This is a genomic window from Xenorhabdus vietnamensis, assembly GCF_002127535.1.
Lineage (GTDB): Bacteria > Pseudomonadota > Gammaproteobacteria > Enterobacterales > Enterobacteriaceae > Xenorhabdus > Xenorhabdus vietnamensis.
In genome coordinates this window covers 1-54,894 of the sequence record NZ_MUBJ01000024.1, presented here as the reverse complement: position 1 = coordinate 54,894, position 54,894 = coordinate 1, and the positions used below count along the sequence as shown (strand labels likewise).

General features: G+C 46.0%; 67 protein-coding genes, 1 other RNA gene and 1 pseudogene. 16 read left to right on the top strand and 53 right to left on the bottom strand.

The window, feature by feature from the left end:
* Nucleotides 1–3 precede the first annotated feature (3 nt).
* Complete coding sequence (locus Xvie_RS17085) at nt 4–243, bottom strand: hypothetical protein (protein WP_086110382.1); 240 nt, start codon at nt 241–243, stop codon at nt 4–6.
* 408 nt (nt 244–651) lie between these two features.
* On the opposite strand from Xvie_RS17085, the pseudogene Xvie_RS17075 reads away from it, so the two are divergent.
* Nucleotides 652–1,693, top strand: a pseudogene (locus Xvie_RS17075) (IS481 family transposase).
* A gap of 83 nt (nt 1,694–1,776) precedes the next feature.
* Here Xvie_RS17075 and Xvie_RS17070 read toward each other — a convergent pair.
* The gene (locus Xvie_RS17070) at nt 1,777–3,174 is read right to left on the bottom strand and encodes a tyrosine-type recombinase/integrase (protein ID WP_086110380.1); all 1,398 of its coding nucleotides are present in this window, start codon (nt 3,172–3,174) and stop codon (nt 1,777–1,779) included.
* A 215-nt stretch (nt 3,175–3,389) separates the two neighbouring features.
* Between Xvie_RS17070 and Xvie_RS17065 the strand changes: the two genes are divergently transcribed.
* Nucleotides 3,390–3,650, top strand: coding sequence for a YfhL family 4Fe-4S dicluster ferredoxin (locus Xvie_RS17065; protein WP_086110379.1), 261 nt, complete (start codon nt 3,390–3,392; stop codon nt 3,648–3,650).
* Between the two features lie 2 nt (nt 3,651–3,652).
* Here Xvie_RS17065 and acpS read toward each other — a convergent pair whose 3' ends face one another.
* The 12 genes from acpS to trmN form a co-directional block, all read right to left on the bottom strand.
* Nucleotides 3,653–4,033, bottom strand: a complete 381-nt coding sequence (acpS, locus tag Xvie_RS17060) for a holo-ACP synthase (RefSeq protein ID WP_086110378.1) — start codon at nt 4,031–4,033, stop codon at nt 3,653–3,655.
* Nucleotides 4,033–4,764 carry a pyridoxine 5'-phosphate synthase gene (pdxJ, locus tag Xvie_RS17055; protein WP_086110377.1) on the bottom strand — a complete coding sequence of 244 codons (732 nt, stop codon included), beginning with the start codon at nt 4,762–4,764 and terminating at the stop codon, nt 4,033–4,035. Before pdxJ ends, acpS begins: the two co-directional genes overlap by 1 nt.
* Nucleotides 4,765–4,832: 68 nt before the next feature.
* Complete coding sequence (gene recO / locus Xvie_RS17050) at nt 4,833–5,570, bottom strand: DNA repair protein RecO (RefSeq protein WP_086110376.1); 738 nt, start codon at nt 5,568–5,570, stop codon at nt 4,833–4,835.
* Between the two features lie 9 nt (nt 5,571–5,579).
* Nucleotides 5,580–6,485 carry a GTPase Era gene (gene era / locus Xvie_RS17045; RefSeq protein WP_086110375.1) on the bottom strand — a complete coding sequence of 302 codons (906 nt, stop codon included), beginning with the start codon at nt 6,483–6,485 and terminating at the stop codon, nt 5,580–5,582.
* Complete coding sequence (gene rnc, locus Xvie_RS17040) at nt 6,482–7,162, bottom strand: ribonuclease III (RefSeq protein WP_086110374.1); 681 nt, start codon at nt 7,160–7,162, stop codon at nt 6,482–6,484. Before rnc ends, era begins: the two co-directional genes overlap by 4 nt.
* Nucleotides 7,163–7,380: 218 nt before the next feature.
* A complete protein-coding gene (lepB, locus tag Xvie_RS17035; RefSeq protein ID WP_086110373.1) occupies nt 7,381–8,352 on the bottom strand; it encodes a signal peptidase I in 972 nt (323 codons plus the stop codon).
* Nucleotides 8,353–8,372: 20 nt separating this feature from the next.
* A complete protein-coding gene (lepA, locus tag Xvie_RS17030) occupies nt 8,373–10,169 on the bottom strand; it encodes a translation elongation factor 4 (protein ID WP_086110372.1) in 1,797 nt (598 codons plus the stop codon).
* Nucleotides 10,170–10,381: 212 nt separating this feature from the next.
* Nucleotides 10,382–10,846 carry a SoxR-reducing system protein RseC gene (rseC, locus tag Xvie_RS17025; protein ID WP_086110371.1) on the bottom strand — a complete coding sequence of 155 codons (465 nt, stop codon included), beginning with the start codon at nt 10,844–10,846 and terminating at the stop codon, nt 10,382–10,384.
* Nucleotides 10,846–11,805, bottom strand: a complete 960-nt coding sequence (gene rseB, locus Xvie_RS17020) for a sigma-E factor regulatory protein RseB (protein WP_086110370.1) — start codon at nt 11,803–11,805, stop codon at nt 10,846–10,848. Before rseB ends, rseC begins: the two co-directional genes overlap by 1 nt.
* A gap of 37 nt (nt 11,806–11,842) precedes the next feature.
* Complete coding sequence (rseA, locus tag Xvie_RS17015) at nt 11,843–12,493, bottom strand: anti-sigma-E factor RseA (RefSeq protein WP_086110369.1); 651 nt, start codon at nt 12,491–12,493, stop codon at nt 11,843–11,845.
* Between the two features lie 32 nt (nt 12,494–12,525).
* Nucleotides 12,526–13,101 (bottom strand): RNA polymerase sigma factor RpoE, encoded by a 576-nt coding sequence (gene rpoE, locus Xvie_RS17010; protein ID WP_086110368.1) that lies wholly within the window; start codon nt 13,099–13,101, stop codon nt 12,526–12,528.
* A 378-nt stretch (nt 13,102–13,479) separates the two neighbouring features.
* Nucleotides 13,480–14,262: a tRNA(1)(Val) (adenine(37)-N(6))-methyltransferase TrmN gene (trmN, locus tag Xvie_RS17005; protein WP_086110367.1), complete on the bottom strand. Its 783-nt coding sequence runs from the start codon at nt 14,260–14,262 to the stop codon at nt 13,480–13,482.
* A gap of 143 nt (nt 14,263–14,405) precedes the next feature.
* Here trmN and srmB point away from each other — a divergent pair, with 143 nt between their 5' ends.
* On the top strand, nt 14,406–15,746 hold the full coding sequence (gene srmB, locus Xvie_RS17000; protein ID WP_086110366.1) for an ATP-dependent RNA helicase SrmB: 1,341 nt from the start codon (nt 14,406–14,408) through the stop codon (nt 15,744–15,746).
* Nucleotides 15,747–15,838: 92 nt separating this feature from the next.
* On the opposite strand, the gene Xvie_RS16995 is transcribed toward srmB, so the two are convergent.
* Nucleotides 15,839–16,960, bottom strand: a complete 1,122-nt coding sequence (locus Xvie_RS16995) for a Tle-like phospholipase domain-containing protein (RefSeq protein ID WP_086110365.1) — start codon at nt 16,958–16,960, stop codon at nt 15,839–15,841.
* Between the two features lie 208 nt (nt 16,961–17,168).
* The gene (gene grcA / locus Xvie_RS16990; protein WP_086110364.1) at nt 17,169–17,552 is read right to left on the bottom strand and encodes an autonomous glycyl radical cofactor GrcA; all 384 of its coding nucleotides are present in this window, start codon (nt 17,550–17,552) and stop codon (nt 17,169–17,171) included.
* A gap of 335 nt (nt 17,553–17,887) precedes the next feature.
* On the opposite strand from grcA, the gene ung reads away from it, so the two are divergent.
* The gene (gene ung / locus Xvie_RS16985) at nt 17,888–18,577 is read left to right on the top strand and encodes a uracil-DNA glycosylase (protein ID WP_086110363.1); all 690 of its coding nucleotides are present in this window, start codon (nt 17,888–17,890) and stop codon (nt 18,575–18,577) included.
* A gap of 65 nt (nt 18,578–18,642) precedes the next feature.
* Here the strand turns inward: ung and grpE are convergent, their stop codons facing one another.
* Nucleotides 18,643–19,224: a nucleotide exchange factor GrpE gene (grpE, locus tag Xvie_RS16980; RefSeq protein WP_086110362.1), complete on the bottom strand. Its 582-nt coding sequence runs from the start codon at nt 19,222–19,224 to the stop codon at nt 18,643–18,645.
* 124 nt (nt 19,225–19,348) lie between these two features.
* Between grpE and nadK the strand changes: the two genes are divergently transcribed.
* The 3 genes from nadK (at nt 19,349) to bamE (ending at nt 22,475) form a co-directional block, all read left to right on the top strand.
* Nucleotides 19,349–20,227 (top strand): NAD(+) kinase, encoded by an 879-nt coding sequence (gene nadK / locus Xvie_RS16975; RefSeq protein ID WP_139838872.1) that lies wholly within the window; start codon nt 19,349–19,351, stop codon nt 20,225–20,227.
* A 117-nt stretch (nt 20,228–20,344) separates the two neighbouring features.
* On the top strand, nt 20,345–22,018 hold the full coding sequence (gene recN / locus Xvie_RS16970) for a DNA repair protein RecN (protein WP_086110360.1): 1,674 nt from the start codon (nt 20,345–20,347) through the stop codon (nt 22,016–22,018).
* 112 nt (nt 22,019–22,130) lie between these two features.
* Nucleotides 22,131–22,475: an outer membrane protein assembly factor BamE gene (bamE, locus tag Xvie_RS16965; protein ID WP_086110359.1), complete on the top strand. Its 345-nt coding sequence runs from the start codon at nt 22,131–22,133 to the stop codon at nt 22,473–22,475.
* A gap of 51 nt (nt 22,476–22,526) precedes the next feature.
* Here the strand turns inward: bamE and Xvie_RS16960 are convergent, their stop codons facing one another.
* Together Xvie_RS16960 and Xvie_RS16955 are read right to left on the bottom strand one after the other, a co-directional pair.
* Nucleotides 22,527–22,820 carry an RnfH family protein gene (locus Xvie_RS16960; RefSeq protein WP_086110358.1) on the bottom strand — a complete coding sequence of 98 codons (294 nt, stop codon included), beginning with the start codon at nt 22,818–22,820 and terminating at the stop codon, nt 22,527–22,529.
* Nucleotides 22,813–23,247, bottom strand: coding sequence for a type II toxin-antitoxin system RatA family toxin (locus tag Xvie_RS16955; protein WP_086110357.1), 435 nt, complete (start codon nt 23,245–23,247; stop codon nt 22,813–22,815). Before Xvie_RS16955 ends, Xvie_RS16960 begins: the two co-directional genes overlap by 8 nt.
* A gap of 157 nt (nt 23,248–23,404) precedes the next feature.
* Between Xvie_RS16955 and smpB the strand changes: the two genes are divergently transcribed.
* From smpB to Xvie_RS24215, 4 genes are all read left to right on the top strand, one after another.
* Nucleotides 23,405–23,887, top strand: coding sequence for an SsrA-binding protein SmpB (gene smpB, locus Xvie_RS16950; protein ID WP_086110356.1), 483 nt, complete (start codon nt 23,405–23,407; stop codon nt 23,885–23,887).
* 50 nt (nt 23,888–23,937) lie between these two features.
* Nucleotides 23,938–24,301: a transfer-messenger RNA gene (gene ssrA, locus Xvie_RS16945) on the top strand.
* Nucleotides 24,302–24,437: 136 nt separating this feature from the next.
* A complete protein-coding gene (locus Xvie_RS16940; protein ID WP_086110355.1) occupies nt 24,438–25,169 on the top strand; it encodes a PH domain-containing protein in 732 nt (243 codons plus the stop codon).
* Nucleotides 25,170–25,526: 357 nt separating this feature from the next.
* Nucleotides 25,527–25,658 (top strand): hypothetical protein, encoded by a 132-nt coding sequence (locus tag Xvie_RS24215; RefSeq protein WP_279625682.1) that lies wholly within the window; start codon nt 25,527–25,529, stop codon nt 25,656–25,658.
* A 17-nt stretch (nt 25,659–25,675) separates the two neighbouring features.
* Here Xvie_RS24215 and Xvie_RS16935 read toward each other — a convergent pair whose 3' ends face one another.
* The 25 genes from Xvie_RS16935 to Xvie_RS16820 form a co-directional block, all read right to left on the bottom strand.
* On the bottom strand, nt 25,676–26,089 hold the full coding sequence (locus Xvie_RS16935) for a type II toxin-antitoxin system HicB family antitoxin (protein ID WP_086110393.1): 414 nt from the start codon (nt 26,087–26,089) through the stop codon (nt 25,676–25,678).
* Nucleotides 26,090–26,144: 55 nt separating this feature from the next.
* Nucleotides 26,145–26,321 carry a type II toxin-antitoxin system HicA family toxin gene (locus Xvie_RS16930; RefSeq protein WP_086110354.1) on the bottom strand — a complete coding sequence of 59 codons (177 nt, stop codon included), beginning with the start codon at nt 26,319–26,321 and terminating at the stop codon, nt 26,145–26,147.
* 323 nt (nt 26,322–26,644) lie between these two features.
* A complete protein-coding gene (locus Xvie_RS16925; RefSeq protein WP_086110353.1) occupies nt 26,645–28,282 on the bottom strand; it encodes a type VI secretion system Vgr family protein in 1,638 nt (545 codons plus the stop codon).
* Nucleotides 28,279–28,818, bottom strand: a complete 540-nt coding sequence (locus tag Xvie_RS16920; RefSeq protein WP_086110352.1) for a baseplate complex protein — start codon at nt 28,816–28,818, stop codon at nt 28,279–28,281. The genes Xvie_RS16925 and Xvie_RS16920 overlap by 4 nt, the downstream gene beginning before the upstream one ends.
* Nucleotides 28,790–29,515 carry a hypothetical protein gene (locus Xvie_RS16915; RefSeq protein WP_086110351.1) on the bottom strand — a complete coding sequence of 242 codons (726 nt, stop codon included), beginning with the start codon at nt 29,513–29,515 and terminating at the stop codon, nt 28,790–28,792. Before Xvie_RS16915 ends, Xvie_RS16920 begins: the two co-directional genes overlap by 29 nt.
* Nucleotides 29,515–29,937 (bottom strand): tail fiber assembly protein, encoded by a 423-nt coding sequence (locus Xvie_RS16910; protein WP_086110350.1) that lies wholly within the window; start codon nt 29,935–29,937, stop codon nt 29,515–29,517. Before Xvie_RS16910 ends, Xvie_RS16915 begins: the two co-directional genes overlap by 1 nt.
* 2 nt (nt 29,938–29,939) lie before the next feature.
* Complete coding sequence (locus tag Xvie_RS16905; protein ID WP_086110349.1) at nt 29,940–31,700, bottom strand: phage tail-collar fiber domain-containing protein; 1,761 nt, start codon at nt 31,698–31,700, stop codon at nt 29,940–29,942.
* Nucleotides 31,701–31,711: 11 nt separating this feature from the next.
* Nucleotides 31,712–32,368, bottom strand: a complete 657-nt coding sequence (locus Xvie_RS16900; RefSeq protein WP_086110348.1) for a phage tail protein — start codon at nt 32,366–32,368, stop codon at nt 31,712–31,714.
* Complete coding sequence (locus Xvie_RS16895; protein WP_086110347.1) at nt 32,361–33,545, bottom strand: baseplate J/gp47 family protein; 1,185 nt, start codon at nt 33,543–33,545, stop codon at nt 32,361–32,363. The genes Xvie_RS16900 and Xvie_RS16895 overlap by 8 nt, the downstream gene beginning before the upstream one ends.
* Nucleotides 33,535–33,870: a DUF2590 family protein gene (locus Xvie_RS16890; protein ID WP_086110346.1), complete on the bottom strand. Its 336-nt coding sequence runs from the start codon at nt 33,868–33,870 to the stop codon at nt 33,535–33,537. The genes Xvie_RS16895 and Xvie_RS16890 overlap by 11 nt, the downstream gene beginning before the upstream one ends.
* On the bottom strand, nt 33,863–35,971 hold the full coding sequence (locus Xvie_RS16885; RefSeq protein WP_086110345.1) for a phage tail tape measure protein: 2,109 nt from the start codon (nt 35,969–35,971) through the stop codon (nt 33,863–33,865). The genes Xvie_RS16890 and Xvie_RS16885 overlap by 8 nt, the downstream gene beginning before the upstream one ends.
* Nucleotides 35,968–36,111 carry a DUF6890 family protein gene (locus Xvie_RS25890; protein ID WP_422645948.1) on the bottom strand — a complete coding sequence of 48 codons (144 nt, stop codon included), beginning with the start codon at nt 36,109–36,111 and terminating at the stop codon, nt 35,968–35,970. The genes Xvie_RS16885 and Xvie_RS25890 overlap by 4 nt, the downstream gene beginning before the upstream one ends.
* Nucleotides 36,112–36,158: 47 nt before the next feature.
* Nucleotides 36,159–36,428: a putative phage tail assembly chaperone gene (locus Xvie_RS16880; protein ID WP_086110344.1), complete on the bottom strand. Its 270-nt coding sequence runs from the start codon at nt 36,426–36,428 to the stop codon at nt 36,159–36,161.
* Nucleotides 36,412–36,609 carry a hypothetical protein gene (locus Xvie_RS25885; protein ID WP_086110343.1) on the bottom strand — a complete coding sequence of 66 codons (198 nt, stop codon included), beginning with the start codon at nt 36,607–36,609 and terminating at the stop codon, nt 36,412–36,414. Before Xvie_RS25885 ends, Xvie_RS16880 begins: the two co-directional genes overlap by 17 nt.
* Nucleotides 36,530–36,922, bottom strand: a complete 393-nt coding sequence (locus Xvie_RS16870; protein WP_422645947.1) for a hypothetical protein — start codon at nt 36,920–36,922, stop codon at nt 36,530–36,532. Before Xvie_RS16870 ends, Xvie_RS25885 begins: the two co-directional genes overlap by 80 nt.
* The gene (locus tag Xvie_RS16865; RefSeq protein WP_086110341.1) at nt 36,919–37,257 is read right to left on the bottom strand and encodes a M15 family metallopeptidase; all 339 of its coding nucleotides are present in this window, start codon (nt 37,255–37,257) and stop codon (nt 36,919–36,921) included. The genes Xvie_RS16870 and Xvie_RS16865 overlap by 4 nt, the downstream gene beginning before the upstream one ends.
* A complete protein-coding gene (locus Xvie_RS16860) occupies nt 37,254–37,547 on the bottom strand; it encodes a phage holin family protein (RefSeq protein WP_086110340.1) in 294 nt (97 codons plus the stop codon). Before Xvie_RS16860 ends, Xvie_RS16865 begins: the two co-directional genes overlap by 4 nt.
* An 11-nt stretch (nt 37,548–37,558) precedes the next feature.
* Nucleotides 37,559–38,014 carry a DUF2597 family protein gene (locus Xvie_RS16855; protein WP_086110339.1) on the bottom strand — a complete coding sequence of 152 codons (456 nt, stop codon included), beginning with the start codon at nt 38,012–38,014 and terminating at the stop codon, nt 37,559–37,561.
* Nucleotides 38,011–39,135, bottom strand: a complete 1,125-nt coding sequence (locus Xvie_RS16850; RefSeq protein WP_208612609.1) for a DUF2586 domain-containing protein — start codon at nt 39,133–39,135, stop codon at nt 38,011–38,013. The genes Xvie_RS16855 and Xvie_RS16850 overlap by 4 nt, the downstream gene beginning before the upstream one ends.
* Before the next feature lie 20 nt (nt 39,136–39,155).
* Entirely contained in the window at nt 39,156–39,830 is a 675-nt protein-coding gene (locus Xvie_RS16845; protein WP_086110337.1) for a phage virion morphogenesis family protein, read from the bottom strand.
* Nucleotides 39,827–40,327 (bottom strand): phage tail protein, encoded by a 501-nt coding sequence (locus tag Xvie_RS16840; RefSeq protein ID WP_086110336.1) that lies wholly within the window; start codon nt 40,325–40,327, stop codon nt 39,827–39,829. The genes Xvie_RS16845 and Xvie_RS16840 overlap by 4 nt, the downstream gene beginning before the upstream one ends.
* Nucleotides 40,324–40,776 (bottom strand): head completion/stabilization protein, encoded by a 453-nt coding sequence (locus tag Xvie_RS16835; RefSeq protein ID WP_086110335.1) that lies wholly within the window; start codon nt 40,774–40,776, stop codon nt 40,324–40,326. The genes Xvie_RS16840 and Xvie_RS16835 overlap by 4 nt, the downstream gene beginning before the upstream one ends.
* Nucleotides 40,777–40,875: 99 nt before the next feature.
* Nucleotides 40,876–41,598 (bottom strand): phage terminase small subunit, encoded by a 723-nt coding sequence (gene gpM, locus Xvie_RS16830; RefSeq protein WP_086110334.1) that lies wholly within the window; start codon nt 41,596–41,598, stop codon nt 40,876–40,878.
* Nucleotides 41,598–42,659, bottom strand: a complete 1,062-nt coding sequence (locus Xvie_RS16825) for a phage major capsid protein, P2 family (RefSeq protein ID WP_086110333.1) — start codon at nt 42,657–42,659, stop codon at nt 41,598–41,600. The genes gpM and Xvie_RS16825 overlap by 1 nt, the downstream gene beginning before the upstream one ends.
* A gap of 17 nt (nt 42,660–42,676) precedes the next feature.
* On the bottom strand, nt 42,677–43,507 hold the full coding sequence (locus tag Xvie_RS16820) for a GPO family capsid scaffolding protein (RefSeq protein ID WP_086110332.1): 831 nt from the start codon (nt 43,505–43,507) through the stop codon (nt 42,677–42,679).
* Nucleotides 43,508–43,693: 186 nt separating this feature from the next.
* Here Xvie_RS16820 and Xvie_RS16815 point away from each other — a divergent pair, with 186 nt between their 5' ends.
* The 3 genes from Xvie_RS16815 to Xvie_RS16805 are packed head-to-tail and all read left to right on the top strand — an operon-like array spanning nt 43,694 to nt 46,826.
* Complete coding sequence (locus tag Xvie_RS16815) at nt 43,694–45,481, top strand: terminase large subunit domain-containing protein (protein ID WP_086110331.1); 1,788 nt, start codon at nt 43,694–43,696, stop codon at nt 45,479–45,481.
* Nucleotides 45,478–46,509 carry a phage portal protein gene (locus Xvie_RS16810; protein ID WP_086110330.1) on the top strand — a complete coding sequence of 344 codons (1,032 nt, stop codon included), beginning with the start codon at nt 45,478–45,480 and terminating at the stop codon, nt 46,507–46,509. The genes Xvie_RS16815 and Xvie_RS16810 overlap by 4 nt, the downstream gene beginning before the upstream one ends.
* Nucleotides 46,506–46,826 carry an Ogr/Delta-like zinc finger protein gene (locus Xvie_RS16805; RefSeq protein ID WP_086110329.1) on the top strand — a complete coding sequence of 107 codons (321 nt, stop codon included), beginning with the start codon at nt 46,506–46,508 and terminating at the stop codon, nt 46,824–46,826. Before Xvie_RS16810 ends, Xvie_RS16805 begins: the two co-directional genes overlap by 4 nt.
* On the opposite strand, the gene Xvie_RS16800 is transcribed toward Xvie_RS16805, so the two are convergent.
* The 7 genes from Xvie_RS16800 to Xvie_RS16770 all read right to left on the bottom strand — a co-directional run bounded on the left by Xvie_RS16800 (nt 46,797) and on the right by Xvie_RS16770 (nt 50,998).
* Nucleotides 46,797–47,126 carry a hypothetical protein gene (locus Xvie_RS16800; protein WP_086110328.1) on the bottom strand — a complete coding sequence of 110 codons (330 nt, stop codon included), beginning with the start codon at nt 47,124–47,126 and terminating at the stop codon, nt 46,797–46,799. The two genes, Xvie_RS16805 and Xvie_RS16800, sit on opposite strands and share 30 nt — an antisense overlap.
* Nucleotides 47,127–47,144: 18 nt before the next feature.
* Nucleotides 47,145–49,367: a replication endonuclease gene (locus Xvie_RS16795; protein ID WP_086110327.1), complete on the bottom strand. Its 2,223-nt coding sequence runs from the start codon at nt 49,365–49,367 to the stop codon at nt 47,145–47,147.
* On the bottom strand, nt 49,364–49,663 hold the full coding sequence (locus Xvie_RS16790) for a DUF3850 domain-containing protein (RefSeq protein WP_086110326.1): 300 nt from the start codon (nt 49,661–49,663) through the stop codon (nt 49,364–49,366). The genes Xvie_RS16795 and Xvie_RS16790 overlap by 4 nt, the downstream gene beginning before the upstream one ends.
* A 4-nt stretch (nt 49,664–49,667) precedes the next feature.
* A complete protein-coding gene (locus tag Xvie_RS16785; RefSeq protein ID WP_086110325.1) occupies nt 49,668–49,889 on the bottom strand; it encodes a TraR/DksA C4-type zinc finger protein in 222 nt (73 codons plus the stop codon).
* On the bottom strand, nt 49,882–50,133 hold the full coding sequence (locus Xvie_RS16780) for a DUF2732 family protein (protein WP_086110324.1): 252 nt from the start codon (nt 50,131–50,133) through the stop codon (nt 49,882–49,884). Before Xvie_RS16780 ends, Xvie_RS16785 begins: the two co-directional genes overlap by 8 nt.
* Before the next feature lie 79 nt (nt 50,134–50,212).
* Nucleotides 50,213–50,566: a DUF5347 family protein gene (locus tag Xvie_RS16775; protein ID WP_086110323.1), complete on the bottom strand. Its 354-nt coding sequence runs from the start codon at nt 50,564–50,566 to the stop codon at nt 50,213–50,215.
* Between the two features lie 246 nt (nt 50,567–50,812).
* The gene (locus Xvie_RS16770; protein ID WP_086110322.1) at nt 50,813–50,998 is read right to left on the bottom strand and encodes a hypothetical protein; all 186 of its coding nucleotides are present in this window, start codon (nt 50,996–50,998) and stop codon (nt 50,813–50,815) included.
* Between the two features lie 148 nt (nt 50,999–51,146).
* Between Xvie_RS16770 and Xvie_RS16765 the strand changes: the two genes are divergently transcribed.
* Nucleotides 51,147–51,710 carry a phage repressor protein CI gene (locus Xvie_RS16765; RefSeq protein ID WP_244175699.1) on the top strand — a complete coding sequence of 188 codons (564 nt, stop codon included), beginning with the start codon at nt 51,147–51,149 and terminating at the stop codon, nt 51,708–51,710.
* Nucleotides 51,711–52,733, top strand: a complete 1,023-nt coding sequence (locus Xvie_RS16760) for a site-specific integrase (protein ID WP_086110321.1) — start codon at nt 51,711–51,713, stop codon at nt 52,731–52,733.
* A gap of 1,009 nt (nt 52,734–53,742) precedes the next feature.
* Here Xvie_RS16760 and Xvie_RS16755 read toward each other — a convergent pair.
* Nucleotides 53,743–54,156 (bottom strand): hypothetical protein, encoded by a 414-nt coding sequence (locus Xvie_RS16755; RefSeq protein ID WP_208612608.1) that lies wholly within the window; start codon nt 54,154–54,156, stop codon nt 53,743–53,745.
* A 200-nt stretch (nt 54,157–54,356) separates the two neighbouring features.
* On the bottom strand, nt 54,357–54,839 hold the full coding sequence (locus Xvie_RS16750; protein ID WP_086110320.1) for a hypothetical protein: 483 nt from the start codon (nt 54,837–54,839) through the stop codon (nt 54,357–54,359).
* Nucleotides 54,840–54,894 lie beyond the last annotated feature (55 nt).

Here is a 54,894-nt window from a genome sequence, read left to right as displayed (position 1 = left end):
GAATCATCTATTCTGCCTACTTTTTAGCAAAATTTTGCCATTATCAACTATAGTGGGTCCATACCCAGCGCCAGAACCAACGGCAACCATGTACTCGCATTTATAAAGTCCGTCTTTTACATAAACTGCTATGTCATCGTAATTTTTTTCTTCTTTCTGTTTTGTCTGCCGGGGATGATCAACAATAGTGCATGAGGCTAAAGATGCAGCTATCACCAATAATGCAAAATATTTTTTTAACATTCATCACCCCATGTAATGATTAATTTGCTCCAAGTATAACCATCATGTTCAAATAAAACACAGGGAAAACAAATTAGTGTTATGCTGTACACATAAATCAGCCACTTTGAGGTGCAATGTAATGAGACTAATAAAAGCCGTACTCCTTATAATTGCCACTGTAATAGCATTACCTTCTCTGGCAACAGAGAATAAAAAATATGAGTCGATGGTTAATGTTGGTAACGATTACTACATGGATCTGGATAATGGGAAGATATACGGTATTTACTATGTACCTAAACCACTAGATAAAAATGCATGTATTAGTCGCAATCAGATCTGACACTTCGATTTGAAAAGAAGAGAGTTACCCACTTTGATTAAAGGTGCTGAATCTTAAATCAAAGAAACTAAGAGGTAATTCTCATGCTACATACTAACAATCCAATTATTAAACACAAAGCGGGTCTTCTCAACCTTGCAGAGGAGCTGGGTAATGTATCCCGAGCCTGTAAAGTCATGGGCGTATCACGGGACACTTTTTACCGTTATCAAGAACTCGTTGAAACCGGTGGCATTGATGCGCTTATCAACCAGAGTAGAAGAACACCCAATCTCAAAAACAGGGTTGATTCTGAAACAGAGCAAGCGGTTATCAAATACGCCATTGATTACCCGGCATACGGACAAGTGAGAACCAGTAACGAGCTTCGTAAGTCAGGGATATTTGTCTCACCCAGCGGGGTGAGGTCTATTTGGCTCAGGCACGACCTTGAAAATTTTAAAAAGCGCTTACTGGCGCTCGAAAAACACGTTGCTGAAACGGGGAGCATCCTGACGGAAGAACAAGTGGTAGCACTGGAGAAAAAGAAACAGGATGATGAGGCTTGCGGTGAAATCGACACGGCCCATCCCGGTTTATCTGGGTTCACAAGATACGTTCTATGTGGGCAACTTGAAAGGCGTTGGTCGGATTTACCAGCAGACTTTTGTCGATACCTACAGCCAGGTGGCATTTGCCAAACTCTATACGACCAAGACACCGGTTACCGCGGCCGATGTGCTTAATGATAAAGTACTCCCTTTCTTTGAGTCGCATCAGTTACCGATGTTGAGGATATTAACAGACCGGGGCACAGAGTATTGCGGACGCGTCGAACACCACGATTATCAGCTTTATTTAGCGATAAATGATATAGACCACACAAAAACGAAAGCCAGATCGCCACAAACAAACGGTATCTGTGAACGCTTCCATAAGACTATTTTGAACGAGTTCTACCAAGTCACATTCAGAAAAAAACTGTATAGTTCACTCAATGAGTTGCAAAAGGATCTGGATGAATGGATAGATCACGACAACCATCATCGTACTCATCAAGGAAAAATGTGTTGTGGTCGTACGCCAATAGAGACCTTATTGGAAGGAAAATTAATCTGGGCTGAAAAAAATCTAACCCAGATTTAATCTGACAGGCACTGAATCAAAGTGGGTGACTGTCAGATCGGGTCGCGACTAATACAATTTAAGGAAAAATGCCGTAGTGTGTATTAACTCTTTCGCCGTAGCAGCGCTACTTGGGTCATTATGCTATTTTCATGCGCTTCGAACGCCTGACGTTTTAACGCGATTTCTTCTTGTAATATCTCGTCGGAGAAATCGTAATGCTCACCCATAGGATCAGAGCGATTATCAGAATGGTGCATGCATAATTGGCTAATTTCTCGGGTATCCGAACGAGAATATCCCCGTGCGCGCATTTGGGCAATGATGTTACTTTTCAGGAATTTTCTACACATTGTATTAAATGCGCTCGATTTCCCTTTGATAGTTCCTTCATGGATAACCCCTTTCAGAGCATTTTCAGGACTATAGGTTTTAATTATTTTATCCAGAGAACGTTTAGAAAAAGGATTTTGTATGTTCTTGGGCTGTAAAAACACATAGTCCCGATTACATCCATTTACAGAATCACTCCACGATTTTTGCTCATCAAGGATGCTCTTCAACATCGGCGTGATTGGTAACCTAAATTCTTTCTGCGTTTTCATTGCTCCGCGCATACCCATTATTCCCGCAGGATAAACAATTTCCCCCGCAGCAGCATTCACATACTCCCAACGTAAATTTGATACGTTGATTGGTCTAACACCAGTTAATATCATGTAGCGCATTGCATTTTTTTGATGAACGGACGTGCATGCTGCGACATTAATCCATAATTGAGCAATAGACTCTATATCTGTAAAACGACGGGTAGGGGTAGGTCGCTGCACGCGAGACGAAATGTAATCATCAGGAATACTGGCAGCAATGTTTTTCCCTCCACAATGCAGTGGAGCGGCAAATTTCCAAAATCTGCGCAGCTCTCCAAATAGTTCGAATGCCTGATTGTTGGATTTTGTTTCAATCCACGAATCCAGAGCGTCAATCAAGCGTTGATATGTAACATCGCTATATATCTCTCGAGGTTCGAACGATTCACGTAACTGTTTTATCCTGCAACTGTACGTATAAAAACTATGTTCACCGAGTTTTTTACGTTCGACCTTTGCTCGTAAATCATTTTCGTATGAATCCAAAATTTGATGTACTGACTCAGCCGTTAGTCCTTCTTTAGCCAGATCTTGAGCTTTCTCACGAGCTATAGGTAAGGTCAACTCAGGCCATTCGCCTAATTTCCGGCCTTTTAACCCCATGCTTTTAGGGTACTCGGCATAAATAGTAACCTTCCCCGCTTTGCTGAAATCTATTCTTAGGTAATTTTCCTTTTCATACTTAGATCGACGGGGCTTACCTAAATGTTTTAATATGGTCTTAGCAGCCGTAACACAGATTTTCATGTGTGAGCCAGTATATGGGGGCTTACACGACTCCCAGCTAGCTAAGGCGCTTAAATATACATCATTTTGTTGGGTGATTGTCGTTTGTGTTACTATGCTTTTCATTAAAAACTCCGTAATATCATGATATTGATATATTAGCTCACACATCACTATATTTTAGACACCTAAAACAGTCATGTGTTGCGGTTTTGTGTTACGGAACATCGATTTTAAATGTAAAACATACTGTATAAAAGCACAAGAATCGTGTAAATGTAACGAATACGGAATTCACTTAACCACTTGTTTTAAAAAATTTATATACATAAAATACTGAAATGGCATTACTAATTACCAAACGCTGTATAAATTGTGATATGTGTGAACCCGAATGCCCTAATCAGGCCATCACAATGGGCACAGAAATCTATGAAATTGAGTCTGAACGTTGTACCGAGTGCATCGGGCATTACGAAAAGCCAACTTGCCAATCTGTCTGCCCGATCACTAATACCATTATCCTTGACCCTAATAATCAAGAAACCGAAGAACAGTTATGGGATAAGTTTGTACTGCTACATCATTCTGACAAAATTTGAAGTTAACTTTCCAATATCACCGTCGCACAAGCATAACGCCGTTCATCTGCCAGTGTGACATGGAGGGATTTTACATTCAGTTTGTTAGCCAGCACTTCGGCCTCGTCATGAAGTTTTAAAGTGGGTTTTCCCAGTAGATCATTAATCACTTCAAATTGATTAAAGGCCAGCCCGTTGCGGATACCCGTTCCAAATGCTTTGGCTGCTGCTTCCTTAACTGCGAAGCGCTTTGCCAAAAAACGGATAGGCTGATTATGCTGTTGATATTGTTGCCACTCTCCATCACTCAGAATTCGCCTTGCCAGACGCTCACCCGAACGCCCGACAATTTCTTCAATACGGGATATTTCAACAATATCTGTGCCTAAACCAATAATGGCCATTAACGGCGTGCTTCCCGCAGCAATGTTTTCATATCTGCAACAGCCGCAGACAAGCCACTGAATACAGCACGGCCAATAATTGCATGTCCTATATTCAATTCATAAATTTCAGGTAAAGCTGCAATACGCTGTACATTGTGATAGGTCAAACCATGACCAGCATTGACTTTAAGGCCTTTAGCCGCCGCGTAAGTTGCAGCTTCTTTGATGCGCTGAAATTCTTTTTCCTGTTGTATTTCATCCTCAGCATCGGCATACGCACCAGTATGAATCTCAATAAATGGAGCTCCAACTTCAACAACTGCATCAATTTGCTGGTAATCCGCATCAATGAACAAAGACACTAAAATTCCCGCTTCTGATAACGTTTTAACAGCCGCAGCAATATGCTCTTTTTGTCCAAATACATTCAATCCGCCTTCCGTTGTTACCTCTTGACGCTTTTCAGGCACTAAGCAACAGAAAGTAGGCTTGATTTGGCAAGCAATCCCCACCATTTCGTCTGTTACCGCCATTTCAAGGTTCATGCGGGTTTGAATGGTTCTTTCTAATAATTGGACATCTCTGTCAGTAATATGGCGGCGATCTTCACGCAGGTGAATCGTTATACCATCAGCACCCGCCTGCTCTGCAACAAATGCAGCCTGAACGGGATCGGGATATTGTGTCCCTCGGGCATTACGTAAAGTTGCAATGTGATCAATGTTGATACCTAACAATACCTCAGCCATTTTTAGCTCCTGCAATAACATAAGATTCAGTAAAGTTTACACTCTTCATCATGAAAAAGCGGCTTACTTTAATTTTCATTTTTCTTGTTGGGATGATCAGTTTTTTTACGTATGAATTGACGAAACAGTTCACGGCTCTTTAACGGTTTCCCACCCAAATAAGGTTTCAAGGCAATGCGAGTGAAACGCTTTGCCGCTTTCAAAGTTGCATGGTCAGGAAATTCACCAATTGCCAACGCCTTAAGTTCATAACCAGTAAAACTGTAGTGATCTACAATTAAACTGGCGATAAATCCTTTTTCTTCACGATAACGGTAAGTCATTGTATCCGCTACAGGTTCACCACTTCCTGCACAGTGAAGATAATTCACACCGTATCCCATATTAGTTAGTAACGCTAATTCAAAACGGCGCAATGCATACTCCGGCGTGTATTCACTCGCCGCAAGAACTTGTAAACATTGGAGATAATCAAAAAAAAGTACGGGATATGCCGTCCCTTGCTCAAGGACTCTAGACAAAAGCTCGTTCACATACAAACCGCTGTAAAGCACGCTTCCCCTCAAGGGGAGAGCCAATGAGATAGGCTCTGCATCTCTTAATGTCTTGATTTCTCCCCGCCCGCTCCAACGCATGAGCAGCGGGGTAAAAGGTTGCAAGCAACCTTTCAAATTGGAGCGACGGCTTCGTGCCCCTTTTGCCAATACTCGCACACGCCCTTCATTTTCAGTAAATACGTCCAGTAGTAAACTGGTTTCACTGTAAGGGCGTCCATGAAGCACAAAGGCTCTCTGCCAGCCGTCCACACATCAGCCTTATAAGTCGTCAATGTAACCGAGGCTACGAAGCGCCCGTTCATCATCAGCCCAGCCAGCTTTCACTTTTACCCACAATTCTAAGTGGACTTTTACATCAAACAGCTTTTCCATATCTTGACGGGCTTCTGTGCCAATCGTTTTGATTTTGCTGCCTTTATTACCAATCACCATTTTCTTCTGACCATCACGCTCTACCAGAATCAAACCGTGGATCGTATAACCGCCACGTTCATTGGCAACAAATTGCTCAATTTCCACTGTCACAGAATATGGAAGTTCATCACCCAAAAAACGCATCAATTTTTCACGGATGATTTCTGATGCCATAAAACGCTGTGAACGATCGGTAATGTAATCTTCAGGGAAATGATGTTCTGCCAGTGGTATATGATCACGCACTAATTTGGCAATAGTATCAACATTCATGCCTTTTTCAGCGCTAATCGGCACAACATCAATAAAATTCATCTGTTGGCTGAGAAAACCGATATGAGGCAGAAGAATAGTTTTATCTGTCACATTGTCCACTTTATTAATAGCCAGCAAGACAGGGCAACGCAAATGACGCAACTTATTCACCACCATTTCATCATCGGGTGTCCAGTGCGTACCTTCCACAACAAAAATAACCAGTTCTACATCACCAATAGAGCTGGTCGCCGCACGGTTCATCAAACGGTTAATCGCACGCTTTTCTTCAATATGAAGACCCGGTGTATCAACATAGATGGTTTGGTAAACCCCTTCCGTATGAATCCCCATGATGCGATGTCGCGTCGTTTGAGGTTTACGGGAAGTGATGGATACTTTCTGACCCAATAATTGATTCAGTAAAGTTGATTTACCGACGTTAGGCCGACCGACTATTGCAACAAATCCACAATAGTTTTTTTCTTCGCTCATTCAAGCTCCAGTTGTTTTAATGCTTGTTCCGCAGCCGCCTGTTCTGCCTTGCGGCGACTGGAACCGACTCCTCTGACAGGCTGTTCAAATCCACTGACCTGACAGTGAATTGTAAATTCCTGATCGTGTGCTTCCCCACGAACTTGAACAACCAGATATGTAGGCAATGGCAAATGACGCCCTTGCAAATATTCCTGTAAACGCGTTTTAGGATCTTTTTGCTTATCACCCGGGCTAATTTCGTTCAAACGAGTTTCATACCAATTCAGGATAATCTTTTCGATGGTTTGAATATCGCTATCAAGAAAAATAGCACCAATTAAGGCTTCAATACTATCCGCCAAAATGGATTCGCGACGATGTCCCCCGCTTTTTAACTCCCCCGGCCCCAAACGCAGGCATTCACCTAATTCAAACTCTCTGGCCAATTCCGCCAACGTATTGCCACGCACCAATGTTGCCCGCATACGACTCATGTCCCCTTCATCAACACGAGGGAAACGATGGTAAAGCGCATTAGCAATGACAAAACTCAGGATTGAGTCGCCAAGAAATTCCAGACGTTCATTATGCTTACTGCTGGCACTGCGGTGAGTCAAAGCTTGAAGCAACAAATCGTACTGTTTAAAGGTATATCCTAGCTTATGTTGTAACCGATTCGTTATTATGGAGTTCATGTGCTACCAATTCAGTTAGAATTTATCAAATAAAAGCACACGCAACAGACCTGTAAGGCTAGACTTATCTGGCAGTATTCACCCTATGCCCTACCTTACAAAACTGTTGCGTTTGCACTGGCTCCCAAAGATATCCATCACCTTGAGGAACCAGTCATCTCGTTTGAAAGAATATTCTACACTGTGAGATAAATTAATGCTGCGCTAATATATAAATATTAGTGAATTCCACCAATTCGGCTAAAACGCACACCAGTAGGCCATTTGCCTTCCTGTTTTTCGAAACTCATCCAGATGGCGGTTGCACGGCCTACCAGATTTTTCTCCGGTACAAATCCCCATGAACGGCTATCATCGCTATTGTCACGGTTGTCACCCATCGCGAAATATTGGCCCTTGGGAACAACCCAAGTACTACTCGGCAAACCTTCTTGAGAGAAACTAGGGGTACGTTGTAGTTGAGGAATAAGCAAAATATGGTGTGACACATCGCCTAAGTTCTCAACTCTTTCGTCCTGACGAAAAGAATTCTGCCCCACTGGTTCGTCAGCCGGAACTTGATAAACACCATTTACAAATTTCCCTTCCGGTGTCAACCCTGTTTTTATCGTCCATTCACTTGGGAATATATTCTGATAAGTAACAGATGAATCTCCCTTACATTCCGCACTCCAACCACAATTAGGGAAAACCTGAAGCTCTTTTGTGAAATGATTGTAAACAATCTTATCCCCAGGTAGCCCAATAATCCGTTTTACAAAATCTATGCTTGGGTTCTTCGGATATTTAAAAACAGCAATATCCCCACGCTTAGGCTCACCAGTTTTTATTAAGGTTGTTTGCGTAATCGGATCTTTCAAACCATAGGCAAATTTTTCAACCAGAATGAAATCACCAATCAGTAATGTTGGCATCATTGAACCAGAAGGGATCTGAAAAGGTTCGTAAACAAAAGAGCGCAGAACCAACACAATGGCTAACACTGGAAAAACAGATGCAAGTGTTTCAACCCATGAAGGTTTATGCAGTTCTTTAGCCAAAACTTCCTGAGTTTCTGCGCCTGCCGCCTGTTTCTGAATATGAGCAAGCTTTTTTTTACGTTCAGGAGCAAACTTGAATCGCTCCATGCACCAGAGAATACCGGTGATTAACGTTGCTAACGTTAATACCAAGGCAAAAGTGTTAGCCATTTAAACTCCTTACGACCTTGTTAGTTATCTTTGCCAACATGCAGAATCGCTAAGAAGGCTTCCTGCGGCAGTTCAACATTTCCGACCTGCTTCATGCGTTTTTTACCTTCTTTCTGTTTCTGCAATAGCTTTTTCTTACGGCTGACATCACCACCATAACATTTCGCCAGTACGTTTTTACGTAACTGCTTAACGGTAGAACGCGCAATAATGTGAGTTCCTATAGCAGCCTGAATTGCAATGTCAAATTGCTGACGTGGAATCAATTCCTTCATTTTTTCCACCAGCTCACGTCCACGATACTGAGAATTGTCACGGTGAGTAATCAATGCCAGAGCATCAACACGCTCACCATTGATCAAAACATCTACGCGAACCATGTCTGCGTCCTGGAAGCGGATGAAATTGTAATCCAGAGATGCATAACCACGGGATGTTGATTTCAAGCGATCAAAGAAATCCAAAACAACTTCAGCCATTGGGATTTCATAAGTCAGTGCAACCTGATTACCGTGGTAAACCATATTAGTCTGTACACCTCGCTTCTCCACACAGAGTGTAATAACATTGCCAAGGTATTCTTTCGGCAACAGCATGTGACATTCTGCAATCGGTTCACGCAGTTCCTTAATATTGTTTAATGCCGGCAACTTGGATGGACTATCAACATAGATAATATCATTACTGGTTGTCTCAACTTCATAAACAACTGTTGGAGCCGTTGTGATCAAATCGAGATCATATTCACGTTCCAAACGTTCCTGAATGATTTCCATATGCAGCAATCCGAGGAAGCCACAACGGAAACCAAAGCCCAATGCGGTAGAACTTTCTGGCTCATAGAATAATGAAGCGTCATTTAAGCTCAATTTACCCAATGCATCACGGAATGCTTCATAGTCATCAGAACTAATTGGGAACAATCCCGCATAAACTTGCGGTTTAACCTTTTTAAAACCAGGCAGTGCTTTTTCCGCAGGTTGACGTGCCGTTGTCAATGTATCCCCAACTGGTGCCCCCAAAATATCTTTGATGGCACAAACCAACCAGCCTACTTCACCGCAATTCAATACATCACGATCAATACGTTTTGGTGTGAAAATACCCAGACGATCAGCGTTATATATCTGTCCGGTACTCATGACCTTGATTTTATCACCTTTACGCAATGTACCGTTTTTAATACGGACAAGTGAAACAACACCAAGATAATTATCAAACCATGAGTCAATAATCAGAGCCTGTAATGGTGCGTCAGGATCGCCCTCTGGCGATGGAATTTCTTTCACCAAACGCTCAATAACATCCTGTACACCCACGCCCGTTTTTGCAGAACAACGAACAGCATCTGCTGCATCAATACCAACAATATCTTCGATTTCTTCAGCTACACGCTCTGGTTCAGCAGCAGGTAGATCTATTTTGTTCAGAACTGGAACCACTTCCAGATCCATTTCAATGGCGGTATAACAGTTAGCCAATGTTTGAGCTTCAACACCCTGCCCCGCATCAACAACCAACAATGCACCTTCACAAGCAGCCAGTGAACGGGAAACCTCATAAGAGAAGTCAACATGCCCTGGCGTATCGATAAAGTTTAATTGGTAGACTTGCCCGTCATTTGCCTTGTAATCCAGAGTTACACTTTGTGCCTTGATTGTAATGCCACGTTCACGCTCAAGATCCATTGAATCCAGTACTTGTGCTGCCATTTCGCGATCCGACAGCCCCCCACAGATTTGAATAATCCGGTCAGATAAAGTGGACTTACCGTGGTCAATGTGGGCGATAATGGAGAAATTTCGTATTTGCTTCATTATTTAATCTTTTTTGCCTTAATATTTCTGAATCATTCGCCTATGGACACACCGATGGACATAAAGCGACAGTTTATTGGTTCGGCCACTGGCCTGAGGAGCTGTATTCTACATGCCAAACCTGTGAAAACCTAGTCATGCCTGTGGTTTTCAGTATGACCCAGTAGTTTTCAGTATGATAAATAAAGTTGAAACTCTCATGATCAAGTAAATTATTCTTGCTGTAGAACCTTAACTGCATCAGGAGGTAAACCAATTTGCAACACTATAGGCTGGTATGTTTGCAGATTATCCCAATATGCAGCAATCCTGCGGGCAATGAAGAAACCAGCGAACCCACCGCCAATTCCCCCTAAACATATCCATAATTGATCAGCTGTCCAAGATTGGAAAAGTACAGCTCCCAAAAACAGCCCCAGCAACGGTGTTAAATAAACCAGCATGGCTGAACGTAGTAGACTACTTTCAGGAATACCTACTTCAACTTTCTGGCCTGGTTGAAGTGGTTGAGGAATTTCCAGTTCCAACTGATGGATGCTTTCTGGCCCTATTTTCTCCAGTAAATAAGAGCCACAGGCTGCTTTGGCCTGACAACTGCCGCAACCTGAGGATGAACCGTAACGTAACAATGCCCGGCCTTTTTGCCAACGAACAACTGTTGCCCACTCTTTCACCATCAGTTTTCTCCCGTAAATGTCACGCTTGCTGCAATTTGTTCGGCTGTTGCGAAAGGCAGCTCACCAATGATTGTTATGCTATTTTTACCTCTGGCCAAAGTATAAACCGTTCTCCTGCCTTGTCGAAGCAATTGTTTATCAACCACATTTTTGTTTGAGTTCATGACATTTACAGAAAAACTAAACAACCCATCACTATACATGATGGATTGTAACCATTCTGTCTCTGATAGCTTCCGGCTATTACGGGAAATTTCTTTGAAGCCGTCAGGCTCTCTTCCAACCAACCAATTGAACGCCAACTTATCAGAAGGTGGAATGAGTAACATAGGGGGTAATTTGAAATCTGTAATCGCGCTTAGTTCCGTTTTAATATGTTCATTTACTGTTGATGACACGACACGGAATTGCTCAACGACTGTTGTATTATCTCTATCCAATAGATCTATCCACAAGGGAAGGTGGGTTTTATCATCAATCAGAAGGTTATAGTTATAGCGGGATTCATCTTTCGATATGATGCGCACAAAACTCACGGGATGATCACCTACATGTGTACTGCCTACATCAATGAAACGATAAAATTTCTGTAATTTTGCAAAATCAGCAAAGATGATCGGTGGAAGATAGTCAATAATATGAGTGCCATGGATACTAAAGGAATCCAATCCAGGTTCATAATAACTGATTTGAGTACCGCGCTGGATAATCTCCCTTCGTGAACCATCCATTTGCATAATTTGGGCAATAGACTGCCCGTCAATAATGGCATGACGGTAACGTAAGGGAACGATGAGTCGCTGCTCCAAGTTAATAAAACCAAGCTCATAATCCAGCGTCTGTACTGCCTTACTCATATCCTGTAACAAAGCCTCAGCGCGGCTTTGCTGTGCTGAGGCTCTTAGAGGATTTATCAGGCTACTTGATAATAAAAAAACGAAAAACCAAGTATGTTTCATTACTGTTATCGTAAGCTATTATCGTGAACTATCATTGTCAATATTGCCGTGTCTGTTGTGGTACTTGCTCTCCAAGCGGCTGGTTAGCCTGTGTGACACCCTGATTTTTTTCAAAGTGAATACGGCGATCAAGTTCATATTGCTGCAACATCGCATCAATTCGTTTATTACTTTCACGCACTCGCATACTCAGTTCATTACCGAAAGTTTCTTCTTCGGCGGGAGTCGCTAAACCAACTGTTGAAGTTGTTCCCATCACAGGCAATGTATTAAAAGCCGGTGTTTCAAATTGGTTATCTATTTCAGAGCCACTATTATCGTTATTATAGTGTTGGACACCGACAATCACGCTCAGGGATACACAAGCAGCAACACCAACTTGTGTAATTTGGCTCTTCCATGTGCGAATTTTGTTCCAGAATGGCATGGCCGACCATGTTTCAGGCTTTGGCTGGGATTCCAGAACAGCTACTGGATTGATATGAACGGGTTCTTTTTCAAGAGCCAAAGCTACTTGACTCGCAATATCCAAATGCAATACATTCCCCACATCACCACGCAGCACATCACGTACAAGATGATATCTTTCCCACTGTTTCTGCATAATCGCATCTTCAGAGACCAAATGAACTACTTCACTATCAAGAGCTTCTCCATCCATTAATGCGGAAAGTTTTTCTCTTTGCATGCCAAAGTACCCTTAAATATTGTTTTATCCCATTACTGTTGGATCAATGGTTGAATTTTATTATCAACGGCTTCCCTTGCCCGGAAAATTCTTGAACGCACAGTGCCTACAGGACATTCCATGATGTCGGCTATTTCTTCATAGCTCAACCCATCCAACTCCCTCAACGTAATCGCTATCCTTAAATCTTCCGGGAGCGATTCAATAGTTCGGAAAACGACTTCCTTTAGCTCTTCAGACAACATTAAGTTCTCAGGGTTCGAAATTTCTTTTAATGAACTTGATGTATCATAATTTTCTGCGTCGTTGGCATCCAGATCATTGGATGGTGGACGACGCCCCTGAGCGACCAAATAATTTTTCGCAGTATTAACGGCAATACGATACAACCATGTATAAAAAGCACTATCTCCCCGGAAAGAAGAAAGTGCCCGATAAGTTTTAATGAAAACCTCTTGAGCAACATCAGGAACATCGCCTTGAGGTACGTAACGAGCGATCAGGCTCGCTACTTTGTGCTGATATCTCATAACCAGCAAATTAAATGCTTTTTGGTCACCCTTCTGGACCCGTTCAATCAGCATTTGATCCGTTAACTGCTCGCTCATCCGAGGTTCACTCTCCTGAGGTAAAACTCCACATTTATAATTAAAATAAACCAATATGATGTTCTGATTTCCCGAACAAGCATGACTTTGAGTATCAATTGACTGTGAAGTTCAACTTTAGCTGTAATTTTATATTACAACACCTGTTACTCTCGTATTACACACCGTCTATTTTATTGATTTTAAGCAAATTAATTTTTGATGGCATTTGCTCAATGCGTCTTGAGGTATACAATCTCTTGGAAATCTATTATTGGGTACCTAGCACAAATCATAGCCTCTATTTCACAGGGTGCACGATTTTAATCTAAGAAAAACAGAATTTTTATTCTATTGTACCAAATAATCCAATTCACCATCTCAATAGTGCTAACATTATCAATAATAAAGATAAAAATCTGTTACTAACTGACGGAATTCGTCTGAATATGCACCATCCGTTCCTCGAATGGTTAATTCACTCATTTGAACGCCCTGTTCTTGTAGGGATAACCCCAGCAATAGGCGATGTAATGGCTTATCTTGCCTGTCACGAATACTGACACGAAAATGGGTAAACCATCCCAAATCTAATGCCATTTTTTCAAACTGTTCGCCGATATCATAAGGCAATACCAGACAAAACAATCCCATTGGAGTAATCAATGCTTGCACACATTCCAATAAACCTTTATGTGTCAATGACGCTGTATAGCGTGCCTGATTGCGTGCTTCGTTTCGACATGCTATAGCAGGTTCAAAATAGGGTGGATTGCTAACAATCAAATCGTATTGAAGACTAAGTTTCCGTGATTCATTTTGCGCTATCTCATTTTGTTGCACATTTTGCCGCACGAAATCATGAATATCTTTCTGATGAACCGTAATGCGGGAAGGCCATGGTGATTGTTGCACATTATCAACTGCCTGCGTTGCAGCAAGAACATCCAGTTCCACTGCATCAATGATAGTATCTTCTTTTGTACGCTGGGCTATCATCAACGCAATTAAACCACTGCCACATCCGATATCCAGACATCTTTTCCTGTTGTATACTGGCGCCCAAGTTCCCAACAATACACCATCCGTCCCGACTTTCATCGCACATTTATCATGCCCAACAAAAAACTGTTTAAATGTAAAACCACCGCGGCGAAAAGCGGGTTTCTGTATCAATGCCATAGCCCATATCTGCTGAAATTAGAATTTGTCATAGCATAAATCTTATGGTCGGAGGATAAAAGCAACCTGCCCATCGGATGCTTTTATAGGATGAAGAATGCGATTAACCTGTTTATAATCGGCGACCCAAATAGAGGTATATGATGACTGCGACAAACTTTTCCGAATTCGAACTTGATGAATCCCTGCTTGATGCGCTGAATGAAAAAGGCTACGAACGCCCGACTGCCATTCAAGCGGCAGCCATTCCTGCTGCTATGGATGGACGCGATGTACTAGGCTCAGCGCCAACTGGTACAGGTAAAACCGCCGCTTACCTATTGCCGGCATTACAGCATTTACTGGATTTTCCCCGCAAAAAATCGGGGCCTCCGCGTATCCTGATTTTAACTCCAACCCGTGAGCTGACAATGCAGGTTGCAGAACAAGCAAAAGAATTTGCAGCTCACACACATTTGGACATTGCCACAATAACGGGCGGTGTTGCCTACATGAATCACGCGGAAGTATTCAGTGAGAATCAGGATATTGTTGTCGCAACGACAGGGCGTTTGCTGCAATATATCAAGGAAGAAAACTTCGACTGTCGCGCAGTGGAAACGTTGATCCTTGATGAAGCTGATCGCATGCTGGATATGGGATTCGCCAATGATGTCGAAACTATTGCAGGTGAAACTCGCTGGCGCAAACAAACATTGTTATTCTCCGCAACCCTAGAAGGAGAATCCATCCGCGATTTTGCTGAGCGTCTGTTAACTGACCCTGTCGAGATCGATGCTGAACCTTCTCGCCGTGAACGCAAAAAAATCCAGCAATTCTATTATCGGGCTGATACGCTAGAGCATAAAACAGCCTTGCTGTGTCACCTTCTCCAACAACCTGACGTTACTAAATCCATTGTGTTTGTACGCAAGCGAGAGCGTGTGCGTGAAGTTGTTGATTGGCTGAGTCAGGCAGGCATTCAGGCTTGTTTCCTTGAGGGCGAAATGGTGCAAGCCAAGCGTACAGATGCTGTGAAACGCCTGAATGATGGTAAAGTCAATGTTCTGATCGCAACTGACGTTGCTTCCCGTGGACTGGATATCGAAAACGTCAGCCACGTTTTTAACTTTGATTTACCCCGTACAGCAGATGTTTATTTGCACCGGATTGGCCGTACTGCTCGCGCAGGCCGCAAGGGAACAGCCATTGCTCTGATTGAAGCGCACGATCATCCTCTTTTGGGCAAAATCAGCCGTTATCTCAAAGAACCTTTGAAAGTGCGGATCGTTGATGAACTTCGTCCGCAAACCAAAGCACCAAGTGAGAAAAAAAGCTATAAACCATCCAAAAAAGTGCTGGAAAAACGCAAAGAGAAGAAAAAAACTGAAGATACAAAGAAAAGCCGCGTGAAAGTTCGTCATCGCGACAGTAAAAATATTGGTAAACGCCGTACTCCTTCAGGCAATCCCAAACCAGAAGTAACTGAATCCAGCAACGATTAATTGTCAAAATGTGGGCGAAGTCATACAATCAATGGCTTCGCTCCCAACTAGTTTGCTATTTATTACTTAATCAAAACACCACATTCAAAACATTACACAGTGTAATTCTGCTCATTCCATTGTGATGCGATTTGCTGATAAGCTTCCTCAAATTGTTCTCTGGTTGCAGAATCATCCATAGTCATTGCCAATGATCGCAAGGAAGCTATATTTTCATCATTCTCATCGGTACTATCGATTGATGCCAACATAGTATCGTGATTATTCAACCAAGGCTTTTGTTCTGTCATTAATTCCAGAACGGCTTCCAAAAAGTGAGCCTTAAATGAATGAAATCCATACCTATGAGGCAATTTATCCCAGATGCTGTCCAATTCATACTCTAGCCCTATAGTGCTCCCCATTGGTTGAGGTACGGGCAATGTTTTTTGCAAATTATCCAACCAATCATGCTGGACAGTATAATGTCGTATCAAGCCGCTACCTGCCAATTCACGCGCAACCTCAGGCAATATTCCCATATGTTTCAATGTTGCATCTGAAACACCAGCAGAATTATAAATAACAGCGGGTTTTCCCGTTGCCAATGCAGCTACAGTTGCTAATCCACCTCCCAATGAATGCCCGGTAAAAATGACATTTTCCCCAAAAACTTTTAACGCTTTATATGCCAATTCCACAGCTTGATTATATTGTTTTTCATTGTAACCAAGCCCCTGACGAATGCTTACCATAAAATCTTTTAATTCATTCGATCCCGTGAAAGAGACAATATATAACCCTTTGTTTTGGTAGACGCCAGCCTGAAACCCGGTTGAGTAATCGTTCAATGTTTTGGGATCAATGCCTACTTTCGATAAATCATCATCAGATAGACGCACATAATCGCCAATCCCTAAACTGCTTTCCCGATAAACATCACGGGTAACCAGTGTCAGAGAATAATCAATAAATTGAGAGTGTTTTCCTGCAATATCATTAGCTTTCAATTCAGGTTCTGCCATCACACTCGTATTTAAATTATTAATCAGTGATTGATAGAGTGCATTAGCCTGTTTAGTGTTTTCTGAAAATGAAATACTTGAAGAAGAAATGTGTTCAACTTTATCTGGTAGTGACTGGATTGGAGAATTGGATTGAGGTTGCAGGGAGTTTCCTTGTAATGAGTAGATCCCTAACTCGCTGGAAAAATTGGTGTTAACTGATAATGTCATAAAATTCTCCTACAGATTATTCAGGTTTAAGGGTGTTTAAAAACCCAAACTCTCTATCGGCAGGAAATTTAACAAGTTTAAAACAAATTTAATTTTTAATTAACAAAATTAAATTACATACTAAAAATAAGGAATTATGTTTCCTTATTTATTCCAATAAAAAAGGGAGCATTGATTCTCCCTTTAGACTTTTTGTCTGATATAAAAATTACAGGCTTTCTGTAAAAGTGCGCGCAATAACATCACGCTGCTGTTCTGGAGTCAGTGAGTTGAATCGCACAGCATAACCAGATACACGAATAGTAAGCTGAGGGTATTTTTCAGGGTGTTTTACCGCATCTTCCAACGTTTCACGACGCAGAACATTAACATTCAGATGTTGCCCGCCTTCTACACGCACAGTCGGTTTGACTTCCAACTGAATCTCGCGATATTCAAACTGCCCCAATTCCTCTTTGGCAACAATCTGGCCTTCATCGTAACCCGCTTTGGCACAAATACAACGCGCTTCATTTTTCTCATCATCCAACAGCCAAAAAGAATTCATTAATGCAGCGTTGTCAGATCGGGTAATTTGAATCCCAGTAATCATTTATACCTCCAACATCATCGTCTTAGTTATTTAGTTAAATCATTATTTAATCAACCATCATTCATGATTTCCTGTATACCAGCACAAATGGGAAGATTCTTTGATAGTAATCAACTAATTTTGTAAGGTTATTAATAATAATTCAGTAACAACATGTTTTAAAACATCTTTTATAGAATGACCAAATGAAATTATTTTTGTATTTTTTCAAAAAAATTTATAAAACAGATTTTCATTCTAAGAATTAAGCACAGATTGACCTTCAAGGGTTCCCCTATCCTAAGGGAATCGGTAAGCTTAGGCCTATCTGATAATCATCTAGAAAGGGATTGGCTATGTCCGCACCATCCGCACCTCTCATATGGCACGATGTCATCGGCAATGAAAAGAAACTGCCTTATTTCGTTGATACATTAGCTTACGTCGCCAATGAACGTCAGGCTGGAAAAACCATTTATCCGCCTCAACAAGATGTTTTCAACGCATTCCGTTATACCGAATTGGCTGATGTAAAAGTGGTGATTTTGGGGCAAGATCCTTACCACGGACCGAATCAAGCCCACGGTCTGGCTTTCTCTGTACAGCCGGGCATTCCTGCACCGCCTTCTCTCATCAATATGTACAAAGAACTGGAATCGGACATTGCCGGATTTACTCGTCCCAATCACGGTTGTTTGATCAGCTGGGCAAAACAGGGAGTATTGTTGCTCAATACCGTGCTAACTGTTGAACGCGGCAACGCGCATTCTCATGCTAATTTGGGGTGGGAAACTTTCACTGACAAAGTTATTGCCGCAATCAATGAACATCGCAGCGGAGTCATTTTCTTGCTTTGGGGATCTCATGCACAGAAAAAAGGCCGTTTTATTGATACCCAGCGCCATCATGTATTAAAAGCACCACATCCTTCTCCTTTATCTGCCCATCGTGGGTTTTTAGGCTGTAAACATTTTTCACAGGCTAACATTCTGTTGGAAACCCAGGGGTTGTCTCCGATAGATTGGACACCTTTGTTACCCCAATAATCAATTTCTACTTGCAAAAATGCCGCCTTCTAAGTGGCGGCATTAGATCACGGGATACCGTAATTTTATTTGGAAACAGCAACCATTGCAGGGCGCAATAAACGACCATTCAAGATGTAGCCTTTCTGCATCACCAACATCACATGATTAGGTTCATGCTGATCAGATTCCATCATGGTCATCGCCTGATGTACTTCTGGATTGAAAGGCACATTGATATCACCGACTACTTCAACGCCAAACTTACCCACTGCATCAATAAAAGATTTCAGAGTCAGTTCAATTCCTTCAACCATTGGCAGCAGCGTTTCATTGGCACGATCAGCAACTTCTAATGCACGCTCCAGGTTGTCGATAACTGGCAGAAGTTCATTGGCAAATTTTTCCAATGCAAATTTGTGTGCCTTTTCTACATCCTGCTCAGTACGACGGCGAATGTTTTCCACTTCAGCGCGCGCGCGCAATATCGCATCACGTTCGTTAACCTGAGCCTGTTTCAATTGCTCTTCCAGCTCAGCAACACGCGGGTCAACAACATTTTCAGTCTCTGGCGCGTCTGCCTGTTCTGCATTCATTTGTTGCTCTAATACATTTTCTGTATTTTCTGAGACTTGCTCGTCAGGTGCTTTTTGGTCTTTACTACTCATGAATATCTCCGCGTATTTTATATTATCTTCGCCATTCTCGCTTATTATGGGGATCAAAACGCGGGATTCAAGAGAACACATCATATTGTGAGGACAAAACCATATGCTGAAGGAAATAACAGCAATGAATAATGAATTCAAATGCATCGGTATTGTCGGCCGTCCACGTCATCCTGAAGCGTTGGCTACCCATGAAATGCTGTATTATTGGCTGGTATCTAAAGGCTATTGCGTCATCGTGGATAGACAGGTTGCAAAAGACATTAATTTAAAAGATGCCCAAGTTGGAGGACTGACAGAAATCGGTAAAATCGCCGATCTTGTGATTGTTGTCGGTGGCGATGGCAATATGCTCGGTGCAGCCAGAGTATTATCACGTTATGATATCAAAGTCATTGGCATCAACCGAGGCAATTTAGGTTTTCTGACAGATTTGGATCCAGATAACGCTTTACAGCAACTATCCGAAGTTCTGAATGGCGAATATCGAGATGAAAAACGTTTCCTGCTTGAAGCACAAGTCACAAAAACAGGGCATAAATCCCGACGTAGCACTGCATTGAATGAAGTCGTTCTACATCCAGGCAAAGTTGCTCATATGATTGAATTTGAAGTATATATTGATGATCGTTTTGCTTTTTCCCAACGTTCAGACGGTTTGATCATAGCAACACCCACTGGTTCAACCGCCTATTCTTTATCCGCTGGTGGGCCAATTTTAACGCCAAACTTAAATGCTATCGTTCTGGTACCGATGTTTCCACATACCCTCTCGGCACGCCCGCTCGTTATCAGTAGCGAAAGCAGCATTCGTCTGAAGTTTGCCCAAAATAGCAATGACTACGAGGTCAGTTGTGACAGCCAGATCGTCCTGCCAATCCAAGATGATGAAGAGGTGATCATCAAACGCAGTGACTATAGTCTGCACTTAATTCATCCAAAAGATTATAACTATTTCAATACACTGAGTACAAAATTGGGCTGGTCAAAAAAAATGTTCTAAAAACGAAGCTCCTCTACTTTACTGTATAAAAAACCAGTTTATACTGTATGGAAGCACAGACATGTTTTTATGCACAGGAACGTGTTTTTATATACAGTCAAAAGAAGGAGGAGCACTATGCTGACTCAATTGACCATCAATAACTTTGCTATCGTTCGCGAACTTGAAATCGATTTCCGCTCAGGAATGACGGCAATTACAGGTGAAACCGGAGCCGGAAAATCCATAGCAATTGATGCCTTGGGTTTATGCCTTGGCAACCGCGGAGAAGCCAATATGGTTCGCCCAGGTGCTCCACGTACCGATCTTTGTGCTCGTTTTTCACTGATTGATGCCCCTTCTGCACGCAAATGGCTTGTAGACCATCAGCTTGATGGGAGCCTTGATGATGATAATGAATGCCTGCTACGCCGTACAATTACCGCTGATGGGCGCTCTCGCGGTTTTATCAATGGCACTGCCGTACCTCTTTCTCAATTACGTGAATTGGGTTCACATCTGATCCAAATCCACGGGCAACACGCCCATCAATTGTTGTTAGAAAATCGTCACCAAAGGCGTTTACTGGATATTTATACGAGCGATTTTGAACTTCAGCATGAAATGAAACAGGCTTATCAGCAATGGCGCCAAAGCTGTCAGGCTCTCTCTCAATTCCAGCAACAAGCTCTTGAGCGTCGCTCACGTCAGCAATTGCTGGAATATCATCTGAAAGAACTAAATGAACTGTCACCACAATCAGGTGATTATCAAGAGCAGGATAGTGAATATAAGCGACTGGCGAACTGTGGGCAATTTTTGTCCGTCAGTCAAAACATTCTCCAGCTTTTAAGCGACAATGATGAGCAAAACATTGTCAGCCTTCTAAGCTATGCACGGAGTGAACTAACAGAGCTTGCTAGTATGGATCATAAACTCAGCGGCCTACTTAATATGCTGGAAGAAGCTGCGATCCAAATCAATGAAGTTAGTGACGAGTTACGTCATTACAGCGACCAACTGGAGCTGGATCCTAATCGTTTATTTGAACTAGAACAGAAAATCTCTCAGCAAATCAATATGGCTCGTAAACATCATGTTGCCCCAGAAGAATTGCCTGCATTACATCAACAGTTATTGGAAGAACAGCATCAGTTATCCCAACAGGAAGATGATTGTGCCCACCTGAGTGAACTTGTCAGCCTCCACTACCAGCAAGCCCTGACAGTAGCGGAAAGATTGCACCATGTTCGCCAGAAATATGCTGTAGAATTGAGCCAGTTGATAACAAACAGCATGCACCAACTTTCTATGCCTCATGGTCGATTCACTATTGATATTACCTTTGAACCGGAGCATTTAAATATCGACGGAGCCAGCAAAGTCGAATTCAATGTAACAACTAACCCCGGTCAACCCCACCAACCACTGGCAAAAGTGGCATCAGGTGGTGAACTTTCCCGTATTGCACTGGCAATTCAAGTTATTACAGCGAAGAAAATGGAAACGCCTGCGCTCATTTTCGATGAAGTTGATGTAGGCATTAGCGGCCCAACAGCTGCGATCGTTGGACGCCTGTTACGTGAATTAGGAGAATCGACCCAAGTTATGTGCGTCACCCATTTACCTCAAGTCGCCGGATGTGGGCATCAGCACTTTTATGTCAGCAAGCAAACAGATGGTGAAGAGACAGAAACCCAAATGCAATTATTGGATAAAAAAGCACGACTCCAAGAGCTGGCGAGGCTTCTGGCAGGAAGTGAGGTTACAAAAAACACTCTGGCCAACGCAAAAGAGCTGTTAGCAGCATAAATTAATACAACTTTTTTGTATAATTGCAGTCATAGGTTAATGCGTAGAGGTTTTCAATCTCTTCAATGTTTATTATTATCGACGGCCTAACTCCTAAAGGAATGTAATTACTATGCGCTGTAAATTGTTGACTGCCGCTACTGTATCTCTTGTTATGCTGACTGCGGGTTGCTCCATGTTTGAGCGAATTGTTTATCGTCCTGATATTAATCAAGGGAACTACCTTACGCCGGCTGCGGTATCAAAAATCCAGAAAGGAATGACTCAGCAGCAAGTCTCTTACACTTTGGGAACACCAATGCTGACGGATCCATTTGGGAGCCAAACTTGGTATTACATATTCCGCCAACAGCCAGGTCATGGAAAAACAACTCAGGAAACCCTGACACTTACTTTTGATAGCAAAGGTGTGCTAACTGATATTAAGAATGAACAGTCACTGCCAAAGAATCAGTGAAGTGTGTACTTAATTTATTCGCCAGCTTATCTACTGGCGAATAAATAAATATTATTGCGCATTATTTCTAGCACGCTCTGCTCGCTTACGGCGCATTTCTTTAGGATCAGCAATCAAAGGGCGATAAATCTCTACACGATCCCCTTCTTCCAGCGTATCAGTCAACTTGGTTGGACGGCTATAGATGCCAACTTTGTTCTTAGTCAAATCAATATCATCACGTAGCGTCAACAGACCAGACGCAATAATAGCTTGTTCAACAGTTGCTCCTTGCGGTATTTTCACATTACGCAGATATTGCCGTTCAGGTAGAGCATAAACGACTTCGATATTGATCTCAGACACTGTAAACCTCACGGGCTCGTTGGCTAAACGCCTGAACCATGTTACCAGCCAATTCTTTAAACACCTTACCAAAGGCCAGTTCAATTAACTTATTGGTAAATTCAAAATCGAGATGTAACTCAACCTTGCAGGCATCTTCGCTTAGCGGGGTAAAATGCCACCCTCCCATCAACTTACGGAAAGGTCCATCGACCAGCTGCATGCTGATGCTTTCATTATCAAATAACGTATTACGCGTTACGAACGTCTTACTGATCCCTGCCTTAGAGACCTCAACGGAAGCCGTCATCTCATTATTACTACTGCTTATTACGCGGCTTCCCACACATCCCGGTAAAAAATCCGGATAAGACGTCACGTCATTGACCAATTTATACATTTGTTCCACGCTGTAAGGCACTAGCGCAGAGCGACTAATCTGTGGCATATCATTTCCTGTAAAACTTAACAGCGCTGAATAGTATCACTTAAATGTGGTTAAATAAAAACCCGATGACATTTAGATCAATAAATGTGCATTTATCGCTAAATATCATTCAGAAGAGATTTCTTTCACTAACGCATACAGTATAATACAACGCATTATGACAAAGAAAAAAGCATACAAACCCGGTTCGGCAACAATTGCCATGAATAAGCGAGCCCGCCACGAATACTTCATTGAAGAAGAATTCGAAGCAGGCTTATCCCTACAAGGTTGGGAAGTCAAATCACTGCGCGCTGGCAAGGCTAACATCAGTGAGAGTTATGTTTTGCTCAAAAATGGTGATGCTTATCTTTTTGGTGCCACAATTACTCCATTGAACGTTGCTTCTTCCCACGTAGTTTGTGATCCGACACGGTCACGCAAACTACTACTTAACAAACGTGAACTTGATTCACTGTATGGTCGAATCAATCGAGAAGGTTACACCATCGTTGCTCTTTCCATGTATTGGAAAAACGCTTGGTGCAAAATCAAAATTGGCGTTGCAAAAGGTAAAAAAGCGCACGATAAACGTTCAGACATTAAAGAACGTGAGTGGAAATTAGACAAAGCGCGAATTATGAAGAATTCTGGGCGTTAATCATTAGCATTGTTACCCGATATTCTGATATACTTGCCTTTAACACGCTTGGGGCTGATTCTGGATTCGACGGGATTCGCGAAACCCAAGGTGCATGCCGAGGGGCGGTTGGCCTCGTAAAAAGCCGCAAAACAATAGTCGCAAACGACGAAAACTACGCACTGGCAGCTTAATAACCTGCGCAGAGCCCTCTCTCCCTAGCCTCCGCTCTTAGGACGGGGATCAAGAGAGGTCAAACCCAAAAGAGATCGCGTGGATGCCCTGCCTGGGGTTGAAGCGTTAAAACCAATCAGGCTAGTTTGTTAGTGGCGTGTCTGTCCGCAGCTGGCAAGCGAATGTAAAGACTAGACTAAGCATGTAGTACCGAGGATGTAGGAATTTCGGACGCGGGTTCAACTCCCGCCAGCTCCACCAAATAAAACAAGGGGTTACACGAAAGTGTAACCCTTTTTGTTTGTGCAATGTCCACTTTGCGTCCACCCATTTTTAATTTTGTCCATAGTTCGGCATCGTGTGACAACTGGTGTTTATAATATTAAGGGCTATAGTGATGGTGATTAATTATAAGACAGCATCTGACGCTGACTTACTCGCAGAACTGAAAAAATTAACTAGTGGTGTTTCAACTTGCGTTTCAAGAGGAAAGAAAGGTTTTTTTTACATTATTAGAGAATTAGATATTGGAGAACATCCCATCTCCGCTTTGTTCGGTGATCGTGATGGTCTAAAAGGCACATTTATATTACTGACTAACGCAAATATTCATTTCGTAAGAATAAGCCTTTTAAAGAAAATCCATCATGACAAATTCCCCAGAAAATCAATCAACTCATTTGAAGAGAAAAAAGGGTTATTGTCCGCAAAATTAACACTGGTCATTGACGGTCAACATTATGTTTTCGATAACATAGAGAAAAAGTTAATTACACCATTTTTATCTCAACTGAACAAACCATTAACTCCCTCCTCTCCTGTGCCGCAATCTACTGCATCACAATCTAAAGTTGATGATACTAATTTAGATACAAGTTCTCTTATCGATAAATTAGAGCGTATCGAAGAATTGAAAGAATTCGACGTCATTAATAATAAAGAATTTAACACGTTAAAAGAGTATGTCTTGGCATCAAATCTTGATAAAAGCTTAGCTACTGTTGATGTGTTAAAACTCGTTGATGACTTAGATAAACTCAATGATTTTGTTTACAGTGGTGTTATCACCAAAAAAGATTTTACGACCCAAAAGCAAGCACTATTACAAACATTACCAACTACAAAATAATTCCCAAATTTTCAGTTTATTATCTACAGCAAAGCTGCGTCCTGTCTGAACTTTACGATTTAGTGCGGCTTTGCTTCATGATCTTATTTCTCACGTAAAATGGAATTTTTCATTTAATATCAATACATTGATATTTTCCCCGCGATCCACCTTTGATCCAAAAACTGAAATTCCCTGAAAATCTTTTCAATCCTTTCAGTTTATAATTTCCCCCACAGCGCCAGCACTAGCGCGCTCTGGTGACTCCCTTTGTAGTATTTTAAAACTGAAATAATTTTTTGATCCAAAACGGGCAGGCGGGTGCGGTGTAGTGCGTTTTACGTCAGGTTTACGTTTATTTCGTGGGGATTGTGCTGCGTGAGAACAACGCAGGGAACGCGATCCAAATTAACCGCAGATGGCAATGAGTTGATAAGTGAATGGCGTTGTGTGCGGCTGGTTGCGTTTTATGAGGACATGAAAAAGGCCACGCCGAAGAGTAGCCTTTGATGAGGGAATTTATTAGGTTAAGCAGCCGTAAGTATTAATTCGTAACCTAAACTTGATAGCGCTTTTTCTATCGTGTCAATTTTTGTCGCGTGATAAACATCCAGCAATTGCTTGACATTCTGCTTTTGAATGCCGACACGGCGCCCCAATTCCGAACGGCTAACACCTGCTCTTACCATTGCATTGAGCAAAAGGATTTTTGCCGTAACACTCGCAGGAATGTCAATATAGTGCTCTGTTGCCGTATCACCCGGTAACGGGATCTCCTTACTTTCATCGTCAAAGTACATGGAAAAGGCGGTTAACAGGGCATCATAGGCCATCGCTTTGGCGTCGGCCAAATCATCGCCACAGGTTAACGCCTCGGGTATATCCGGGAACGACACAAACAGATTAGTGTCGTCGTCTTCAATATTAACGGGATATCGCATAATCATCACAGTGAGTGAGAGTTAGCCCAAGAACCAGCCCCGAAGGGCTGGTTAGTTATTTGAGATTTAACTGCTTAAGGATAGCTCGCCTTAATTTTTCATTAATCTCTTTGCTCGGATGTCTTGGCATTGCACTTCGTGCATCTCCCTTAAGAAGTATCAAGTGATTCTTTCCATTCTTGATTATTACCCCTTGAGACTCAAGCCACCGCCTGAACTCACTCTGCTTCACTACTCCTCCATTCTGTTGAACATGACAACATAGTAATATTTTTTTATTACTTCGTCAATGTATTTGTAATACTTTTTTATTACCCCAGAAAAACAAAAACCCCGCCGAAGCAGGGTTAAGTTGATAAAACAGACAATCAATTGGTGAGGTTGATTGCCCTGTTTTGATTTTGACGTGACGGATTGTCATTCATACGGTGACTAAGGAGGAGCAGCCTTGGTCACAGCGCGACACTCTTCAACTAACATCATCAGTCTAATGCCTGTAGCATAAAATATCAACTTAGGGTATGGCGTACAAAACCTCACACAAATGGGCGATATTCACCCAATCACAGGCGAATACTTCTGTTTCAGCCCATCGGATTTATGGGCAGTGCCTCTGATGGCGCTGGCGTTCTCCGGTGTGCCTGTGTTGTGATGGGTATGGGCGGCGGTCAGTTCCGCCAGTTCCCTGACCACATCCAGCGTGTCTAACATCAGGGTCATGACGTTAATTTGCTGGCTGCCCACCCAGACCACGGGCGCAACGATTTCCTGTTTGACGCCTGCAATGCTCTGTTTCAGCAGGCCGATTTTCTCTATCAGTGTTTGCCCCACGTCGATGTTGGCATTTTTCCCCACACTGGCAAGGTAGTTACTGGATGTCGCCAGACTGTAATCACCCTCCGCCACCTGCTGGATTGCGCCTGCCAGTAAGGTGGATGTGCCTAACACCAGCGTTTTATCCGTGGCCTGTATTGTGGTGTCCCGTGCAACCACCGTGCGCGTTTCCGTGTCGGCCTTAACTTCACGGTGCATCGACGATTCATTAATGGTCTGGTCAGTCTGGCGTATCCAGCTTCCTGCCTGTGTGACACGCTGCGAGACCTCCGCCCGCTGCTGCTGCAATTGTTCGCCGGGTTGGATATCCGGCAGGGTGTTGCCCTGACTCAGGGTCTGGCGAATAAAAGGCTTGTCTGGTCGTCCGCCTTCGAAAGCAATTTCAACCACGGTGCCGATGGGCGGGTACTGAAACATGCCCGATTCACCGCCTGCCATCGGCAAAGGCAGCGGCACGGCACGATAAACCGGGGCAGCCGCATCTTTGCCGTTATCATCCAGCAATTGCACATCAACCGCATAGCGCGGGCGGAACGGGTCAGACATATCGCCGCTGGCCGTGCTTTCAGTGTGTGCCTCAATGCGGGCAAATTGGGGTAAATGCAGCCCGGCGGATAATTCAGGGTAGGCCGCATCAATCTGGCGCTGGGCAGGGGTTTTATTCTCCGTCTGGCCTTTTGGCTGCCATGTGATGCTCATGTTCTCATTCAACAGGTTGACCTTGGTCAGCCGCTGCTGATTGACCACAAAGCCGGGGCGCAGGGATTGGATCATGGGAATAGTCATGGCATTGCCTGCCGACTGGCTCTGGCTGAATTCATTCGGAATTTCAGCGGGCTTACCCTGAAACATCGAATGCGCCCAACTGCCCAGATAAACCGAACCATCCGGCAACTGATGCCAGATATAGTCCTCAATGGCAAAAAGCTGCCCTAGACTGCCCAATAACTGGTAGCCTGTGCCGTTATGGGTATAGTGCGGGATGGGTTTATCGGTATAGGGGGCATTCGGTAAGGTAAATGTCAGCCCGCTGTGCTCTTGCAACCAGTCGACTATCTGGCGTAACGTCGGATGCTGAAACGAACACGGCCACGGACGGTCAAACACGCCGACCAATTCACGCACAAACAGACGCTGATACCCGTTCTGGGCAGGCTGCGAACGTTCCACATAGCCCGTAAACCAGCGCAGCACCAAATCTGGATAACCCACCTCAAGGCGCACCAGTTTCCCGGTGTAATCGGTAGTGGTTTCTGCCGTGATAAAACCCCGGCCACAGGATGACAGTTCCAGCATCAGATTGGCATCAACAATGTACACTTCATCGCCGGATAAGTAGAGTCGCTGGATGGGTTTCATTCGCCTGCGCCTCCGATGCCGTCATTAATCGGTTTTAATACCTCGCGTTCGAACCAGCTTAATTTTTCCGGGTCTTCCCCGGCTTTCGCACCGCCCTGCCCGGTCTGTTTTTTAGCCTGAATGGAACCGGTTGCACGGGCATCGCGTTTTTCCGCCACGGACAGATGCTCCCTTAAGGTAAAGGTCACCTGCCATGCCTGCTTACCGTCCACCTTGCTGGCATCCATCGTGCCCGTAAAGGTACCAATACGAAAATTAATGGCCTGCGCGGTGAGATTCGCCACCCGGTAGCGTTTCAGGTTGCCATTGTCTTTGGCTTCCGCCAATGCAAACAGGCGCGACAGGGTTTTCTGTTCGGTAAAGGGAATTATGCCCGTGACACGCAGCTCTTTCGGCTTGATACCCTGCTCAGCGACTGCGGTACTGGAGGACTGGCCGCTCTGGTCTTGATCCTGAAACATCATGGAGGGGGTGACAGTCAGGCTTTTTAAGGGAATCGCCTCGCCATCAAGGGCGAGGGTGATAATCTGGCTCATGGAGCATCCTTTCTAATGGGCGGATATCGTCCCCGGCAAACAGCGTTGCCAGGGTATAAACGGCATCGGGTTCGGGAATGTTCTGTCGCAGTTTCTCCGCTATGTGTGTGCCGTTCCCTTTCCCTGAGAACACCCAGACCGTGGCCGATTTTCCTGCCAATCCATTCATGGCATCGGTGACTTGCTGCAACGCGGATTGCCGGGCAGAGGTAAAGGCAGATAGTTGGGATTTTAACCCGGCAAGACTGCTGCCCGCACTGGCCTGCGCGTTGGCTTTAGCAATCAGTTGCGCATTGATTGCCTGACGGCTGGTCGCCGTAGATAGCGGTTGCGGCAGCGGTAACCCGCCGCCCAGCTTGCCCGGCAATTGCATTTTGGTTGTGGCCAGACTTTCGGCGGTTTTTGCCATCCGTTTGACCTGCGCAAACGCGGGCAGTGGCAGCACCGCTGAAAACTGCGTGAGGTGCTGCATAAAGTCAGCGTGGGTTTTGGCGCAGACCATCAGTATCAGACTGTTGATATGGCCTGCACCCGTGAGTTTAGTCGCCAGCGTGTCAATGGCATTGGTCGGGCTGAGATAACTGCCGCTGTCAGTCTGCTGTCCGATACCGTAAATAAACGGGTGAACGGGCACAATGGCGGCAGACAGCCCCGATAAAGTCGGGGACAGTTGCAGGGTTTTACGCTGCCAGTGCATTATTTGGGTTGCTCCGGCCAGTCAATATCCGGGGCAATTGCGCAATTAACCCGGTTCAGCAATACCCGATATTTACGCCAGTTAATTAAGGCCTTTTTTTCTTCATCCGAGGCCATATCTAAGTCGGCAGCATCCTGTAGTGGCGCAATAGCTTTTGTCGCCAGTGACATCCGGTACTGCTTTTCTCGTTCCGCCCGGTGCTGCAATTCCTCTTGTGTCGGTGGAGGAATATCATCCCATGCGGGCAGACCATTCGACCCGGCAACACGGCGCTTCCCAACAGGCGGCCTGTTTGCGGCAAATTCCAAATATACTGCCTCACTGACTGAAATCCCCGCGTCCGGCCATTTTCCCTCCCTGACATAATCTGGCTTCAGTATTTCCGGGTAAAACATATTATTTTTTGCGCTATATACATACATAGTTAAATCCCCATAGCCCACCAGAAAATAAACGCCTTGACGCCTTCTGAATTCGCCGATTGATCAGCAGTAATAATCGCCCGCTTGCCATCATTGAGATTGAAAAAATAGGCGCTTGAAACACCCACATGATTTTTATCATAGGTTGGACTCGCCACACCGCCAAAACACTGGCGGGGAAACTCTGCCGGAAAAGTAACTGTTTCCGAGGATTCGCCCAATTCAGTTTCGGTATAACCCCACTGAAACATCAAACCTGTGTCACCGCATTTCCACCATCCGTTCCGTACCGAATTGGCCGTGTTTTTGCTGCCATATCGCGCATCAAAATTACCATAGTTAGACGGTAATATTTCCCCCTCAACCGCTAACTGAACAGCACCATTGGTTAACCGCTGTACATACCACATCCCGCCCTCATCGTCCCGGCACTCCAGCACAGACACGCGTGATGAACTCCCCCATAGATTTAATGACAGGCGGGATTTCGCAGTGCCCAGTGACGACAACACCAAATCAGCACGTTGTTCACCAATAAATGCGCCTTTAGAAAGCCGAATATCTCCCTGAAATGTGCCTCCTTTTGAGGCTGAAACCGCATCAACATCTCCCGCACCCAGTGAAATATCTGATGTCAGCCATTTCCCGTTAATACGGCGGCTATGGGGCACAGCCCGCATGGCTTTTTCGACGGTGGCTTTCAGACCGAGGTTATCGATAAATTCAGCCTTGTTCAGAATATCCGCCCCGTTCTTCGCTTTTTCCAATCGGCTATTGGCATTATCATTGGCATTATTAACCACGGTATTCGTAGCATAATCACCTTTCGGTTGTTTGCCATCCAAACCGTCTTTCAATGCCTTCTGAGTAGCATAGTCCTGTTTAATCCTGCCAAGTTCTTGTTGAATATTGACGATATCACGATCGCTGAATGTCCCTTTACTGCGTAAATCCGTCACATTCCCATTACCATCAATCCGCGCAATGGCAAACACATAATGTGGATAGCCCACCGCATCCACATAATTTTTCAACTCATTCGCGGCGGTAATTTTAACCACCGTCTTCCACTGACTCACCAGATTGCCCTGATGGCTAAAATCCGCATAAACGCGAGTATTGCGCATAGCGTTCAGGGTTTGGTCAAATTCCAGCATCCCACGTAGCCCACCGACATAGGCCAGCCCTTTTTTCACCCGATACTGTTCGCCCTGACGCACCACAGCAAAGCCATCACCGAAAAAGGCGGCTTCGCCGTAACTGTCGGTATTCATCAGGCGCTGCATTTCGTCAATGCCCGACAGCCGGGCGGTAAAATCAATCTGCCATGTTTCCGCTGTGGTCGTGATCGCGGTTTCTGTCGCGGCACCGTCAAATTCCAGCAGGAACGAGCGGGTTAACACATTGCCCTGCAAGCCATTGGCGGTTCTGATTTTCTTCTGCGTGGGGGCATGGGTGATCATCCCAATCACACCGGAAGCCTTATTGAGCAGGCCAATCCAGTTAAAATCAAAATTCCCCACTTCCGTACCCAATGTAACGCTGTAAGCCACAGCGTTCTCGCTGGCCAATCCGGTTTTGTTCACCGACTGACGGTGAACGATTTGGTTTTGGGCTGGTAGTTTCTCACTGCGGCTGAACTCTTTCGACGGGTCAAGATTCGGCACATTCGCAAAAACAAATTCATCCAGCACCACAGGCTGACCTGCGGCAGTTTGCTGAGCCTTCCATTTTTCAAAGTCCAAAGTAATGACGGAGGACATTTTCTATTTCCTTATAATGACGCACCGTAAGTGACGTTCGGTGCACTGCTTTCCTTGAGGCGGGCACTGTCACAGACGGCAACGCCTGCGATATGCCCCACTTTTAATAATAATGGCGGGGTCGGGATGGCGGCGGCATAAGTGCAATAGTCCGCACCGACACTGCCAACCCGCATCAATAACTGATTTTTCGCGATCACTTCAAAACGGTAACGGCGGCAGGTTCGCCCGTATTGGCGAATGATATTCATCAGCAAATCAGGATTGGCCGCTATCTGCCCGTCACTGAGGCGCAGGATAATCACATCCCAATCGATACCCGGCTGACGCTCCAGTAATTCCACATAGCCCACACCCAGCCGTTCAAAGATGGCAATAAAGCCCGCGATGCTGCCGGCATCTTTGGCGTTGATAAACGCATATTTCACCCGCTTGCGGAACAGCGGCAGCGGCTCACCGTTAAAACGCTGGATATCGCGCTGATAAGCCAGCACCGATAACAGCGCTTCGGTACAGGTTTCCGCATCCAGTTGGGCCAGCGGCCATGTCAGCCAGCCGTAAACCTGCGTCCAGAATGCCTGCGCTGCATTGAGCAGCTTGGCGGGTTCCCCTTTATCCATCCATGAGGGCAGGGCCAGCCGCTTAAGATGTTCCTTAAACTCAGACATTCTTCACCTCCACTGAGAGCGTTTTCAGCCTCGGCACACTTAAGTCACTGAGAATGTCACCCAATGAAAAAGTCAGGGATGCAATCTCGCTGAATTCACGGTGGATTTCCCGCCCTAAGCTGGAAAAGGAAAAGCGCGAGTACGGCCATGTTTTCTTCACCGGATACTGGCTGTTTTCCCGGAATGCACAGCGGATCAGGTTTTCCACATCCCGTTTCAGGGTGGTTATCTGCTCGTTGCTGTAGTTCGCCAGACTGACCACAAACAGCGTGACCGCTAAGTCATGCTGGGTTTCCGGCATCGGCAGGCACTGCATATCATCACCATGCCCATGGTGGCCCTGATTGGTGATGTAATCGTTGACCGCCTCAATAAACGGCTGACTGGTGACGCCCGAATCCAGCAACAGATACGCATTGGCGGTGCCGGCCCCACGGGGCGCATCATGCAGAAAGAAAATGCGGTCGATGCTCAAACCCGCAACAGTGGCAATCATGCCCCGGTAAACCGCATCAGTATGATAGTTACCCACCAAGTTATATTGGTTGCGGCAGCGGTCACGCAAATCATCGTCGGATTCCGCATCCGCGCCGGGCGTTAACAGCCAGCCTTCCTCATTCTGTACCCGCGCAATACCGGACACCGCCACGGGCAGAAGTCGAAAGTAGCCGGGTGCAAGGTTAAATGCGCCTCCTGCGGCTTCTGCCCTCACTGGCAATAAGGCACTGGACACACCGTCAGCAATCACACCACTTTCGGTGGTGCTGACCCGGTAGATTTCACCGTTAATGCGTTCAGTCTGGATCACCGTTCCGGCGGGCACCGTCACCGCCGAAGCACCCGCCGCCTTATAGAAACGGATCACGCCCTGTGCAGCCGAGGCGGGCTTGCGTTTCAGGTTCACGCCCCAGGCAAACATATCCAGCCATGAACCGGATGCGCTCGCCAGATACATATTTTTCAGCGTGACATTGATTAACGCCTCTTTCAGCCACAACACTGGCCGCGTGACAATCGTGTTAATCAACCGCCAGAACGGGGACATGCGCGAGGTGTTCGTCACCAGCCCGGCTTCATCCACCACGTTGGCAAAGGCTTTGCTGATGTCGGCTTCCGTGGTCGGCATCCCGCTGTCACGCAGCACCTTTTCATAATCAAGGGTGGGTTTAGTGTCCATGTCCTACACTCACGCTCAGTCGGCCAAAATCGTAGGTTTCAGCCGTTATCCATAATTTGGTCGGTGACTCTTCATTGATGATGACCGTGCCCGGAATAATCCGCGCATCTTCCTCAACCAGAATTTCAATCTGGGTGCGGATATCCGCCCGCAAGGTCGGGCTGCGTTCAGCGACCAACTCGGTGGCAAGACCACTTTCCATAATGGCGTGAACACAGTCCTGACCCACCGAAAAGCGGTTATGGCAAAAGCGCGGTTCATTCCCGGCGTTCAGCGTGAAGTCACCGCCCGTAATCCATAAATCAATGTATTTTGGCTCATCCATAAGCCACCTGCTCCCATTCTGTGAGTTGTCCCGGTGTGACATTGCCTGTCACATTCAGCGTGACATTTTCAATCCGGCGACTGTTATCCGTGATGGTCTGTGAATTCGTTGTTACCGCTTTCATCAGACCTTGCTTGCCAATGCCCTGCTTTTTCCCGCCCGTTAAGACGCCCTCGGTTTCGGGCGGCTGAATGGCTTTCACTGGCTGGATCATCGCTTGAGGTTGTCCCTGCAAAATCCCGTTGGGTTGGGCTATCAGTTTCTGGGTATTTTCCCCGATGCCCTGCACCGGAGCCGCCGCTTTTCCAGTCGGTTCGGTGACCGTCTTCTCAATGGCTTGGGTTTCAATATTGATGCCCGGAATGTAGTTCAACTTGTCGATAATCCAATTATAGGCTTCGCTAAATGATCCTTTTAGCCAGTCCCATAAGCCACTAAAGAGATTGCTGACACTGTCCACCATGCCGGAAAACGTATCCGCCAGTGAAAAGTTGCTGAACCAGCGACAGAGGTTATCCCACGCCTCGCCAATCCAGGCAAAGACTGCGCTGAAGATCTCGCCAACCCATTTCACACAGGCCGCGATAACCTTAAACGCCGTGGTATTCATAATGGCGGCTTTAATGGCATCCCAGTGCTTAATCAGCAGATAAATGCCCACAGCCAGCAACGCAATCGCAGCAATAATCAGCAAGACAGGCCAAGTCATAAAGCTGAATGAAATGCCCGCTAACATGGCCTGCATACGAACAGCCATCAATGTATTACGTAATATTCTCAGTCCGACGTTCCATACGGTAACAGCCCCATTACACAGCCAGACGGCCGCCGTCCACAGTTTCATCACCAGCGTACAGGCCGCCCAAATCCCCTTCAGGCCAACCCAGATAAATTTAGCCACGCCCATCACAATATTGGCAATCGCCCCGGCGGCGGCAAAACTCAGAAACCCCAGCGCGATATAACCGATCCAACGGGCAATATTGGGGAACAGTTTCAGCCAGCGCACCACTATCTGGCTGGTATCCGCCATGTTGTTGATCAAGGGCTTAATCACCAGCAACAAGGTTGAGCCAATGGCAATACGGATATTTTCCCAAATCGCATGCAGCCGTTCCCACGGGCTTGCCATCAGTTCGGCCATGTCACGGGTGCGCTTCATGCCATCGTTGGCCCCCAGTGCCGTCATGTTCTTGCGCAACACATCGACATTGCCGTAAAGCTGTTTGACCACCACGGCCGAATCACCAAAGGCTTCCTCAATTTCCGCCTGCGCTTTCAGGTTACCTTCAATACTCTTGCCGTATTTGGCCTGTAACTTTTCCAGCATTTCCGGCATGGATAACAACTGGCCGGACGCATTGACGAAACTTAATCCCAGTTTCTTGCCGCTGGCTTCCGCATTGGTGATAAACGACTCATACGCGCCACTGGCTTCACCGCCCAGCGAGCGACTCAGTTCTCCCAGTACCGCCAACTGCTCATCAATCCCGACCCCAAATTGGGTTCCGGCCGCCCGTGCCCCTTCCATCAGGTCGGCAATGTCGGTCAGGGACGTGCCGAACGTTTTCGACATAGTCACGGCCTTGCCTGCCAGTTCCTCGGCAAACTTGAGATGCCCGACCGCCTTAGCCTGACTGGCAAACTGGGTGAACATTTTCCCCATGTAAGCACTGGCATCACTGCCGCTCGCTTTCAGGGCGGCGGCGGTCGTGTTGGCAATCTGGGTCATCTGGGGTAAATCGCTTTGTGACAACCCGCCAATCGCCTTGCTGATTTCCGCTGCCGACTGCACAAACTCAATCGACGACTTGCCATACCGGGAACTGAATGTCATGGCATCTTTGGCGACTTTATCCATCACGCTGCTGTCAATGCCCTGCAACGAAGCGGATTTCAGCGCCTCGTCCATTTCAATGGCCGGATCAAGAAAGCCCTTGATTGACCAGAACGACGCGGCCAACCCGGCACCACCGATCGCCAGTTTTTCAAAGGCACCCTGCGAGGACTGGGCAAACCCGGACACCGCCGCTTTCGCACCTGCCAGCGGTTGTGTGATTTTATCAATCAGGCTTAAGGTAAAATCTAATTCCTGACTCATGGTTCACCCCTGAACGCCAGTGCAATGCCATTGGCGGTGGCAATGCGCGTATTTTCCCAATAACGATTATCCAGCCAGATGGCACGGGCTAAATTTTCCGTATTATCTTTTTCATGCGGTAAATAATGACGGCGTAATATTAAGGCCTGTTCAAATACACTATTCTCAATCGCCTTAACCCGTGCATTCAGTTTTTTATTTCGATATCCAGCTTAGGTGCATATTCCGCATTGACCCTTTCCACTATCTGCATGGCGGCGCCGGGTATCTGCAAGAGTGCATCCAGTGCCGCTTTACAGGCAGGCTGCACAATGCGGCGTAAGTAAGTGACAATCGGCACAATTTTATTGTCCATTGCCATGTCATTAATCATGCTGTTATAGGCAATGATATTGGGTTCAAAATTAATTTCTTGTTCAGCGATAATTAAGGTAATAACTTTATTTTCTTTGCTCATGAATGAATTCCTTTCTTTTATTAATTTCTTCCACTAACTGATTATGCCGGGCGGCACAATGGCCATAGATTTGGGCATAATCAATCACCATATTCGCTAAATTATTTCCGGTCATTCCCGCCAGTCGGGGCAACCGTTCCTGACATTTTGTCAGCAGGTTTTCCTGATAAGGTTCGCTCAATATTGTCGGCGGTCTCGTTGTACAGCCGGACAAACTCAGGGCTAACGCACACAGCAGTAAAAACAGGCTTAACCACCTCAGTATGTATTTCTCGTGGGGCGGCATGGGCTATCCCCTCTAATTTTGCTTCCAGTTGCCGGGCGGAGGCGCTGGAAATGGCCTGCAATTCCTGCCGGATTTTCTCCCCGGTTTGCGCCGCCGTCCGGGCGATGTTCAGTTCCATGCTGTCACGGTAATAATGATTGACGCGCCAGCCCGCACCGAACGCCAACGCCACCACAACGAAATAGAGCGTCCGGGCGTTTAGCATCATTTCACCCCGTTATGTTCGAGCGAAAAATGGTTGCCATCAGGACGAGAAAAACGCCCGCCCCATGTACCGCCCAGCGACTCCCAATATTCCCCCAGTGGCAAATACGCCTCACTGCGGGTCTGATACTCGCCCTGAATAAACAGGTTGAGATCAACCGCCAGACGCAGCGTATGCAGACTGTTGGCAATCCCCGTGCCTTTCCGGGCATTCAGTTTCGCCTGCTCTGGGGCGCGGTGCGCCTCACCCAACGTCACACGGTAGCCGCGTTCGTCCGCCCATAAGATCAACTGGGCAGCCCATACCGCAAATAATTGCTGTTTTTCACTCAGTGTCATTGCTTTAACTTCCCTGTCAGTAATGCGCTCCCGCGCTTGCGTAACCAGACCTCAATGAGCTGATATCCGGCAATTCCCAGTGCACTGCCAATCCCCGTGACCGCTATCGGGCTGATGCCCGGCCACCAAATCAGCAACGCCCCTGCCATCACTGACACCGCTGAACCGAGGATAACCCGGCCGATAAACAGCCGTAAGGTGATCGGTTCGTTGCCGGTCAGCATCTTGCCTAACGCAATCAGTGCCCCCAATAGCACCAGCGTGACAAAGGTTTTCTCATGTTCTTCCATGAACCCCATCCTTACCCAATCAGGCTTTGTGTCAGTTCTGCTTCCAGATAGGGAATGCCATTAATGCGCACAAAATCGGGGCTGGTCACCACGAATTTCACTTTGTGGGTCATGACGCTGCCGCCTTTCGGATCAACGTCCAGAATGTCGCTGACAATCAGCTTGCAGCCGTAGGCTTCAACCTTGATTTCCTCGTTGCCTGCCTTGGCGTACCACATCAGGTCAACGGGCTGAATGCCCCGCCATGACCCCGCCGAACGCGCTTTGGCGGTGACGATTTCCAGATATTTGGTGCTGAGTTCAATCTCACCTTCAGCCGCCACATCCCCGGCGATATAGCCATCCGGTACGCCCTGCGTCTGGGCAGCGGCGGTGTTATCGGTAATGGATAGATTGACCTTTTCGGCATGAACCAGATCCCCGTCCATATTAAAATCGACCGACTGGCCTGAAATACGTTGGCTCATGCGCTTTTCTCCAGACGGCTATCCAGCAACAGGCTCACTGAAATGCCTTTCGGACATTCATAGGTGCGGATAGTGATATAAATTTCCACCGTGTTTTTATTGCGCCATGTAATCACGACATCACCATCTTTCGGCGACTTCACTTCCCCCGGAAACGTCACCCCGTTAATCTCGGTACTGCGTGACATTTCACGTAAGGTGCGGGCGAAGTAAGCCTGATGGGTGGCCGTGCTGCCCGGTGTACTGTTCAGACTGCGGTCGGCAATTTTGGCAATCGCCTGCAAACGCACGCGGCGCGCCACTTTATCGACCACCCGCAAGTTTTCGATGCTCTGGTAATCGCCGCCTTCCACATCCAGCGTCCGGCCATCTGACCAGTACAGGCCGTCATAATCGGGATACCACATCGGCACGCTGAAACGCAGTTTTTCCAGTGCCTGCAAGGTCGCCAGATCAATCGGCTGGCCTGTGCCATCCTTCGGGAAGTCACTGGCCCCCAAATCCATCAACGCCCCGGTCTGTACCCGTGCCGGGCTGTCGGCCACCGTGACGGCACGATTGCACAAGCGCCCGGCCAGTACACCTGCCTCATTGCCCCACAGACACGGCACCAACTGCACGGAGGGTACGGCTTCGCCCTTTTGCAGCTCCGCCAGACGGGTGACGTAATCCGCCCACGGCTCTTTAGACTGGGGGCCATCCACCGCCAGTATCGCCCACTGCCAGCGACCAAATTTGGCGATGGTATTGGCGCGCAGGGTTTGTGCGGCCTTAATCACGTCTTTGGTCGCGCCGTGGGTCAGGACATAGCCTTCAACACTGGCAATGGTCTGTGCAGAAATAATGGCCTCCACAAACGCCCGTTCATCGGCCAGTTCCGGCAGGATATGGACATAGCCAGACCAGTTTTGTCCTGCGTTTGCCATCGCTGCCAATACCTGACGCTTGAGGGCCGTATCAGTCGTCCCCAATACCGCATCAAAATCGGTCTGGGTATTGACGGCAATGGTCTTGCCGACGTTGGTTTTGCCTGCTCCCACGAACAGCAATACCCGTTCAATCTCCTTGGTTTCGCCTTGCAGTTGGTTAACCTGATTAACCTGAACATGTGGCCACATAATGTCATCCTTTATTGAGGCGCTTACCCTGCGCCATATCCAATCCCTTGTAGCTGGCGAGCCAGCGCTTTGCTGAACTCGTCATCATTCATGCCTAAGAATGCACGGGCAGGCACATCCACTGTCCATGCGCTTTTGGCTGTTTCACCGCTCAGTTCGCGGATCAACGTCCCGGCCTGAATAAACGCCATACTGGCGGTGATTTCCTTGATCGGGGGCTTACGCCAGCGCTTGCCCTTCCTGACCTGATAACCCAAATCACGCAGCTTTTTGGCCTGCTTGATGGTCGCCATCCGTTCACGGTCAACGGTCTTTTGTACCTGTCGCCGACTGACCTGAAAACGCATCCCGTGCTGCTGCGCATACCCGACAACCCCGGCTGGCACTTGCTGAGGGCCATTGCGGTAATGTCCACCTTGCAGATAAACCCGTACCGCTTGAATTTCTGGCATTTCCCGGATATGCAACAGCTTCGGCATGTTCCTGAGCATCTTCTTGCGCCACGGGCTTTTTCTGGCAGCCCAGCTTTCCCCGTCGGGCGAACGCTGATTGCGCACATGGCGCTTTGCCGCATCAATCAGCCCGTATTTTGCGATGCGCCATAACAGCCGCTGCCGCTTTTTCTCCGGTAGCTCAAGGCTGCCCAGTGCGTCCTGCAATGCCTTAAGCTGATCCGGGTTTAACTGCCCGTGCATCATGCTGGCCGTTTCCCGATGTGTGCGCCTGTCTCATCCACGCTGTGCACCGCGCCTTGTTCAGCGAACCAGATTTCGGACTCCGCCAGTGACCAGCGCTTGCCATCAAACGGGATCATGCCCTTGGGGTCTTCGCGTATCACGACAGGCTCTGCCAATGATAACGACACCAACACCACCGCCGTATCGCCATCCACTTCCACCGTTAAGGTGGGCTGTTCCTGCTCCACATTGGCATCCCCCAAACTGTCGCCCTGCGCCGTCAGCCAGCTATCAATCAGCAGCGGGATATTGCGCGGATCACAGTCCCGATAGGGGAAGCGCCCCCACGCAATCACCGCTTCATATTGCTGGATAAACATCTGGTATTGCCATAGCCCCAAATCCCGTTGTGCCGGAATAAAGCGGATTTCATCCATTTCACTGGTAAATTCGGTTTCACAAATCCGTTTTGGCAGATTTTCCCGCAAAAATGCGGTTAATTGCTGTAATTTGCTCATATCAAACGTACCGTTGTGCGTCCCTGTCCTTTCATATTACGCAGTACCACAGCGGCCTCAGCCAGCAGGCGGTTGCGCACTTCGGGGCTTTCCTGCCCCGGATTGGGGGCACGGCTGACTAATGAGGTGTATTCCCCCAGTAAATCGGCCTTTGCCCGGGCATAAACCGCCTTTTTATACTGGCTGACCAGCGCGTTATTGCCATTAATGGCAATACCCGGCACATCCGCTGCCTTTTGATAACCTTCAGCCTGCAAACGGGATTTCAGGTTGGCTAAATCAAGGTTGATTTCTGCCACGGTCGCCAGCAGCGCATTGGCGAGCATGTCGTTATCTAAGTCGGCAGGCAGCTTGCGGTTGACCTGAAATTCCCGCAGGTTCAAATCCGGCCAAAAGCCGTCATTGGTCAGCGGTGCGTCCCGGTAATCCACGGTATTGCCGTTAAACATCTGTTCTCCTCCCTGAAGAAAAAGCGGGCTGTCCGGTTTCCACGGCCAAATGCCTGATGGCTTTGCCTCCACCGCGCCCGCTCCGGCTTGCGGTAGTCGTTATTGATTAAGGTTAAGCGTTTCGTTTGTCAGTGCCCGCAAGCGGGCGGCAATGCGTTGCCGATAGGTTTTCACGCCTGATGCCGGGTTGCATTTATGCGCTTTTGCCAGCCAGCTATCGGCCTGCGCCAGCACATCCAGACTGTCAACCGAACTTGCCTTAATCTCGTTGCTATCCCCTTTCAGCAGACTCAGGGCAGCAAATTTGTAGTATTTCGCCTTTATTTTTTCGTGTATCTTCCATTTTTCCGTCACATTCAGGAATGTCCTTGAAAAATAGGGTTCCACCGGGTTGCCTGCTTCGGCTTCCGCCTGTGCCCAGAGCAACACGGTGTCGGCCACGAACGCCGGAAAACCGCTGCGGAAATGGTCGGGGGTGAGCTGTCCCTGCTCAATGGCGATATCCGCCCAGTCCAGTCCCTGACTGAATTCCCCGATATCAAATAACCAGATCACGCAGCAGGCGAAAATCGGGTTACTGTACACCTCGCCTTCATCCAGATAGCGTTGTGCCGTCGGCAGGTAGTTGGGTAGCAATTCGTGGCGTTTCAACTCAACCTTTTCTGCCGTCAGTGTTAACTGGCGCAACCGCTTGACGTCCTGCTCAATGGCACGGGCTTGCAGGTGCATACTGGCGCCATCGGCAATGGCAACCGCTTGTTGCCGTTCCAGTTTCTGACGCAGTTCCACCGCTGCCCGGTGTCGTTGAGCGGGTGATAACATTATTCGTGATCCGGTTTTTTATCCGGTTCAGCGCCCTGACCCAGTTTTTCAGTCGGTTCAGCTACCTGACCAATGGTCACGGCGTTCTCATCATAGGCCGCGTACAATTCTGGCGTTTCAATCGCGTAACCTTCGTTGCGCAGGTATTTGTTTTCGAACTGCTTACGGTCATCCACAAACTCCGCCTTACGCTGACGGGTGTTGCGCTGGGTCAGAATTTGCAGGTTCGGCAACATCGTCACCACCATCCGTTTACCCGGCATAAAGGGCGGTACCATGGCCGGACGCCCAGCAATCGAGCTGCCCAGCATCTGAGCGGCGATTTTTTCTGTTGGCCTGTCAGCGGCCTGATAAAGCCTATATTGTTCAGCGGCGACCAAATCCGCACCCACCAAGACGACCAAACGCGGATCATGACGGAATTGCTGCGGAATACAGGTGTTAATCAGGTCGGAGGCCATCGCATCCAGTGAGTGAAAATCACCGTGCTCATCCAGTTTCACGGGCGTGGTAATGACCTGCTTGCCACCGTGCCACTCTTTGGCAATCTGGTGCCAGCCTTTGTTGACATCTTCCCCGTTCGGGTTCGTTTCTGGATCGGTTGTCTCAGCAACACGCTGACCGTTAAACCCGATACGCAGCATATCCAGCGCAAATGATTCATTGGTAAAGGCCTGCATACGCTGGAAAAATTCCTGTTCACTGCCGGAGTTTGCCCAGATGGACAGCAAGTCCCATTTCAACGCCGCGCCGGAATCCGTTTCTGTCAGTTTGTATTCATTGCCATCAATGCCCGTGGCACGGATAAAGCGGCCATCTTTCTTACGCCCGGTAAACAGTCCCGGATTACCGACTGACACCACCTGCCCGGAAAGCTGATCCACATCGGCACAGGTGATCATGCTGAGTAACTCGACCGACTCCAGCAGCGCACTGCGCAGGGCGGTTTCTTTTGGGTCAGTCAGTGCGAAGTAACGTGAGGTTTTCTCAACGCCATAGGATTCAGCCAATCCCACAGAGTAGTTTTGTAAAAACTCCCGTGCCCGTTGATTTAATTGCATAGTTCTTCCCTTCGCGGTTATAGGAATTTAAAACGGGCGTTTTTATTGCCTTTCGGATTGCGTGACGGCACACGGGTTGCCAGCGTGTCCAGCTTGCCGAAGTTTTTCACAATCTTCTGCAAGTTATCGCGCAGGCAGGCAAAATCTTCGGTATCCACCACTTCTTTCACGGTTTCGACATCTTCCTGCACTTCTTCCACGGTTTGCTCCGTGGATTCCAGCTTGCTTTCGACGGCGGTCATTCGCTTATCCATCTCAGCCAACGCCTCAGCGATAGCCTGCAACGCATCGTCACCTGTGGTTTCGGCAGGGGTTTCTTCCGGCTCTTCCACGTTAAAAAAGCTTCTCCATCCTTTTTTGGCCTTTGCCATCTTGCTTTCCTTAATATCTTTAACTTCGTCAATCACCAGTGGCTTATACGCGCCTGACCGATGAGGATTTTTGTTTTTACTGAACTGTAGGCGTGTTGTACCTACACTCGCTGGCGAATCCGTGACTGCCAGTCCTTCCAGATAGGTTTTGCCTGTGCCGCGAAAATTACCGTTCGGCGTAAACTCCACGGAGGTGAATAACAGTTGCCCGTCCCGGTTGGCATCCAACAAGCGGTGATTGGGTCGCAGTTGTGCATAGAGACGCAAAGCCCCGTCTTCCCCGCGTTCGGCCTTGACCGCGAGCACTTCCCCCATCGCCCCAAACCAGCGGTCGTGTTCCGGCCAGATTCGGGCGGTATACAGTTGAGGGTCGTAGAGTTCGGCAGCATCCAGAATCCACTGCGGTTCCATCACCCGGCCATCAACCGTGTCGCCCTCCATGGCAATACATATCCAGTTCGTCATTAACTGAGACATATCGCATTCCTTATCTTTGCTTCCCCCACAGTATTGCGGATCCAAAAAAATGCTGCGACAGGCGCACTGCGAATGAATTCGGATATGGCGCATAACCGAATTGAACCGAAGTTGGCGGGGCGTAAGGCGGAAATTAGCCCGGCATAATGAGGGCTGAGAAATAAAGGATAGTCAGGAAAAGGAAGCATGGCGAAATATTCTGATGAATTAATTAACGTGGTGAAGTCGCTGTACCTGCGCCGCTATACCCCGGCTGAAATTGCCGGTGAACTGAATCTGCCCAACCGACGGATTGTGTACTACTGGGCAGAAAAATGGCACTGGGCGGATATGCTCAGCCATGAAAGTGTGATTGAGGCGGTCAACCGCCGTATTGCCTTGCTCAGTGAACGCAATGATAAAAATGCTATAGAGCTGGACGAACTCGACCGCCTGATTGCCCACCATGTGAAACTGATGGCGCAGGAAAATAAACACAAAGAAAAACTGGCTGACATTAAAGCACGGGCACAGTCAGGCAGCCAGAGTGATGAGGGTCAATCCGGTGATAGTGAGCAGAAGAAAAAGAAACGTTACCGTAAAAATGATATCTCAGCGCTGACAGAAGAAGATTTCCAGACTTTTGTTGATGGCAATCTGTTTGGCTATCAGAAACACCTGCGCGCCAATAAGCATAAGCATGTGCGGAATATCCTCAAGTCTCGCCAGATTGGAGCAACATGGTATTTTGCGTTTGAAGCTTTTGAAGATGCGGTATTAACAGGGAAAACCCAAGTGTTTTTGTCAGCGTCTAAACCACAGGCACAGGTTTTCCGCTCTTATATTGTTAACTTTGCTGAACAGCTTTTCGGGATCACCTTAACAGGTGAGCGTCCTCGCTTGAGCAATGGCGCAGAACTCATTTTCTTATCGACTAATAAGAATACTGCGCAATCTTACAGCGGTCATTTATATTGTGACGAATACTTCTGGGTGCCTGACTTTACGCACCTGAACGAAGTGGCTTCTGCAATGGCCACCCATGATCATTGGCGCACCACTTATTTTTCAACGCCCAGCGCCAAAACACATCCGGCTTATCGATTCTGGACGGGTGACACATGGCGCGGCAGTGATGCCAAACGTAAGAATGTGGCCTTTCCTACTTTTGATGAATACCGCGATGGCGGGCGTGACTGTCCTGATGATCAGTGGCGTTATGTCATTACGCTGGAAGATGCCATCAGGGGCGGGTTTAACCTTGCCAATATCGACCGTCTGCGCAACAAGTACAATGCAGACACCTTTAACATGCTCTATATGTGCCAGTTTGTGGACAGCGGCGCATCGGTATTCAAGTACCACCAACTGGAAAAATGCGGCATCGACATCAACCTGTGGGAAGATCACAACCCTGACGCCTCGCGCCCGTTTGGTGAGCGTGAAGTCTGGGGCGGTTTCGACCCGGCCCGCTCCGGCGATACCTCTACTTTTGTGATTGTCGCCCCACCGCTGATGGCGGGTGAACGCTTCCGTGTGTTAGCCACGTTCTACTGGCAGGGCATGAACTGGAAGCATCAGGCCAAGCTGATTGAAGAGTTGTTCAAACGTTACCGCTTTACCCATATCGGCATCGATACCACGGGGATTGGGCACGGGGTTTATGAGATGGTACAGGACTTCGCCCCACGGCAAACGCAGGCCATCCACTACAGCCAGCAAAGCAAAAACCAACTGGTCATAAAAATGATTGATGTGGTCAGCGAAGAACGCCTTGAGTGGGACGGGGAACAAAAAGAAATCCTGGCTTCATTCTTAGCTATCCGGCATACCACCACAGCCAAAGGGGGCGCAATGACCTTTGTGGCTGACCGTTCGCAGGAAACCGGACACGCTGACGTGTTCTGGGCCATCGCTCATGCGTTGATGAATGAGCCGCTTAACTACGAGAAGAAACGCACCTCTAAATATTCATTTTCAAAGGCCACACAATGAGCAAAAGAAAGTTCAGGAAGAACGCCAAAGCGTCACACGTCCCGCATTCACAGCGGAAAATGAGCATTATCACACTGGGTAAACCCGAACCGATACTCACTTCCATGACGGATTACCAGAAAATCTGGTATGACAATGATTATGATCACTACACGTTGCCGATTGACCGTCTGGCGCTGGCGCAACTGACCAACATGAACGGGCAGCATGGCGGCGTTCTCTATGCCCGGCACAATATGATTGCCTCGGATTATCTCGGTGGCGGGCTGACCCATGAGCAATTCCGGTCAGCCATGATGAATTTCCTGATTTTCGGGGATGTGGCCCTTTTGAAAGTGCGTAACTTCTGGGGTGATATCGTCAGACTGGAAGTCTTGCCGTCTCTTTATCTGCGCCGCCGTAAAGACGGGGATTTTGTGATCTTGCAGGAGGGTGAGCCATTGGTTTACACCCCGGAAGAAGTGATTTTTATCAGGCAGTATGATCCCCAGCAGCAGGTTTACGGCCTGCCGGATTATATCGGCGGCATTCATGCGGCCCTGCTCAACTCCGAAGCAACCATCTTCCGCCGCCGCTACTACCACAACGGCGGGCATACAGGCGGCATGATTTACATCAATGACCCGAATATCTCGGATGAAGCCGAAAAAGAAATTGAGAACAAGCTGGCCCAAAGCAAGGGCATCGGCAATTTTGAAACCATGTTTGTGAGCATTCCCAATGGCGATCCGGACGGCATTAAATTTATTCCGGTCGGGGATATTTCCGCCAATGATGAGTTTGCCAATGTGAAAAGCATCAGTTCACAGGATGTGCTGACCGCCCACCGATTCCCGGCGGGACTGGCGGGCATCATCCCGACCAATGTTGGCGGACTGGGCGACCCGGAAAAAGCCCGTGATGCTTATCGCAAAGATGAAGTGATCCCCGTACAAAACATGTTTATGAACGCCATCAATAGCAGTGATATTCCCGAAACATTATTCGTTCATTTCAAGAAAGATAACGTCAGTTCGGGTGCAGAATGAGCAAGAAAATGGTAAAATCGAGGAAAATCGACACATTAGGGATAAGAAACATGCGTGTATTAAAAATCATCTGTCCTGAGTGCGGCGCTAAATCCGTCATTCGCAAAACCAACCGGATGCACCACCAGATCGCTGATATTTATTGTTCGTGCTCTGATGTGGAATGTGGGCACACTTTTGTGATGAATCTGACGTTTTCACACACCCTCAGCCCCAGTGCCAAAACGGGTGATATCCTGTTGCAGACTGTGATTAATAACCTCAATCCGCAACAGCGCCAGATGGCGTTAGATTTGTTGCAGACCCCTGCCGCATAAGTTCAGTGTTGAGCCACTATTGAGTGGCTTTTTTTCATTTTGATCAAACTGTTCAATTAATTGGGTGGTCAATTCAGAACACCAAATAAGAACCTGATAACGCTCATCATGGCTACATCCCCCTTTAGTTGCCAAGCGTAATAATAAATCAATTCGTTCCAGTGAAATTGATTCAGAAAAAAAATCCACCATATAATCCTCTTTAAATATATATTGTTTTGTTTTTATACAATACATATAAATATAATTAACAATTACATTAATTTCATTAAGAAATAATAAATTATGTGACTTATCCAATATTTCCAGATATTTCTATCAAAAACCCTGATAATGTCCTTTAGGGTCACGAATGATTTCATTAATATTCATATTGATACATGATATTTTACTTAATCTGTTTAGTAGCAATTTTGTTCTTTCCGTATGTGGCGGTTTGGTTTCGTTCAAATGCCCAAACATCGATAACCGATAGTATTTTCCCTTTACAGACATGCTGTTGCCCCGCAATAGTGCCCGCGCCAGATTATCGCTCATCGCTAAACCCTGTAATTTGGCCGATTCGTAGATACGTTCTATCTTTTCGCGCTCACTCATTTTAGGCCAGCCATGCTGGAATTCCTCCAGACAAAGATCACTGTCTTTAATGCCTTTATTAGTCGCACTTCGTGCCTCCGTACAGTTATTGACAGAACTCCAAGAGGAAGAAAAAACAGGGTCAAAAGCCAAACCCTTGTCCGCAGCCAGCGGGCTGGATTTCGGCACAATCTTCCACTTCACAGTACGGGTAACAAAAGAAGATGAGTCGCCCAAACGGGGCGAGTAAACACCAGAAATACGCTGAACATCTTCCCCGTAGATATTGCCTTGTTCAGTCACTTCATATGCAAGACGGACAGTAAGATCTTTACGGGCAACCAATGGCCCGCCCTGACATTCGGTATAGGCTGACCAGTTGCCAATATCCGCTGCAAAGCGAACGTTATCCATATCTTCATCAGGCAAAATCTGTTCGTCACCCCTTAAGCGACGCAGTTCACGCCAAACAGAAACCGGAGCACCACCAATCTGCTGGAACTGACGAATACGCCAGCGGCTGGCCCAAGCAGAAACAGAACGAGACATATCCTTGAGGTTTCCCCCTGTCTCGTTATCTATTTCGCCATCCAGCGCGTAGCCATCAATGTTCTTTGAAATGTATTTAGCGATGTAGCCTGTTGCGCTACCTATTTTGGGATCAATCGGCTTCACCAAAAAACGGGCATTGCGAGCCGCTTCACTGTTTAACTCGTGGGCGTCTTCTTGCATTGCATACTCGCGCACAATGCCACGCATTTTTTCGACATGTTCAGGAAGCATAAACAACAACAGATGCCAGTGTGGTGTCCCGTCATGATGAGGCTCTACCACACGAAAACCGAACACACTGATCCCCGCACGGGAATATGCCGCCCGAATTTTTGCCCAGACACCGCACAGATACTTTTGCGTATCCCGTGGGCTTGCGCCGTTCCAGTTCTTCACAAAACCGCCGCCGCTGTGTGCCGAGTGATATTTGGATGGCGCAGTAATCGTATAAAAATCACCGACACAGCCCATTTCATTGGCTAAATCCTCAAAGCCACGCTGACGCACCATCAGTTCACAGCGACGAACGGCAGGGTTAGCAATGCTGCCCAACACCTTATTAACGAGTGGAACCCGTTCACCGTCTTCATTTTCCAGCTCAAACTCTTGCAGAAATTCCCAGTTACGGCGCTTTTGCTCTGTCCATTCCTGCAAGGTCTTGCGTGAAACATAAGATGAAGCCGCTTTTTGTACCTGCCCCACGGCAATGGCCATATGCTCAGCACGAATATCACGCATACGCTTTAAGCGGGCATACCACCATTGGTCAGACATCATGCGCAGTAAACTGGTGCATAACTGATCTTCGGTTGGTGATTCTCTGCCTTTGGTGAATTGCTGTGAATAAGGTGCGGCTGTCCCAACCTGCTGAGTTAATTTTGCCAATCGGGCATAGATATGAATTAATCTCTTGCGGGCCTTCTGCTCATTGTCAGGGGTAACTGAGTTATTCACCAAATGTTCGTAACTGTCGGTCATATACCGCGCTACACCGTGCGCCAATAGTTTGATCTCTTGACGTCCTAATGTGGAAAGGCGGTCAAGTTGCTCAATGAAAGGAAAAGGTGCAGCACCCACGACCAGGCTTTGAAATTGATATTGCTCATTAACTAGGTTGAACCGGGGTAATACGTTCTGGCTGAACTGGCGCAAAAACGTATTAGCACGGCGACGACCGTCGCGGCCTGACTGTTTGAAGATGTTGGCATAACGATTGACGAAGTAAATCGCCAACGAATCCGGCAGGTGTCCAAAGTACTGGTGACACCATGTGTAATCATCAGGGTTTACTTCCCACATAATGCGTTCAGCCAGAGTGGCTATTTGTGGCATCTCTGGCTGGAACTTGCTGTACTGGCGGCGCGGTTTGGATTGTGCGCCGCTGTTTTGTTTTGCTTTTTCTACAAGACTCATGCAAACACACAATTTATAGAAGATAATTCGAACGAAACCAAAGCCAAAACAAATTCTTTGGTGGCACTCGGATATAAAGCACTATTAATGGCGGTTACATCAGTCACTCTGACGATAATAGAATCATTAGTTAAATTGCCGTTATCATCAATTTCATATAACCCAAGAAAATCGCCTTTTTTATATTCACGGTCATTGATTATAAATTCAGCTTTTTTCTCACCGCTTTTTACAGCTTCAAAGTAAACGCTTTTTATTTTTAAATTATGTATTGTACGTTCTGTGCCTTTATTCATTTTATTAACTCCGATAATGTTTGTTAATTAATTCAAAATCTGCCTGACAATCTACACAACGGGAACAACCAAGAACCTGAGTACGGCGTATTTCAATAATTGGTTCTCCGCAGTCTTTACATTCAAATGCAGAAATACCTATGGGACGGTTTACATGCTGTGCAATTTTGCGCACCAGTATTTCCTCAGCCTGTTGGCAGGCGTAATCAATATCGACATCAAACATAGTTCCACTCTTGCGCCTGACGCTCTATTTCACTGGCCTCGCTTTCCAGCAGGCTGACAATGGCATCGCAATCTAAGCGATCCCGTTTCGCAATCATGGCGAAGTAACGCAGACGCGAAGCATGACCATCTGCCCTAACACGTCTTTCATCTTCACGATTTTGTTTGATGCAATGTTCAATAATGACCGCATGATCATCAGTGTTTATTTCAGCAGGGGTAAATATAGGGTCGGGTATATTCATTTTTTTATTTCCTATTTTTAGATAAAGGGATTCCCTGACGTGTTGACGCCATTAAAATAAAATCGATATTTATTATTGTTTAATTAGGTAGTGATAAATTATTTGGCAAATATGCACCCGCTGCCTTAATTAAATTCACTGCCTTTGTAATACTAATTTTTTCTTCACGGGTAAATTGATCTAATTCCAGCTTATGCCGTTCTTTAGGAATATTGGCAAGATAGAATATAGCGCCTAACAAGCGAATATTATCAGCATAGTGCTCATTGCGTTTATCACGCATTTCAGCAATAAAGGCAGCCAACTGTTCATTAGCAGATTTAAAAAGTTTCGCCCTGATTTGAGCAAGTTGATTTAAACCATTAACACGCGTTTCAAAATCCATTGGAAAAGCGCGCTGTTCTGTTGATTCAAATTGGTATTCCGTGTTCATAAAAACCTCACCTAATTAGAAACAAAATAAAATAAGCAACGGAACATAGGACGAGCGGGAAAACAAATCCGTTACCTTGTTTTGTATAGAATGACTCACTGGTTAGTTTGTATTGGTGCTGCTTTAATGCGTTCATACTGACCTCAGACTAATTATGTTCTCATTCCTGCCATCAAACATTGTTACTTACCTTTTCGTTCACTTAATGTGAATACAACAACCAAAAGTGAACAATTCAAGAAAGCCTTAGCAATCGTTCCAAGCCCACCAATCGATGTAAACTCTCTCGCTTGATTTCTTTTTTGGTTTGATTTTCAACTTACCTACAGAAACATAATACTTAGCTGTTCTATGGCAAATCCCTGATAATTCACTAAACTGTTTGTATGTAACCCAGCGAGACTGAGCTGTTATTGAATTAGTTGTTTGCATAGTGCAAAATTCTCCTTTCGTGAACCATGTTTGATACTGCCCTATATTGTTCGACATTGTACCATATTGTTCGACATTCGTAATTTTAAATCATAGTAGACTTACTAAACGTAAGCGTCAATGAAAAAGTTTTCTTTTGGTGATAAAAATGAATTTAGAAACAGGGGCAAGAGCTGCCATTGATAGGATTTGTGAGGCCTATGGCTTCAAAACAAAAATTCAACTATCTAATCATTTAGGTATTAGTAAGGGGACACTTGGGAATAGAATCATACGAGATAATTTCCCTGCAGACCTTGTATTACGTTGTGCTTTAGAAACAGGTGCTTCTATTGAATGGCTCTCATTCGGAACAGGAAGTGTTCACAGCACAATTCAGACTGATATAGTTAAGCTAAAGACATTCAAATTAACTGATGAAAAATTAACCACCTCTAGCTCCCTCATTTTTGACAAAGTTATCCTCCCTAAGAACTATAATGAACTTGATGCTATCAGAGATGATAAGAGCATCTATTTTGTCGATAAAAGCAATAAAAATGCCGATGACGGCAAATGGTTAGTCGAGTTTTCAGGTAAGCACTCATTTAAGGATTTAATCTTACTTCCCGGTAATAAAATTCGTATGGATGGCGGTAAATATCCTATTGATTGTGATATAGATGAAATCAACGTAATAGGAAAAGTAGTTTCTATTTATACGGTTTTATAAATGACTATTAGAAAAATTGATTCTGGTGAATGGCTCTGTGACCTACGCCCTAACGGGGTTAAAGGTAAGCGTATTCGTAAAAGATTTGCCACTAAAGGCGAAGCACTTGCTTATGAGCGCTATATATTGGAGGAAATGGAAGATAAACCCTGGCTTGGAGAGAAAGAAGATAATAGAAAACTATCTGAGTTAATTTCACTCTGGTATTCACTCTATGGCCGAACACTAGCAGACTCAGCCAGAATGCAATCAAAATTAACTGCCATCTGTAATGGATTGGGTGATCCTATTGCCAACCAGCTTACTGCTGCTGACTTTAGTAAGTACAGAGAACAAAGGTTAGCTGGTTTATTGCCTGATGCCAGAGGTCGAATCATGGCAGTAAAACCGATCACGGTAAACCATGAACAACGTAACCTATCTTCTGTTTTTGGCACACTCAAAAAACTAGGGCATATTAATTACCCCAATCCATTATCTGGCTTGCCTACATTCAAGACGCAAGAGAATGAATTAGCATATCTATACCCTGATGAAATCATTCAATTATTAGATGCTTGTAAGGAATCCAAAAGCAAAGATTTACTTTTAATTAGTAAAATCTGTTTAGCTACAGGAGCACGTTGGGGTGAAGCTGAAGAATTGGAAGGACATCAAATAACACCAAACCGAATTACATTTACCAAAACAAAAGGTAAACGTAATAGAACTGTGCCTATTTCCGAATCACTCTATAACTTGATTCCTAAAAAACGAGGCAAGTTATTTACCCCATGCCGTAAGTCTTTTGAACGAGCAATAAAACGAGCCAAAATAGTTTTACCTGAAGGACAATGTACACACGTTCTCCGGCATACATTTGCCAGCCATTTTATGATGAACGGTGGAAATATCTTAGTATTACAGCGAATACTAGGACATGCTGATATCAAAATGACTATGGTCTATTCGCATTTTGCCCCTGACCATTTAGAGGATGCAATAACAAAAAATCCTCTTACACAGTTGGCACTGGAAATCTAATAAGATCCACATTGTGTCCACTCAGCTCTAAAGCCACTGTTCTATACTGTCCGCCATTGTCCATTAATATATTGAAAAATAACGTAATCATATGTTTTATATAGATCTCTAGGAAAATGTAGGAATTTCGGACGCGGGTTCAACTCCCGCCAGCTCCACCAAATTTGGTAGGACAGTGTCAGGACAACAACTTGAAAAACAGCCAGTTGGCAAAGTTGAGTGGTCACTGTCATGACAGTAAATGGACTTAAAAGTGCACGTAAAATGCACGTGAAGTAAAATTTAAGACACCTCAGATTTTCCCCTCTGAGGTGTTTTTGTTTATAACTAATATGTTTCTATTTGTAAGAAAGTGTAACAAAAATACATGCCATTCCTGCCTGTTTTGGGTCTGATTTTTCCCTCAGTTCATCCTTCTTAAAACTTATATTGAAGAGCGGTCATCACTATTTTATTCAAAAAATTCACTGCTAAAATGCCCCGCTGAACCAGTACATTTCTGTACACATAAACAGCACTTTTAAATGTTCAGATTTTTTGATGGTATTTGGCGCTCAGGCGCGCTTTTGCCAAAGAAGAGTTCAAGTGAGGATGAGAACGAGCCACTATCACTATAGGCCAGAAATTGCCCTTTAATCTATGGGATACCTGCACAAATAAAAGGTGTTGGGGAAATCACCATACCCAAGATGGGATATCACACCTTGCGGCAACTATAGGGATTTCCTCAACAGTTGGTTAACTCCTTGATTTCCTTAATCTCTGGCACAGTGCAGGAATTAAGTAATATCAATTGGTTACGTTTAGGTGTTTTATAATTCATTGATTTAACTTAATTAATACTCAGAACCGGAATTCTGGTTTTCTGACAGAATTAGCTAAAATCAACGGGTTATATCATCAAGGCTAAACCGCACAGAGGATTATGGGACAGCTTAATTTCAAGCCCTCCCGTTGGCTGTGTGGGGTGTATGGACTGTTTCTTACTGGCAGGCATATTCTGCCCTTATCACACCGTAGCGGCCTCATCATCAAGGCTCAGTTCGTACATCGCCTCATAGATAACCTCCTGCAATGCTGCCACGAATTCAGCATCGGTTGAACTGGACGCGATAGCCCGGAGTCGTGGCCCGTGTTCAGGGGCTATTGCTATCAGCTGGGTGCGCATCCGGGCGTATTCCTGTCTGACGGCATCAATCATATCCTGCCACGGTAACACCTGACCGGATTTCAGGTCGTAGTCGTACTGGGTCAACAGCGCCAGATAGTTTTCCTTCATGGTGCGGGCTTCATCCAGTGACATGTCTGCGCCCCGTCCCGTGAGAATACGTTCAACAATTTTTGCCGGGGTATCGGGTTCAGGTGTGTTACCTAATGTGTTACCCGGTTTGTTACCCTGACTGTTACCCTTGTTGTTACCCATTTACGAAGGTAACAAGTTAGGTAACATATTTTTATGGTATGAAAATTAATTTTAATTTATATATTTCAAATGGATATGTATAACATCGTAAAAACCGATGTGTTACCTGTTACCCAAATTTCAAAATTTTTTAGCTAGTGAAACTGCACGGCGCGCAATGCCCGTGATTTATGAAAGCTCTGGTAAGGACCCAAAAAGTTTTAAGCATGATGGTTGCCCGGTCTTTCGATGTCTTTCCAGTTCATCGGCTCAATGTACCGTTCCAGCTTCTCACTCGCTGCCCGTAATGATGCCTGATACCCGTTCGCATCATTGGTCCTCAGACTGTAGTTGAATGCCTCCAGATTCTTATCTTCCCCGTCTAACAGTTCCCAGCCTGAACAGACCGCTTCCATCTTGCGTGTGGTGTATCGGCTGAGGTGACGATGGCTCTCGCTGAGCATTGCGATTGCAGATTGGTAAGGCGTATGATTGTCGATAAGATGCAACGCATAGACAGGATTGTTCTTTGCCTCCTGACTGCATGCTATCCAGGGGGCATTGCTGCGTGTATCAGTGGTGGTATCTTCCTGCGGCTCTGTCTGAATATCCGGTGAGCGCCATGAAGCATAACGCCCGGTATAACCACGGGCACGGTTGGCATCAGGGCGTAAGTGGCTAAAGGCGTATAAATCAGGCTTCATACTGCCCCCTGTTAGCGATGACTGTAATCCGGCTGAGTGATACCCGTTTTAGCAT

Coding starts and splice junctions, on each gene's coding strand:
- Xvie_RS16935 (WP_086110393.1), bottom strand. CDS start 26,089: ATGCGATATCCCGTTAATATTGAAGACGACGACACTAATCTGTTTGTG.
- Xvie_RS16865 (WP_086110341.1), bottom strand. CDS start 37,257: ATGACACTGAGTGAAAAACAGCAATTATTTGCGGTATGGGCTGCCCAG.
- Xvie_RS16810 (WP_086110330.1), top strand. CDS start 45,478: ATGAGCAAAAGAAAGTTCAGGAAGAACGCCAAAGCGTCACACGTCCCG.
- Xvie_RS16845 (WP_086110337.1), bottom strand. CDS start 39,830: ATGATGCACGGGCAGTTAAACCCGGATCAGCTTAAGGCATTGCAGGAC.
- Xvie_RS16920 (WP_086110352.1), bottom strand. CDS start 28,818: ATGAGCCAGATTATCACCCTCGCCCTTGATGGCGAGGCGATTCCCTTA.
- nadK (WP_139838872.1), top strand. CDS start 19,349: ATGAATAATGAATTCAAATGCATCGGTATTGTCGGCCGTCCACGTCAT.
- rseC (WP_086110371.1), bottom strand. CDS start 10,846: ATGGTGAAAGAGTGGGCAACAGTTGTTCGTTGGCAAAAAGGCCGGGCA.
- Xvie_RS16895 (WP_086110347.1), bottom strand. CDS start 33,545: ATGGACACTAAACCCACCCTTGATTATGAAAAGGTGCTGCGTGACAGC.
- Xvie_RS16890 (WP_086110346.1), bottom strand. CDS start 33,870: ATGGATGAGCCAAAATACATTGATTTATGGATTACGGGCGGTGACTTC.
- rnc (WP_086110374.1), bottom strand. CDS start 7,162: ATGAACTCCATAATAACGAATCGGTTACAACATAAGCTAGGATATACC.
- rpoE (WP_086110368.1), bottom strand. CDS start 13,101: ATGAGCGAGCAGTTAACGGATCAAATGCTGATTGAACGGGTCCAGAAG.
- pdxJ (WP_086110377.1), bottom strand. CDS start 4,764: ATGGCTGAGGTATTGTTAGGTATCAACATTGATCACATTGCAACTTTA.
- Xvie_RS16835 (WP_086110335.1), bottom strand. CDS start 40,776: ATGTTTAACGGCAATACCGTGGATTACCGGGACGCACCGCTGACCAAT.
- Xvie_RS16755 (WP_208612608.1), bottom strand. CDS start 54,156: ATGGGTAACAACAAGGGTAACAGTCAGGGTAACAAACCGGGTAACACA.
- Xvie_RS16855 (WP_086110339.1), bottom strand. CDS start 38,014: ATGAGCCAACGTATTTCAGGCCAGTCGGTCGATTTTAATATGGACGGG.
- lepB (WP_086110373.1), bottom strand. CDS start 8,352: ATGGCTAACACTTTTGCCTTGGTATTAACGTTAGCAACGTTAATCACC.
- Xvie_RS16770 (WP_086110322.1), bottom strand. CDS start 50,998: ATGCAAACAACTAATTCAATAACAGCTCAGTCTCGCTGGGTTACATAC.
- Xvie_RS16750 (WP_086110320.1), bottom strand. CDS start 54,839: ATGAAGCCTGATTTATACGCCTTTAGCCACTTACGCCCTGATGCCAAC.
- Xvie_RS16760 (WP_086110321.1), top strand. CDS start 51,711: ATGACTATTAGAAAAATTGATTCTGGTGAATGGCTCTGTGACCTACGC.
- Xvie_RS16910 (WP_086110350.1), bottom strand. CDS start 29,937: ATGTATGTATATAGCGCAAAAAATAATATGTTTTACCCGGAAATACTG.
- Xvie_RS17065 (WP_086110379.1), top strand. CDS start 3,390: ATGGCATTACTAATTACCAAACGCTGTATAAATTGTGATATGTGTGAA.
- rseA (WP_086110369.1), bottom strand. CDS start 12,493: ATGCAAAGAGAAAAACTTTCCGCATTAATGGATGGAGAAGCTCTTGAT.
- Xvie_RS16785 (WP_086110325.1), bottom strand. CDS start 49,889: ATGTTTGATGTCGATATTGATTACGCCTGCCAACAGGCTGAGGAAATA.
- Xvie_RS16870 (WP_422645947.1), bottom strand. CDS start 36,922: ATGATGCTAAACGCCCGGACGCTCTATTTCGTTGTGGTGGCGTTGGCG.
- Xvie_RS16795 (WP_086110327.1), bottom strand. CDS start 49,367: ATGAGTCTTGTAGAAAAAGCAAAACAAAACAGCGGCGCACAATCCAAA.
- Xvie_RS16775 (WP_086110323.1), bottom strand. CDS start 50,566: ATGAACACGGAATACCAATTTGAATCAACAGAACAGCGCGCTTTTCCA.
- Xvie_RS16765 (WP_244175699.1), top strand. CDS start 51,147: ATGAATTTAGAAACAGGGGCAAGAGCTGCCATTGATAGGATTTGTGAG.
- srmB (WP_086110366.1), top strand. CDS start 14,406: ATGACTGCGACAAACTTTTCCGAATTCGAACTTGATGAATCCCTGCTT.
- era (WP_086110375.1), bottom strand. CDS start 6,485: ATGAGCGAAGAAAAAAACTATTGTGGATTTGTTGCAATAGTCGGTCGG.
- grcA (WP_086110364.1), bottom strand. CDS start 17,552: ATGATTACTGGGATTCAAATTACCCGATCTGACAACGCTGCATTAATG.
- Xvie_RS17070 (WP_086110380.1), bottom strand. CDS start 3,174: ATGAAAAGCATAGTAACACAAACGACAATCACCCAACAAAATGATGTA.
- bamE (WP_086110359.1), top strand. CDS start 22,131: ATGCGCTGTAAATTGTTGACTGCCGCTACTGTATCTCTTGTTATGCTG.
- ung (WP_086110363.1), top strand. CDS start 17,888: ATGTCCGCACCATCCGCACCTCTCATATGGCACGATGTCATCGGCAAT.
- Xvie_RS16805 (WP_086110329.1), top strand. CDS start 46,506: ATGAGCAAGAAAATGGTAAAATCGAGGAAAATCGACACATTAGGGATA.
- Xvie_RS16825 (WP_086110333.1), bottom strand. CDS start 42,659: ATGCAATTAAATCAACGGGCACGGGAGTTTTTACAAAACTACTCTGTG.
- Xvie_RS16995 (WP_086110365.1), bottom strand. CDS start 16,960: ATGACATTATCAGTTAACACCAATTTTTCCAGCGAGTTAGGGATCTAC.
- gpM (WP_086110334.1), bottom strand. CDS start 41,598: ATGTTATCACCCGCTCAACGACACCGGGCAGCGGTGGAACTGCGTCAG.
- lepA (WP_086110372.1), bottom strand. CDS start 10,169: ATGAAGCAAATACGAAATTTCTCCATTATCGCCCACATTGACCACGGT.
- Xvie_RS16940 (WP_086110355.1), top strand. CDS start 24,438: ATGGTGATTAATTATAAGACAGCATCTGACGCTGACTTACTCGCAGAA.
- Xvie_RS16790 (WP_086110326.1), bottom strand. CDS start 49,663: ATGAATAAAGGCACAGAACGTACAATACATAATTTAAAAATAAAAAGC.
- trmN (WP_086110367.1), bottom strand. CDS start 14,262: ATGGCATTGATACAGAAACCCGCTTTTCGCCGCGGTGGTTTTACATTT.
- Xvie_RS16955 (WP_086110357.1), bottom strand. CDS start 23,247: ATGCCACAGATTAGTCGCTCTGCGCTAGTGCCTTACAGCGTGGAACAA.
- Xvie_RS16900 (WP_086110348.1), bottom strand. CDS start 32,368: ATGTCTGAGTTTAAGGAACATCTTAAGCGGCTGGCCCTGCCCTCATGG.
- Xvie_RS16780 (WP_086110324.1), bottom strand. CDS start 50,133: ATGAATATACCCGACCCTATATTTACCCCTGCTGAAATAAACACTGAT.
- Xvie_RS16885 (WP_086110345.1), bottom strand. CDS start 35,971: ATGAGTCAGGAATTAGATTTTACCTTAAGCCTGATTGATAAAATCACA.
- Xvie_RS17085 (WP_086110382.1), bottom strand. CDS start 243: ATGTTAAAAAAATATTTTGCATTATTGGTGATAGCTGCATCTTTAGCC.
- recN (WP_086110360.1), top strand. CDS start 20,345: ATGCTGACTCAATTGACCATCAATAACTTTGCTATCGTTCGCGAACTT.
- Xvie_RS16860 (WP_086110340.1), bottom strand. CDS start 37,547: ATGGAAGAACATGAGAAAACCTTTGTCACGCTGGTGCTATTGGGGGCA.
- Xvie_RS16905 (WP_086110349.1), bottom strand. CDS start 31,700: ATGTCCTCCGTCATTACTTTGGACTTTGAAAAATGGAAGGCTCAGCAA.
- acpS (WP_086110378.1), bottom strand. CDS start 4,033: ATGGCCATTATTGGTTTAGGCACAGATATTGTTGAAATATCCCGTATT.
- Xvie_RS16815 (WP_086110331.1), top strand. CDS start 43,694: ATGGCGAAATATTCTGATGAATTAATTAACGTGGTGAAGTCGCTGTAC.
- Xvie_RS16915 (WP_086110351.1), bottom strand. CDS start 29,515: ATGCACTGGCAGCGTAAAACCCTGCAACTGTCCCCGACTTTATCGGGG.
- smpB (WP_086110356.1), top strand. CDS start 23,405: ATGACAAAGAAAAAAGCATACAAACCCGGTTCGGCAACAATTGCCATG.
- grpE (WP_086110362.1), bottom strand. CDS start 19,224: ATGAGTAGTAAAGACCAAAAAGCACCTGACGAGCAAGTCTCAGAAAAT.
- rseB (WP_086110370.1), bottom strand. CDS start 11,805: ATGAAACATACTTGGTTTTTCGTTTTTTTATTATCAAGTAGCCTGATA.
- Xvie_RS16925 (WP_086110353.1), bottom strand. CDS start 28,282: ATGAAACCCATCCAGCGACTCTACTTATCCGGCGATGAAGTGTACATT.
- Xvie_RS16880 (WP_086110344.1), bottom strand. CDS start 36,428: ATGAGCAAAGAAAATAAAGTTATTACCTTAATTATCGCTGAACAAGAA.
- Xvie_RS16840 (WP_086110336.1), bottom strand. CDS start 40,327: ATGAGCAAATTACAGCAATTAACCGCATTTTTGCGGGAAAATCTGCCA.
- Xvie_RS16820 (WP_086110332.1), bottom strand. CDS start 43,507: ATGTCTCAGTTAATGACGAACTGGATATGTATTGCCATGGAGGGCGAC.